Below are 55,137 nucleotides of genomic sequence, written 5' to 3'. Positions count from 1 at the left end.
CACAACTTCGACAATCCAGTCGGCAATCTGGCGGAACTCGGCCTCGCCAAAGCCACGGGTTGTGCCCGCAGGCGTGCCAAGGCGGATGCCTGAGGTCACTGTCGGCTTTTCAGGATCAAACGGAATACCGTTTTTGTTGGTCGTGATATGCGCACGGCCAAGCGCGGCATCTGTGATGTTGCCTGTCACCTTCTTGGGGCGCAGATCAACCAGCATCACATGCGTGTCCGTGCCGCCTGTCACGATATCCAGACCGCCCTTCATAAGCTGGTCCGCCAGCGCAGCCGCGTTGACTTTGACCTGCTTGATGTAGGTCTTGAACTCAGGGCGCAGCGCTTCGCCAAAGGCCACAGCCTTGGCTGCAATCACGTGCATCAGCGGGCCGCCCTGAATACCGGGGAAGATCGCCGAATTGAACTTCTTGGCCAGTGCCTCGTCATTCGTAAGGATCATGCCGCCACGCGGGCCGCGGAGTGTTTTGTGGGTGGTCGTTGTCGCAACATGGGCATGCGGGAAAGGCGACGGATATTCACCCGTGGCAATCAGGCCCGCAAAATGCGCAACATCTGCCAGCACATAAGCGCCGACCATATCGGCAATCTTGCGAATACGCGCAAAATCAAGCTCACGCGGAATGGCAGACCCACCCGCAATGATCATCTTGGGCTGGTGCTCTTTGGCCAGCGCTTCCATCTCGTCATAATCGACATCCAGCGTGTCGCGGCGCACGCCGTACTGAACCGCATTGAACCACTTGCCCGACTGGTTCGGCTTTGCGCCGTGTGTCAGGTGGCCACCCGCATCAAGGCTCATCCCGAGGATCGTGTCACCGGGCTGGAGCAGCGCCTGAAACACGCCTTGGTTGGCCTGTGAGCCCGAGTTGGGCTGCACATTGGCGAAGTCACAGCCAAACAGCTGCTTGGCGCGGTCGATGGCGAGGTTTTCGGCCACATCAACATATTGGCACCCGCCATAATAGCGACGGCCCGCATAGCCTTCAGCGTATTTGTTGGTCATCACCGTGCCCTGCGCTTCCATCACAGCAGCCGAAACGATGTTTTCCGAGGCGATCAGCTCGATCTCGTCGCGCTGGCGCCCCAGCTCGCTTTCGATGCTGCCCCAAAGCTCAGGGTCGCGTGAAGCCAGTGATTCCGTAAAAAAACCTGTGTCAGACATGATGATCCCTTGTTCAAATAGGTTCCGATTCCAGAGTTTCCTATTGGAAACACTTCCGAAAAGGAACACCAATTACGACCAATACCCACACCTGCGCGCCAAAACCGCAGGCCTGCGGTGGACAAGCCGTTTTTATAGGTTAACCTTGCCGCCTATAGGAAACGAGAAAGCCCCCTCATGGCCCTGAAAATCGCCTTCACTGCCTCTGATGCTCCGATGGCCCAAACAGCCCGCGCGGCCCTTGTCAGCCGCTACGGCAACGCGCCCGAAGAGAGCGCCGATATCATCGTGGCGCTTGGCGGCGACGGCTTCATGCTTCAGACCCTGCACCGCACCCAGAGCCTGCCCGCCCCTGTCTACGGGATGAACCGTGGCACAGTCGGCTTCCTGATGAACGAATACGAAGAGTCAGACCTGCTTGAGCGTCTTGATGCGGCCGAAACCACCACAATCAACCCCCTCGCCATGCGCGCCACAGGCACAGACGGCACAGTGCACGAAGCGCTCGCCATCAACGAAGTCTCGGTGCTGCGCATGGGCCCACAGGCCGCCAAACTCAAGATCACGGTCGATGGTCGCCTGCGCATGGAAGAGCTGGTCTGCGACGGTGCGCTTGTGGCCACACCCGCAGGCTCGACCGCCTACAACTATTCCGCCCACGGCCCGATCCTGCCGATCGGCTCTGATGTGCTGGCGCTCACAGCCATCGCTCCGTTCCGCCCCCGCCGCTGGCGCGGGGCGTTGCTGCCAAAGTCTGCCACCGTGACCATCGAAGTCAGCGAGCCAGAGAAGCGCCCTGTCATGGCCGACGCCGACAGCAACTCTTTCCCCGATATCGCAAGTGTCGAGATCCGCTCACAAACCGATATCGCGCACCATATTCTGTTTGATCCCGAACACGGCCTCGAAGAGCGCCTCATTCGCGAGCAATTTGTCTAAAATTGTGAAGACCCAGCGCACAAAAGCGCTCCGCTAGCCCAAAGGCCAGCGCTTCCCCCTGCGATCTGCCTCACGCCTTTTTGTCGCGTGCGGCCTTTTCTTCGCGGGTCAGCTTGTTGTTCCACTGGTTGTTGCTCAGGCCAAGCTCGGGGTTTGCGGGCTTGGTTTTGCCAACCTTAACTTCGCCGCCTTTTTTCAGAAACTCCTGAATAAGCGCGTCGTCGGTGGTTTCTTTGGGTACATGCTTCATAGCCCAAGCCTATGCACAGACACCCCGTGATGCAACCGCAGAGCGGCACACGCCCAAAAGAAAAGGCCCGCCGACATGGCGAGCCTCTCCAGAAGTTTCAGAGCGTAGTTTACTGCGCAAAGCCGATGGCTTGCAGCGCAACCTTGATCTCGTCCAAGATAGCAGGGTCATCAATCGTCGCTGGCATCTTGAACTCTTTGCCATCGGCAATCGACACCATCGTGGCGCGCAGGATTTTGCCTGAGCGCGTCTTGGGCAAGCGATCAACCACGCAAGCCAGCTTAAAGGCGGCCACAGGGCCGATGCGGTCGCGCACAAGCTTCACACACTCCGCAATCACCTCTTCATGCGGGCGGTTTACCCCGTTGGTCAGGCAGACAAAGCCTACAGGCAACTGGCCCTTGAGCGCGTCACTCACACCAATCACGGCACATTCTGCCACATCGGGGTGATCAGACAGAACCTCTTCCATCCCCCCGGTGCTCAGACGGTGGCCCGCAACGTTGATCACATCATCGGTGCGCGCCATGATGTAGAGGTAACCGTCCTCATCAATCATCCCGGCATCGCCCGTCTCATAGTAGCCGGGGAATGTGTTGAGATAGCTCTTCTGAAACCGCGCCTCGGCGTTCCACAAGTTCGGCAATGTACCCGGGGGCAAGGGCAGCTTCACCGCAATCGCACCCAGCTCGCCCGCAGGCAGCTCATGGCCTGCATCATCCAGAATGCGCACGTCATAGCCCGGCATCGGCACAGAGGGTGAGCCAAGCTTCACGGGCAGAAGCTCCACACCGACAGGGTTGGCCGCAATGGCCCAGCCCGTCTCGGTCTGCCACCAGTGGTCAATCACAGGCACTTTGAGCTGCTCTTGCGCCCAAGTGATCGTGTCAGGGTCGGCCCGCTCCCCCGCAAGGTACACGGCGTTGAGGCAGCTCAGGTCATACTTTTTCACAAACTCGCCCTGCGGGTCGACCCGCTTCACCGCGCGGAAAGCGGTGGGAGCTGTGAAAAAGCTTTTCACCTTATGCTCCGAAATCACCCGCCAGAATGTGCCCGCATCAGGCGTGCCCACGGGCTTGCCCTCAAAGACAATCGTGGTGTTGCCGTGAATGAGCGGCGCATAAGCAATATAGCTGTGCCCCACAACCCAGCCCACATCCGACGCCGCCCAAAAGACATCGCCGGGGTCTACGTTGTAGATGTTCTTCATGCTCCAGTTCAGCGCCACCATATGGCCCGCCGTGTGGCGGATCACGCCTTTGGGCGCGCCCGTCGTGCCCGAGGTGTAAAGAATATAGGCAGGGTGGTTGCCCTCAACAGGCACACATTCCGCAGGCTCGACCCCGTACTGAAAGCCGTGCCAGTTAAAGTCACGCCCCTCGATAAGCTCGGCCACTTCCTGCTCGCGCTGGAAGATCACGCAGAAGTCGGGTTTGTGCGCCGACATCTCGATCGCGCCATCCAGAAGCGGCTTGTAATGCACAACACGGCCCGGCTCCAGGCCGCACGAAGCCGCAATAATCGCCTTGGGCTTCGCATCATCAATGCGCACCGAAAGTTCGCTCGCCGCAAAGCCGCCAAAGACAACAGAGTGCACAGCACCAAGCCGCGCACAGGCCAGCATCGCCTCAAGCGCTTCAGGCACCATCGGCATATAGATGATAACGCGGTCGCCCTTCTCGATCCCTTTGGCGCGCAGCGCGCCCGCCAGCGTGGCCACGCGGTTGCGCAGCTCGGCATAAGAGATCTCGCGCTTTGTGTGAGTGATCGGGCTGTCATAGATGATAGCCGTCTGCTCGCCGCGCCCCGCCTCGACATGGCGGTCAACGGCATTGTAGCAGGTGTTGCACTTGGCGTCGGCAAACCACTCATACAGGTTGTCGCCCTTGTCAAAGAGCGCCTTGCTGGGCTTCTCATCCCAGTCAATCGCCTCTGCCGCCTGCATCCAGAATGCCTCGGGGTCGGCCTTCCAGCCGTCATACAGCGCTTTATAGCCCATCATCTTCTCCTCCACTTTAGCCAAGAGTTACTGGCCTTGCAGCCCTCTAGGCAAGTGAGGAGTCCCAAATCGCGGCGGTTTGGCGCGAATATTTTGCAATTTTTACTGCAAATTTTTGCAAATCGCCCGAAATACCAGATATTCACAGAAAAAATGAGCCCGATTGCAAACTTGCAAACAGGCTCATTGTTAATCTTTCTCTAGCCGTAGCTCTTCACAGGCGTGCCCGCAATCGCGGCCATGTTGAGCAGACCGCGCGCCGTGATGCCGGGGCTGACAACATGCGCACGGTTGCCCATGCCCATGAGAATCGGGCCAACTTCAAGCCCCCCCGCCTTCATCTTGAGAATATTGCGCGCCGCCGAGGCCGCGTCCGCATGACCAAAAATCAAGACATTGGCCACGCCCTCAAGACGGTTGGCGGGCAAGAGCCGCGCGCGCAACTCGGGGTCAAGCGCGGCATCCACATTCATCTCGCCTTCATACTGAAAATCACGTGGCGCCGCGTCGAGAATCTCGATGGCCGCGCGAATGCGCTCGCCCGAGCCGTGCGGCTGGTTGCCAAACTGGCTCTGGCTACAGAGCGCCACTTTCGGCTCCACCCCAAAGCGCTTGGCATGGCGCGCCGCGCCAATAGCAGCCTCGGCAATCTGCTCAGGTGTCGGCAACGTGTGCACTTGCGTATCCGCAATAAACAGCGGCCCGTCTTCCAGAATCATCATGGAAAGCGCCCCGTGCGGGCGCAGCTCACGGCTGCCAAGCACTTGCTCGACATAGTTCAGATGCCAGCGAAATTCGCCAAATGTTCCGCAGATGAGGCTATCGGCCTCGCCACGATGCACCGCAATCGCGCCAATCGCTGTGGTGTTGGTGCGCATGATCGCGCGGGCCAGATCAGGCGTCACGCCCTTGCGCGCCATGATCTCGTGATAGCTGCCCCAGAAGTCGCGGTAGCGCGGGTCATTCTCGGGGTTGATCAGCTCGAAGTCTGTTCCCGGGCGCGCCGTAATGCCAAAGCGCTCGCAGCGCGCTTCAATCACCTCTGGCCGTCCGATCAGAATAGGCTTTTCTGTCGTCTCTTCCAGAATAGCCTGCGCCGCACGCAGCACGCGCTCGTCTTCGCCCTCGGCAAAGATAATGCGCCGCGCCGCATGGCTCGCCGCCTCAAACACAGGCCGCATCAACAGCGCCGACTTGAAGACAGAGGCGTTGAGGCGCTCTTTGTAAGCCTCGATATCGGCCAAAGGTTTGGTTGCCACGCCAGTTTCCATAGCCGCCTTGGCCACAGCCGAGCTGACGATGGCGGACAAACGCGGATCAAACGGTTTGGGAATGAGGTAATCCGGACCAAAGGTCAGCGCCTCGCCCTTGTAGGCGGCAGCGGCCTCGGCGCTCGTCGTGGCGCGCGCCAGTGCCGCGATCCCGTCCACACACGCGATCTGCATCGCATCGTTGATCTCGGTGGCCCCCACATCCAGCGCCCCGCGGAAGATGAACGGAAAGCACAACACGTTGTTCACTTGGTTTGGATAGTCACTGCGCCCCGTGGCGATGACCGCATCCGGCGCAACAGCGCGCACCGCGTCCGGCATAATTTCGGGTGTCGGGTTGGCGAGCGCAAAAACCACAGGCTTCGCGCTCATCTTCTGCACATGCTCAGGCTTCAAAACGCCGGGGCCGGACAGCCCGAGGAACATATCGGCCCCGTCCATCACCTCGTCCAGCGTGCGCTTGTCGCTCTTCTGCGCAAAAGCGGCTTTCTGCGGGTTCATGTCTTCTTCGCGGCCCTCATAGACCAGCCCGTGAATATCACAGAGCCAGACATTTTCACGCTTCAGGCCCAGCTTCAAAAGCAGGTTGAGGCAGGCAATCCCCGCCGCGCCGCCCCCCGTGCTAACAAGTTTTATGTCTTCAAATTTCTTACCCACCACATGCAACGCATTCGTCGCAGCCGCCCCCACAACAATAGCCGTGCCGTGCTGGTCGTCGTGAAACACAGGGATCCCCATGCGCTCGCGGCAGATCTTCTCCACGATAAAGCAATCAGGCGCCTTGATGTCTTCAAGGTTGATCGCCCCGAAGGTCGGCTCCAGCGCGCAGACAATATCGGCCAGCTTCTCGGGGTCGCTCTCGTTCACCTCGATGTCAAAACAGTCGATGCCCGCAAACTTCTTGAAGAGCACAGCCTTACCCTCCATCACAGGCTTGGAGGCCAGCGCGCCGATGTTGCCAAGGCCAAGCACCGCCGTGCCATTGGTCACAACAGCCACAAGGTTGCCGCGCGCCGTGTAGCGGCTCGCATCAGCCGGGTTCTTGGAGATTTCAATACAGGCTTCTGCCACACCGGGTGAATAAGCACGCGCAAGGTCGCGCCCGTTGGCCATGGGCTTCGTCGGGCGGATCTCCAGCTTTCCGGGGCGCGGAAATTCATGGTAGTTCAGCGCCGCTTCGCGTGCGTTTTCGGTCTTATCAATCGACATGGTCTCTCCCTCAGGCTCGCGCCATTTCAAAATAGTTTAGCATTAAACCAATTAATGTGAAGCTTAATTTCTAGCCCGTTTCCGCCATGCGCAGAATCTCCCCTTGCACTCCCCTGACGCTCTCTCACAAGATAGCGCGAATATTTTGAAAGGCTTTTCCCATGTCTCTGGCCGATGCCGCACGCGCTGTGCGCCTCAATGCTTATGCGCCCTACTCCAACTTCAAAGTCGGCGCCGCCCTGCGCACCCCTGCTGGCGATGTCTTTTCTGGCTGCAACGTTGAAAATGTCGCCTACCCCGAAGGCACCTGTGCCGAAGCAGGCGCAATTGCCGCCATGGTCGCGGCAGGCCAGACACAGCTTGCCGAAGTCTATGTCATCGCCGACAGCCCCGCCCCCGTGCCGCCCTGCGGCGGCTGCCGCCAGAAGCTTATGGAGTTCGGCCAAGCCGACACCCCCGTCACCCTCGCCACCACCGAAGGCAAAGAAATACGCTACACCCTGGCCGAGCTTCTGCCCGGTGCCTTTGCAAACGAGCACATGGACAAAGCATGAGCGACACCCGTGCGCTCCTTGCGGCCCTGCGCCGTGGCCAGCCGATTGGCGCAGAGCCGCTCAAGGCCTTTGCCCAAGGCTTGGCCGACGGCGCGGTGAGTGATGCCCAGGCAGGCGCGTTTGCCATGGGTGTCGTCCTCTCCAAGCTCGCCCCCGAAGATGCCGTGGCCCTCACCCTCGCCATGCGCGACAGCGGTGATGTCACCACATGGGATCTGCCCGCCCCCATCATCGACAAACACTCCACGGGCGGCGTGGGCGATTGCGTGTCGCTGCTGCTGGCCCCTGCGCTTGCGGCCTGTGGCGGCTTTGTGCCCATGGTCTCGGGCCGCGGCCTTGGCCACACGGGCGGCACGCTGGACAAGCTCGAAGCCATCCCCGGCTTCAAAACCGCGCTCACGGCGGCCGAGTTCAAACACACCGTGGCCCACAACGGCCTCGCCATTGTCTCGGCCTCGCCCACATTGGCCCCCGCCGACAAACGCCTCTACGCGATCCGCGATGTGACAAGCACGGTCGAAAGCCTCGACCTCATCACAGCCTCGATCCTCTCCAAAAAGCTCGCCGCTGGCCTGCAAGCGCTCGTCCTGGATGTGAAATGCGGCTCTGGCGCCTTTATGAAAACGCCCGACACCGCCCGCGCGCTGGCGCAGTCGCTCGTCAGCACAGCCAATGCCGCAGGCTGCAAAACAAGTGCGCTCATCACCAATATGAACCAGCCGCTTGTGCCCTCATTGGGCAACGCCCTTGAAGTGGCCGAAGTCATGCGCGCCCTCACCTCGCAGGCCAGCGCCCCCCTCAAAGAGCTGACAGCCGCGCTCGGCGGCCAGTTGCTGGCCGATGCAGGCCTCGCCACAAGCCCTGAGGACGGCAGCGCAAAAATCACGGCCGCCATCGCCTCGGGTCAGGCCGCCGAAGCTTTCGCGCGGATGTGCCGAGCCCAAGGCGGGCCCGTCGGCTTTGTGGAAAACTGGGCGCGCTTCCTGCCCGAAGCCAACATCATCCGCGAGGTCAAAGCCCCCGAAACAGGCTACATCACCGCCTATGACGGGGAAGCGCTCGGCCTTGCTGTGGTGGCCCTTGGCGGCGGGCGACAGGTTGAGACCGACACCATCGACCCCGCCGTGGGCCTCTCGGACCTGCTCCCCCTTGGCACACGTGTCACCAAAGGCACGCCCATCGCGCGCATCCATGCCAGCCGCGAAAGCGCTGCAACAGTGGCCGAGGCGGCGGTGCTCGCCGCCACCACGTTCGGCGCAGCGCCCGCGCCCCAGCCGCTTATCTTTGAAAGGCTCTCCTGATGCCCCGCGCCTTCCTTGTGGTTATGGATTCTGTCGGCATCGGCGGCGCGCCCGACGCTGCGCAGTTTTTCAACGGCACCTTGCCCGACACAGGCGCAAACACGCTGGGCCATATCTATGAAACCTGCGCGCCAAAGCTGCCGCATATGGAAAGCTTGGGGCTGCGCGAGGCCATCACACTGGCCTCTGGCCTGCCCCAGCCCGCAGCCCCCCGGCTCAAGGGCCGCTACGCCGCCGCCACCGAAGTGAGCCTCGGCAAGGATACCCCCTCCGGCCACTGGGAGCTGGCAGGTGTGCCTGTCCCTTGGGCGTGGCACTACTTCCCCGACACCTCGCCCGCCTTTCCGCCCGAGATCACCGCATTGGTGCAAAAGCTCGCAGGCACCGAGGGCATCCTTGGCAACAGCCACGCCTCTGGCACAGAGGTGATTGACCGTTTGGGAGCCGAGCATATGCGCACAGGCTTCCCCATCTGCTACACCTCTGCCGACTCTGTCTTCCAGATCGCCGCCCATGAAGACAGCTTCGGCCTGACCCGCCTGCTCACGCTCTGCAAAGAGCTCGCCCCGCATTTGCACAAGCTCAAAGTGGGCCGCGTCATCGCACGGCCGTTCACTGGCACAGACGGCAGCTTCACCCGCACCAAAAACCGCCACGACTACGCCATGGCAACGCCCGCGCCCACGCTGCTCAACTGGGCGCAAGACGCAGGGTTAAAGACACATGCCATAGGCAAGATCGCCGATATTTTCTCCATGAGCGGCATCGACAGCACCTTCAAAGGCCGCGATGCGGACCTGATGGCAAACCTCCATGAGCACATGGAAACAGCCCCCGAGGGGACCTTCACCTTTGCCAATTTTGTGGAGTTTGACACAGAGTTCGGCCACCGACGCGACGCAGCAGGCTACGCACGCCAGCTTGAGTGGTTTGATGGCGAAGTCGGCAACCTTCTGGCGCGCCTCAAACCCGATGATTTGCTCATCCTCACAGCCGATCACGGCAACGATCCGACATGGCCAGGATCAGACCACACCCGCGAACGTGTCCCCGTTCTGGTTGCAGGGGCAGGCACAGGTGCGCTAGGACACATCCAATTCGCCGATGTGGCGGCTTCCGTGGCCGCATACCTCGGCCTTCCAACACGCGGCGCAGGGCACAGCTTTCTCTGATCCGCATTCAAAAGCGAGACAGAGACATGAGCCAAAACCTGACAGTCGTTGACCATCCGTTGGTGCAGCACAAACTCAGCATTATGCGCGATAAAGCCACGCCCTCGGCGCACTTCCGTCAGCTCTTGGGGGAGATCGCCCAGCTCCTCGCCTATGAAGCCACCCGCGACTTGCAACTTGAGATGCGCGAAGTCGACACGCCGCTCCAGCCGATGCAGTCGCCTTATCTCTCGGGCAAAAAGCTCGCGCTCGTCTCGATTCTGCGCGCAGGCAACGGGATGCTCGACAGCCTCTTGCACCTCATTCCGTCAGCCCGCGTCGGCTTTGTCGGCCTCTACCGCGACGAAGAAACGCTGATGCCGGTCGAATATTACTTCAAAGTGCCCGAAGACATCGAAAACCGCGATGTGCTGGTCGTTGATCCGATGCTGGCCACGGGCAACTCCTCGGTCGCGGCCATCGACATGCTCAAAGCCGCAGGAGCCAAGCGCATCCGCTTTCTCTGCCTGCTGGCAGCCCCCGAGGGCGTCGCACGGATGGCCGAAGCACACCCTGATGTCCACATCATCACAGCCTCGCTTGATGAGTGCCTCAACGCCCAAGGATACATCGTCCCGGGCCTAGGGGATGCGGGTGACCGCATGTTCGGCACAAAATAGCCGATTTTTAACTATTTCGCCGCTAGACTCGTTCAGACTGATCAGGCATGTTCTCACAATATTTGTGGGGGCAAAGTATGAGTTTTTTACGAGTCGCAGCGCTAGGCGCTTTTTTTCTTTCACTGGGTCTCTCAGCGGCCCACGCGCAAGCCTTGCGCAATGTTGACGGGCCGGTCAATTTTCCGCCCTCCTCTTTCAAAGGTAAGCAATTTGTCGACAACAACGGCTGCGCCTTTGTGCGCGCAGGCATTGATGGCCGCGTAAACTGGGTTCCGCGTGTCACACGCTCGCGCAAGCTCCTCTGCGGGATGCAACCCACCTTCGCAGGCCAGGAGGCCCGCGTCACGCAGCAAAGCGCCTCGTCACAAGTCACACAGATCGTGCCCAAAGCCGCACCCGCCGCGCCAGCGCCCCAGCCTGCCGCCCGTGTGGCCAAGGCTACGCCTGCTCCAGCGCCCGTAGTGCGCCAAGCTGTGCGCCAGCCCACAGCACAGGCTCCAACACGCCAACAACCCGCGCGTCAGGCACAGGTTGCCGCCGCGCCAGCACCTCGCGTGGTCCGCGTCGCGCCGCAAGCCGTGCGCCCTGCCGTGCAGCCACAGCAAGTGCGCCGCATACAACCAGCCCCACAACCCGCTGTGCGCACCGCCGCCAAAGTGGCAAAGCCCGCACCTCAGGCCAAGCCAACAGCCACACGCCAGAAAACCTGCGTCAATTTCACAGGCATCAGCGCACAATACGCGGGCACAGGCTCAGGCGTTCGGTGCGGCCCGCAAGGCCAGTCGCCCTCCGCAGGCGCGATCAGCGTTCAGCCCAAGGCAGCCGCCCCTCGCAAGGCCACAACAGCCGCCGCCCAGCCCCAGCGCACCGTCACACGCAGCAAAGCAACAGGCCAGATCAACGCCTCGGGCAGCACCCGCGTGATCCCCCGCCATGTCTATGAAGAGCAGCAGCGCTCAAACGTCAAAACGACCGTGCCCAAAGGCTACCGCAAAGTCTGGGATGATGACCGCCTCAACACCAAGCGCGCTCACATGACCGTAGAGGGCATCCGCCAATCCGACCTGATCTGGACACGCACACTGCCACGCAAACTCTACGTCAAAGACACAGGCCGCGTGGTCAACAACCTCTTCCCCGAGCTGCGCTACCCCTACACAAGCATGGCCGACCAGAACGCAGCCATGGGTCTCACAACCTCGTCGCGCAGCAAGCCGGCCGCAGCCACCGCGCCCAAGGCAGCCGCAAAAGGGCGCTATGTGCAGGTTGGCATGTTTGCCAATCCCGCCAACGCCCAGCGCGCGGCACAGCGTATTGCCGCCGCAGGCCTGCCTGCGCGCTTGGGCACGCTCAAAAAAGGCAGCAAATCCTATCGCCTTGTTTTGGCGGGGCCTTTCGCCTCAGGCCAGATCAACGCCGCCGTGGCCAAAGCCCGCAGCGCAGGCTTTGCTGACGCCTACGTGCGCTAAGCCAGACACACAGCTTCAAAAGCCCGCGCGCTTCGCCGCCGCGGGCTTTTTCTTTGCGCAATGCGCAGCCCAAGGCCTCTTTCCATTGCCTGCCAAAATACCCTATCACTCTCTCCATGCTCAACACGATCCTGCACGGCACAGCCGCATCCGCCCGCCCGCTTCTCATTGCTCATGGCCTCTTCGGCTCGGGGCGCAACTGGGGCGTGATCGCCAAGCGCTTGTCTGACGAGCGGCAGGTCATCGCGGTTGATATGCGCAACCACGGCAGCTCGCTGCACTCCGAAGACCACAGCTACGAAGCCATGGCAGATGACCTCGCAGAGGTCATCACAGCCCATGGGGGCCGCGCAGATGTGCTGGGCCACTCGATGGGCGGCAAGGCTGCCATGCTCCTCGCGCTCAAACACCCCGAGCTTGTGGGCCGCCTTACGGTGGCCGATATTGCACCTGTCAGCTACACCCACTCCCAGCAGCAATATATCGATGCCATGCGCACCCTTGACCTGAGCGCCATCGAAACACGCTCTGATGCCCAAGAGGCACTTCTGCCGCTGGTAAAAGACCCGACTCTTGCCGCCTTTTTCACCCAGTCCCTTGATGTGAAGGGGCGCGCATGGCGGCTGAACCTTGCAGCGCTTGAGGCCAATATGGCCAAAATTCTCAGCTTCCCCGAGGGGCTGGACACACAGTTTGACGGCCCCACGCTCTTTCTCACAGGGGCGACATCAGACTACGTCACGCCAGAACACCGCCCGCGGATCAAGGCGCTTTTTCCCACAGCGCGCTTTGCCAAAATACCCGAGGCGGGGCACTGGCTTCACGCCGAGCGCCCCCGTGCCTTTGAGGCCGCTCTGCGCAGCTGGCTCAACGCCGCTTAATCAGCGCCGCGCGCAAGGTCGGGTAAAGCGCCTCAGCAGCCTCTTCATGCACCGCTGGCCCCAAAAGCTCCCGCGCCGCCTGCGCCTCTTGTGGCGCATAGAGCATCCCTTCGCTCCCGCGCGCGAGCGCCGCAGCACTGGCCGCACAGATCACCGTGTCACTCACCACACCTTCGAGCTGCAACATCATCTCTTGGGTCACAGCAAAAGGCGCACTGGCCACATGAGCAAAGCCGCGCTTCTCGTCAGGCTCGTGATCTGCCATCCACAACAGCGTCACAGGCCGCCCGATCCGCTCAATCAGGAGCCGCATCCGCGCCACCCAGGCCTGCTGCAACTCTTCTGCCAGCACCATAAACCTGTCAGGATAGCGGGCCGCCAGCTCGCGCAGCATATGGTTGGTAAAGTGAAACTCGGTAAAATCCACATCGCGAAACAACTGCTCCATCGCGCTCGAAGCGCGCAAGAAGCGGTCGTTGCGGCGCGGATGCACCGTATAATATCGGTTGGAGAGCGTGTGCGCGCTCATCACCTGCACCACAACAGCCTTGGCCCGCGCCGCCATGCTCAGCACCCCGAGGTCGCTGACAAAGGCATCAAGCCCCCCGCTCATCACCCCGAGGTTCAGGCAGGGCAGCCCAAGCTTGTCTTCCAAGCGGTCCGAATAGGGCCGTGGAATAAACTTTCCAAAAGTGTCTGTGCCCCCCAGAACCGCGATATACGGCTCATCCAAAGAGCGCTTCGGCCCGCGAAACGCCAGCCGCGATCCGTCATACTCGCACATGCGATAGTCAAGGCTTGCGCCCCCAATTCGTTCATAAGACATGGTTCCCACCACTATGTTAACTCACCCATTGCCGAAGATGGGCGATAGCCATTTCCAAGCTGTTAACAAATAAAATGCCCCCTAATTATAAGCCGATGTTTCGCCTTGCAGCCGCGCAAGGCCACGGCCTATTGTGCTGGTTAACACCGCAAGGAGAGCATCATGGATATCAAAACAGTCGGCGTCATCGGGGCTGGCCAGATGGGCAACGGGATCGCTCATGTCATGGCGCTCGCAGGCTATGATGTAACGCTCAATGACCTGAGCCAAGATGCCCTCACAGCCGCGCTCGCCAAAATCGAGAAGAACATGGCGCGTCAGGTCTCGCGTTCGCTGATCACCGAAGACGATATGCAAGCAGGCCTCGCGCGCATCAGCCCAGCACTTGATGTGGCCGCCCTCGGCGCAGCCGATCTCGTCATCGAATCCGCGACCGAGAACGAAGAGATCAAAATCAAGATCCTCGAAGGCCTCGTGCCGCACCTGCCCGACCATACGATCGTGACATCAAACACCTCGTCAATCTCCATCACCCGTCTCGCCGCGCGCACCGACCGCCCCGAAAAGTTCATGGGCTTCCACTTCATGAACCCCGTGCCGCTCATGCAGCTGGTCGAGCTGATCCGCGGCATCGCCACCGATGATGAAACCTACCAGAGCTGCCTTGCCGTGGTTGAAAAGCTTGGCAAAACCGCGGCCTCTGCCGAAGATTTCCCCGCCTTCATCGTCAACCGCATCCTGATCCCGATGATCAACGAGGCCTGCTATACGCTCTATGAAGGCGTCGGCAATGTTGCCTCGATCGACAACGCCATGAAGCTTGGCGCCAACCACCCGATGGGCCCGCTCGAACTGGCCGACTTTATCGGCCTTGATACCTGCCTCGCGATCATGAACGTGCTGCACGACGGGCTGGCCGACACCAAATATCGCCCCTGCCCCCTGCTCACAAAATATGTCGCTGCTGGCTGGCTGGGCCGCAAAACAGGCCGCGGCTTTTACGACTACCGCGGCGAAGGCGCGCCCGTGCCCACGCGGTAAGGCTATTTTGCAGAACGGAGGGGGCCTTCGCAACGCGGGCCAACGGCAGCCCCTGGGGTGGCGACCCGACAGCACTTACGAAGTGCTTTATGCCTGCCAAGCACATCCTCAGAATGAGAAACGCACCTGCATCTGCCAAATCGCCAGCCCAAGGGAGGGGCTGACGATGGCCGGGCACCTTCGGTGCTGTTCCGGCTGGGTGCAGCATACAAACGTCCGAATGGGGCTCTCCCCCACCCTTCTCCGCAATAGCGCCAGCCCCAAAAGAAAAAGCCGCCGAAGTCTCCCTCGGCGGCTTTTCCTGTTTCAAAGCGTCAGCGCTTATGCGTCGAGCCAGACCTTTTCAAAATGCATCTCGCGCGCTTGGTGGCGCTCAGCATTCTTCACTTCAGCCACATGGTGCAGCGTCATGTTGTACCAGTAAGGCTGGATCATGATGCCACTGTCTTGCAGCGTCATCTGCAGGTCTTTCATGATCTCGCGGCGCGCGTCATTGTCAAACACACCTGAGGCCTCGGCCAGCTTCGCATCAAACGCAGCATCGGCAAAGCCCGTCTCGTTCCATGATCCGCCAGCCTTATAGGCCAGGCCAAGCACCTGAATGCCCAAGGGGCGCGGCGCCCAGTTGGTTGTCGAGAAGGGGTATTCCGTCCAGCCGTTCCAGAAGGTCGAGCCGGGAATAACCGTGCGCTTCACGTTGAAGCCCGCATCGCGCAGCTGTGCTGCAATCGCGTCGGTTGTCACAGTGCGCCAGTCGCCATCAATCGAGATCAGCTCAAGCTCTGTGTCACCATGGCCCGCCGCATCGAGCATCGCCTTGGCTTTCACAGGGTCAGCAGCAATCTTGGGCAGCTCGGCATACTCGGGGTGCATCGGGCCGACATGGTGGTTTTCCGCCACGATCCCGTCACCGTTGTAACCGATCTCCAGCACAGTCGCAGGATCAACCGCCAGCTGCACCGCGCGGCGCACCTCTTGGTTGTCATAGGGGGCCGCATCCACGCGCATCCGCGCCACAATCGTGTTGGCTGTCGGCTTTGACTGACGCTCAAGGCCAAGCCCGTCCAGAATGTCTTTGAAGTCGGAGTTGGTCACATCGTTGATGTGAATTTCTTCCGCCTCAAACGCAGCCACGATGTTGGAGTCATCCGTGCCATAGTCGATGAATTCGATACCGTCCAAATGGGCTTTTCCGCCCCACCAGCCGCTCTCGCGACGTTTGAGCACAGCTTTCACACCCACATCATAGCTCACCAGCTCAAACGCGCCCGTGCCCACGGCATTGGCAGCAAAGTCAGCTTCCGCATCATAGCTCTGCGGCACGATCATCGCTGGGTAGTCAGACATGCTCGCAATCAGCGAAATATCAGGGGCCGAAAGGTTGAGCTGCACGGTCATATCATCGAGCTTCACAATCGCACCGTCGCGCGCCTGTCCGCTGTCTGCATCCATAAGCGTGCTAAAGCGCGCCGCCATAGAGTTGCCTTCCGCCGCCGAGTCACACCAGCGCGTCAGGTTAAACACCACGTCATCTGCTGTGAAAGCCTCGCCGTTGCTCCACATCGCGCCTTTGCGCAGGTTGAGCGTATAGGTCTTGGCGTCGTCGCTGACAGTCCAGCCTTCCAGCAACTGGCCCGAGAAGGTAAAATCGGTGTTCCAGCGCACAAGCGTTTCCTGAAACTGGCGCGCAATGTTGCCGTGCTCGCTCCAGTCAAACGTGCGCGGGTCTTTCATCGCCAAAACGCGCATCCCGACTTTCAGAACCCCGCCTGTCTTGGCTTCGCCTGCCGCCATCGCGGGGGCTGCCTGTCCGAGCAGGCCGTAAGCCACGGCTGCACTTGCGCCAAACGTGCTCGCCATCGCGAGAAACTCGCGGCGCTCAAGTTTGCCGTCACGTGCGCTCTCGGCCCACTGCTTCACAAGCGGACGGGCCGCTTGGGTCTGAAAATCGTTGGTCATTTGGGTTTCTCCCATTGTTTGAAACGCTCCTATCGGTACGTTTGGGTGCCCACATTAGTTCATTAAAATCCGAATGTAGAGGCCAAAGGCCCGGCGTTTCGCCACAGCGCCCGCGCGCACAAAAAAGGCCCCGGACACATCCGGGGCCAGGTGCGGTTTGAACCGCTGGGGAAAATCTCTCAAAAAGCGCTCACCAGTTGCTTGGGCCTTTGTCGCCAAAGCTGTGAGCAAGGAAGTCGATAAAGGCGCGCACCTTGGGCTGCGTAAAGCGGCCGGGCGGGTAAACCGCATAGATGCCTTGTGTCTCCATCGGCAAATCAGGGATCGCATCTTCCACAAGCCCCTTCTCCAGCGCATCCGCGTAAAGAAAGCTCGGCAAGTAAGCGATACCAAGGCCCGACACTGCCGCATTGAGCAGCGATTGCCCGTCATTTACAGTCAGCCAGCCCGCCGTGCGCACTTGGCGTTTCTCGCCCGAGGGCGCGGTGATTTTCCAGACATTGCCCGCCGAGTGGTTGGAGTAATGCAAGAGCTTGTGGTCATTCAGATCGTCAATCTTCTGGGGCCGCCCGTGGCGCTGGAAATAGCTCGGCGAAGCGATCATGCGCATACTCGTCTCGGTGAGCTTGCGCGCGCGCAGAGAGCTGTCTTCCAGGTCACCAATGCGGATGGCCATATCAAAGCCTTCCGAGATCAGCTCCACATAGCGGTTGTTGAGCACCATATTCACGGTGATGTCAGGGAAGTCGGCAAGGAACTCGCCCAGCACAGGGCTGAGGTGGTTGACACCAAAGTCTGTTGCCACAGAAATTCTCAGAAGGCCCGATGGATCAGACTGCATGGACGACACCAGCGCATCCGCCTCGCCCGCATCATTCAGCACGCGCCGCGCGCGGTCATAATAGGCAAGGCCGATCTCGGTGGGGCTCACCCGCCGCGTTGTGCGGTTCAAAAGCCGCGCGCCCAGGCGCGCCTCAAGGCTCGACACATGCTTTGAAACGGCTGATTTTGATATCCCCATCTTCTTGGCTGCATCGGTAAACCCGCCTTGGTCAACGACCATCGCAAAGGCTTCCATTTCGGTCAGTCGGTCCATTCTCGATCATCCCTCGAATTTTTCATCTCTCAAGGAATGGTATGCTGCCACAATCAGGCAACTTCTGGGCGCTCGTGCGATAATATCAGGGTTTTACCACGGATCGTTCGTGGCCGCGAAACAGTGAAACAGATGTTTCCAAGGTGCTCAGCGGGCACAGCTATCTCCCTTGCGCCCCCCGGCCGCGCCTAAGGGCGCGGGGGCCGAGCAGTCGCATCACAGGCGCGGTCAGGGTCTTGCAACGCACAGCCAGCCGCGCCTGCGTGGTAATGATAGCCAAGCTCTGCGCTCTCGTGACCATTGCACACATCCAGTCCGACAGGCGCGGTTCCGTCAGCCAGAAGATGGGTGAAAATTCCGTATCCATCCATCGCAATCCCTATCTGCTCGGCCTCTGCCGTCGCCGCCGCACCACTTTCAAGGCAGCCTGTGACGGCATGGTAGTGATAGCCGACATGGAGGTTCACATGCCCCCCGCAGTCATCAAATGGCGCCAGGGTATGCGCATCCAAAATCGCATCAACCGGCGCTGGCACATCAAGGCGGATGCCGTTCTTGGCCACACCTGCACCAACCATGCGGGTTTCATTTTTTCGCCACGTGTCGTGAGGGGCGAGCGGGATAATATAAGTCATCGTGGCCCCATCCTCCATATACTCGGGCAAACACTGCACACAGTAGTTGTTATACGCGGGGTCGACATCAGGGCGCGCAGCGGCTTCACAAGCCTCTCTCGTGTCGGTCACGCGCACCTGACCTGTCGTCTGGTCAAAAAGCTGCCATGTCTCGTCGTCGTAAAGCGTCGGCAGCTCGGTGATGAACGCGCCATCAACATCATGCACTGTGCCGTCCTTCAGCCAGATCCCGCCCTTGTCGGCCCCGTCACTCACAGAGGTCGGACACCACGGGCCGGGTGTATGGGCTTTCGGCTCGGCCTTGATGGTGATGGAAAAACACGTGGTCTCGGTTCCGCGCGACAATTTGCAATCGACCAAACTCGGCCCGCTGACCACATTGGCCCCCTCAAAGAAATGCGCATGTGAGATATAGTCCTTGATTGATCAGGCCTGCGACGTTCAGAGCCGTTAGGACTTCTACGCAGCAGGCTCCGCTTTCTGTCGGTCATTGTGGGGCGTTTATCAGCACGCGCCTCGCACGCTGCGTTTACCAGATTTCCCTAACGAAGCGTAAAGATCAGGCGGTGCACGCATGGTGCACGCCCGGTGCACGCATATCACCCCCCCGTTTTCAGCAGCGCAGCAGGCCTTAACCCCACCGCGCGGTGCGGGTCAGGCCACCATGGCTTCCGCCTTCTTCAGGTCAACGCTCACAAGCTGGCTCACGCCGCGCTCCTGCATGGTCACGCCAAACAAACGGTCCATCCGGCTCATCGTCACAGCGTGGTGCGTGATGATCAAAAAGCGCGTGTCCGTCTGGCGGCACATCTCGTCCAGAAGGTCGCAAAACCTTGTGACATTGGCGTCATCCAAAGGCGCGTCGACCTCGTCGAGCACACAGATCGGCGCGGGGTTGGCAAGGAAGACCGCAAAGATCAGGGCCATCGCCGTCAGCGTCTGCTCCCCGCCCGAAAGCAGCGAGAGCGTCGCCAGCTTTTTGCCGGGAGGTTGGCACATAATCTCAAGGCCTGCATCCAACGGGTCATCGCTTTCGACAAGCACCAGATTGGCGTCCCCCCCTCCGAACAGGTGCTTGAAAAGCATAGAGAAATTCTCGTTCACCTGCTCAAAAGCTGTCAGCAGGCGCTCGCGCCCCTCGCGGTTGAGGCTCGCAATTCCGCTGCGCAAAGCGCGGATCGCCTCTTCCAGATCGGTCTTTTCGCTCAAGAGGGTATCATGCTCTTCCGACACCTCTTTGGCGTCTTCCTCGGCGCGCAGATTGACCGCGCCCAAAGCGTCACGCTGCCGCTTGAGGCGGTTCACATCCTGCTCGATATCCTCTGAGGCAGGCATCTTTTCAGGGTCTGCTCCAAGGCTCTCCAAGAGCGCCTCGGGCGTCGTGTCTTGCTCTTCTTCGATGCGACCCGCCGCATAGGCCACAGTCTCGCGTGCGGCCTCTGTGCGCGCCTCGGCCCGCGCCCGCGCCTCACGCGCCTCCGAGGCCGCGCGCTCTGCATCACGCTCCGCAATAGTGGCCTCACGCTCCGCACTTTCCGCCGCCGAAAGCGCATCAGAGGCCACGCCCTTGCGCCCCTCTGCCTGTGTGATCGAGTGCCCCAGCTCTTCGCGCTTTGCCGCAATTTCTTCAGGCGCCGCAGTGGCTTCCTTCAGCTCCAGCTCGGAGGCCACTTTGCGCTCGGCCAGCTCGGCAATCCTCTTGCCCGCCGTCTCCAGACGGTGGCGCCAGCCCGAAAGCTCCTTGGTCACTTCCTGTCCCCGCCGCGTGCGCGCCTCGCCCTCGCGGCGCAGCTCGTCATGCGCCGAACGCTTTGACATCATCGTCATGCGCGCCGCCTCAACGGTCATTTTCACATCTTCGACTTCGGCCCGTGCCGTATCCAGATCGCCCAGTTCTTTCAGCCCGCGCTCGGCCTCCTGCAAGGAGCGCCGCGCGGCCATGGCCTCGTCTTCATGACGTTTCACAGCAAGGCCCAAACTGTCGAGCCGCGACTCTGCCAAGGTGCGATCAGCCTCCGCACGGCTCAAGGCGCGGGCCGCCTCGGCCACAGCCGTATCCGCCGCCCGTCGCGCATCGCGCGCGGCCTTATCAGCCTCACCATCGCGCTTGAGCTGCTCTGTCAGCGCCTGATGGGCCATACGCGCCCCCTGCGCCTTGGAATTGGCAGCTTCCATCTGCTGCTTCAGCGCCTCGAGGCGGTTGAGCTGCTCAAGGCGCAGCGCGGCTGCACTGGGCGCATCTTCGGCCCAAGCGCGAAACCCGTCCCAGCGCCACAAGTCGCCATCAAGGCTCACAAGGCGTTGCCCCGGTTTCAGTGCGCCTTGCAAAGCCCCCGCCGCATCCGCATCTACCAGCCCGATCTGCGCCATGCGCCGTGCAAGCACAGCCGGCACATTCACATGGTTTGACAAAGGCGTCACACCAGCGGGCAAGCCTTGAGCTTCGCGATAAGCGGGCAAAGTCGCCCAGCCCGAGGGGCCATCTTCATCCACCTCTGGCGCGCGCAAATCATCCGCCAGCGCCGCGCCCAGAGCTTTTTCAAAGCCGGGTTCCACCTGCACCTGATCAATGATCTGCCCGCCCTCGGCGGTGTCGCGTTCAACCAGCCGCGCAAGGGCTGTGGCCTCGGCAGACAGCGCGTTGACTTCGCCATCAGCTTCGCTGCGTTCCGCGCGCGCATCTGCCTCGCGCGCCTGTGTCGCCGCGCGTGCCGCTTCAGCGGCAATGAGCGCCTCTTCCGCCTCTGCCGACCGCTTGGTGGCCAAGCCTTCAGCCGCCTGTGCTCTTTCAAAATCAACAGCGGCCTTCTCAAGCAGAGCCTTCGCATCTCCCGCCGCAAGCTTGGCTTTTTCAGCCTCGCCACTCGAGCGCGCTTCTGTTTTGCGGCTGTCGTCAAGCAAGCGCTGTGCTGACTGGTGCCGCGCAGCAAGCCGCGCCACATCTTCGGTCAGCTCGGAGAGTGCCGTCTCACGCGACTGAAGCACCTGCGCCGCCTCACCCGAAGCGTCCGAGGCCGCACCCAGTTTGGCGTCGTGGCCCTCGCCTGCTTTCTTGAGCTCGCCAGCTTCCCATTCAAGCCGCGCAATCGTTTCACCTGCATCACGGTTGAGCGCATCTTCCCGCTCCATATCTGCCGCAAGCTGTCGAATACGTGCTTCCAGAGTTTCGATGGTTGCAAGCGCGCGCGTCTCTTGGTCTTGCAGCGTGTCGCGCTGCACCGTGAGACGCTGCAAGACAGCCGCCGCAATCGCCTCTTCTTCACGCAGGGCTGGCAGCGCGTCTTCACATTTCTGGCGCAACTTGCCCGCTTCACGCGCAGCTGTTTCTGCCTGCGCAGCAGCCACCGTACGCTGCTTTAGCACTTCCTGCTCTTCCAGGTGCGAGACTTGGGCTTCCTTCCAACGACGATAAAGGAGCAAACCTTCGCTGCGGCGCAAATCTTCGCCAATCTCCCGATAGCGGGACGCCTGCCGCGCCTGACGCGCCAATTGTGAAAGCTGTGCCGCCAATTGTTCCAGCACATCATCCACACGGGTGAGATTGGTCTCAGCGCCTTTGAGCTTCAGCTCCGCTTCATGGCGGCGTTGGTAAAGCCCCGAGATACCAGCCGCTTCTTCCAGAATGCGGCGGCGGTTCTTCGGCTTGGCGTTGATCAGCTCGCTGATCTGGCCCTGACGCACAAGTGCCGGCGAATGCGCACCTGTTGAAGCATCTGCAAACAACATCTGCACATCGCGGGCGCGGGTGTCTTTACCGTTGGCCTTATAGGCACTGCCCACATCACGCGTGATGCGGCGGACAATCTCGAGGTTGTCCATGTCGTTAAATCCCGCAGGTGCGAGGCGGTCGTGGTTGTCGATGTGCAGCGACACTTCGGCAAAGTTGCGCGCAGGGCGGCTTTGGGCGCCTGCGAAGATCACATCTTCCATCCCGCCGCCACGCATGGCGGTGGGGCGGTTTTCGCCCATCACCCAGCGGAGCGCTTCAAGCAGGTTGGATTTGCCGCAGCCATTGGGGCCAACCACGCCTGTCAGACCGTCCTGAATGATCAGATCGGTCGGATCGACGAAGCTTTTGAACCCCGTAAGTCTGAGCTTGTGAAACTGCACGGCTCGCTGGACACCTTTGATTCTGGCTGCTCACCAGTCTGGCGGGCGCAAAGGCGGCTTGTCAACGCGCGTGCCACCCCATCTGGGGTGGCGCACCGAGTTATCCACAAGATATCGGACAATTAGCCCCGTCCGTGTGGCTCCATAAAGTCGATCACGGGGTTGGTCGGGATAATGCGGCTCGGGTTAATCGTGTCATGGCTGTAGTGGTAATGCCGCACGATATGCGCAAAGTTGACTGTCTCGGCGACGCCAGCGACCTGATAAAGCTCACGTGTATAGGCCCAGAGATTTGGGTAGTCGATCACCCGCTTGCGGTTACATTTGAAGTGCAAATGATAGACCAGATCAAAGCGCACAAGCGTGGTGAACAGCCGCCAATCGGCCTCTGTGAGCGTATCGCCCATCAGATAGCGGTTTGTGCCCAGCCGCGCCTCAAGCCAATCCATTGTGTCAAACAGCGGATCAATCGCCGCATCGTAAGCCGCTTGGCTGGTGGCAAAGCCCGCTTTGTACACACCGTTGTTAAAGCTGTGATAGATCCGCTCGTTGACCTCTTCAATCTCGCCGCGCATAGCCTCTGGCCAGTAGTCATCACGGTTGCCCGTCAGCCCGTCAAACGCCGAGTTGAACATGCGGATGATCTCGGAGCTTTCATTGCTCACAATCATCTCGCGCTCTTTGTCCCACAAGATCGGCACCGTCACGCGCCCTGAGGCCTTTGGGTCATCCTTCAGGTAAATATCGCGTGCAAACGACAAGCCATAGAGCGTATCACCCGTGGCGCCATGTGCGTCTGTTTCAAAGGTCCAGCCATCTGACAGCATGTCAGGGTGCACAACCGAAACGCTGATATGGTCGGTCAGACCCTTAAGTGCCCGAAAGATCAAAGCACGGTGCGCCCAAGGGCAGGCATGCGAGACATACAGATGGTAGCGCCCACTCACCGCAGGAAAGCCGCCTTCGCCCGTTGGCCCGGCTGAGCCATCAGCCGTGATCCAGTTGCGTGCTTTGGCTGTGGTGCGCTTAAAAGCTCCGCCTGTCGAGTTTGTATCATACCAGACATCGTGCCATGTGCCATCTACCAACTGTCCCATCGGGGCCTCCTGTTTCCGTTCGTTGAGCCATACCTAGGCCCCCAAGATGGCCAAAGAAACACCCCCGCCCGCGCAGCCCCCCTGCGCTCATGCACAACAGGCGTCACAACTCTGCAACATTGGTAAAATAGAAAGAGGCGGTTACTTGTTTATCAACCAAGCTGTGCAAATCTATACCTCTCAGGAAAGGTGCGCCCGATGACAGACTATCTATCCCCCGAGGTTGAAGCCGCGCTGAAAGCTGCGCGCAAAAAGGCCATGCTCAAGTCCTCCCGCCTGCGGGTGCAAATGGGCGAGGTGCAATATCCGATCCTCAAACTTTGGGACAAAGGCTTTGCGCTCGACATCACAGGCGCCCCAAAACTGCGTGGGGTTGTTGATATCTTTGACGGCACAAAGCACCTGATGAACGCGCTCATCATAGCCTCCGAGGAAGAGGGGGAAGCGATGCACTATGAGTTCAAGCGCGCCTCACAAGCTCACGACAAGCCGCCCCTTGACTACGCACGCGACGAGAATGCACCCGTCGCGCTCATCGGCAAAGCCCAGCCCTCGCTGCACTAAAGCTTATTGCAAATCTGCAAACGCTCTTTGCAGCCGTTCTACCGCTTGCTCGACATAGGCGCGTGGCGTTGCGAGGTTAAAGCGCAAGAAGCTCTCTCCGCCTGTGCCAAAGGTTGGCCCGTGGTTGGCAGCAATTTTTGCGTCTTCTTCCACGCGGCGGGTAAACTCCTCACGGCTCATTCCGGTGCCCTCAAAGTCAACCCATGCGAGGTAGGTTGCCTCCAAACCCATCGATTTGAGGCCAGGAATAGCGTTGATACCCGCGTCAAAGACCTTTCTGTTGCCATCGATATAGGCAACCAGCGCATCAACCCAAGCCGCGCCTTCAGGTGAATAGGCCGCCTCGGCCATCTCGATCCCGAAAGAGTTCGCCGAAATACCAAGCCCCATCATTTTAGCGTTGAAATCCGCGCGCAGCTTTTCGTCGGGAATGATCACATTGCCCGAATGCCCACCCGCTATGTTGAACGTCTTGGTCGTTGCCGTCATCATGACAAGCCGGTCTTCAATCCCCTCGATATTGGCCATAACCGTATGCTTGGCCTCGGGCATCACGAGATCATGGTGGATTTCGTCTGACACCAAAATCAAATCATGCTTTTTCGCAAACTCAGCCACTTGGCGCAGCTCGTCTGTGCTCCAGACACGGCCGCCCGGGTTGTGTGGCGAGCACAGAATAACCATCTTTTCAGTGCCATCCAAAATGTCTTCGTAGGCGTCAAAGTCCATCTCGTAGCGCCCGCTTTCAAGCACCATTGGGCACTCGACAACGCGCCGGCCATTGGCTTTAATCACTTTGGCAAAGGCGTGATAGACGGGTGTGAAAAGCACAACACCATCGCCCTTTTCTGTCCAGGTATCCACGCACAGCGCGGTGCCATTCACCAAACCGTGGGTCGTGAAAATAGCAGCTGGGTCAACCTCCCAGCCATGCCGCTCTTTCATCCACCAGCAGATCGCAGCACGATACTCGGCGTCTCCGCCATAGTAGCCGTAGATCCCATGCGAGACCATGCGCTCCAAAGCCCCTTGCACACAGGCAGGCGGGCGGAAGTCCATATCCGCCACCCACATGGCAATCCCGTCATCAGCAGGTACATTATAGAGCTTGTCCATCATGTCCCATTTGGCCGAGTGGGTTCCTTTGCGGTCGATGATCTCGTCAAAATTCATGTGGGCTCTCCAGAGTTATCTCGCGTCAAAAGCTATCCATTTCCGCCCCAAGCGCAAGGCCATGTTGCGCAGCGCGGTTGCATCGCCTAAATGAGCCTCATGAAAAGGCCTATTCTGATACACCCCGACCCCCGCCTCAAAAAGGTCTGCGCCCCCGTGGCCGACCTTTCGGATGATTTGCGCAAACTGGCCGACGATATGCTCGTGACCATGTATGAAGCGCCGGGCATCGGCTTGGCCGCCCCCCAGATAGGTGTGCTCTCGCGGCTCATCGTTCTGGACTGCGTGAAGGAAGACGGCGAAACGCCCCGCCCCGTCGCCATGTTCAACCCTGAGGTCATTGCCTCCTCTGACGAGACGAATACCTACGAAGAGGGCTGCCTTTCGATCCCGGATCAGTACGGCGAAGTCACGCGCCCCAAGGTCATCGATGTGCGCTGGATGGACCGCGACGGAAACGAACAGACCGAGACATTTGATGGCCTATGGGCCACTTGTGTGCAGCACGAAATCGACCACCTCAACGGCAAGCTTTTCATCGACTATCTCGGCGCAATGCGTCGCCAGATGATCACCCGCAAAATGCAAAAGCTCAAACGCGAGATGACGCGCACATGAGTGTGCGCCCGATCGTCAAATGGCCCGACCCACGGCTCAGCACACTCTGCGAGCCTGTAGAACAGGCTGAGCTGGGGCCACTGATTGCTGATATGTTTGACACCATGTATGCCGCAAAGGGGCGCGGTCTTGCGGGGCCGCAGGTGGGTGTCCTCCAACGTATTTTCGTGATGGATGCAGGCTGGAAAGACGGCACAAAAACACCGCTGGTGATGATCAACCCAGAGATCATGCCCGAGGGGGACAGAGTGTCACTTGATGAAATGTGCCTGTCTGTACCTGATGTTGCAGTGCCTGTCAGCCGCTCTGAAAGCGTCTGTGCGCGCTGGAGCGACGAAGAGGGCGCGCTGCAAACCGCGCGTTTCTCGGGGGCCGAAGCGCGGATTATCCAGCACGAATTTGACCACCTCGAAGGCAAGCTCCACTTTGACCGCGTGAGCGCTGAAACCCGTGCACGCCTAGAAACCCCTTACCTTGAGGCCTCCAAATGACCGTTCGCACCTGCATCCCGTGGCCCGACAAACGCCTGCGCACCAAAGCAGCCCCGGTTGAGGCCATCACCGATGATATCCGCGCACTCTGGGCCGACATGGTCGATACTATGGAAGCCATGCCAGGTGTCGGCCTTGCGGCTCCTCAGATTGGCGTGATGCTGAGGCTTGCCGTGGTGGATGCCAGCGAAGAGCGTGGCAAAGCCGTGCTCATGGCAAACCCAGAAATCATCGACGCCAGCGGCGTCTTTCGTGAACATGACGAGGCCAGCCCAAACCTGCCAGGCATGTCCGCTGTCATCAAGCGCCCCCGTGGCGTGAGCGTACGGTTTATGAATGCCGAAGGCATGATTGACCGACGCGATTTTGTCGGCCTCTGGGCAACGTCGGTGCAGCACCAGATTGATCACCTCAATGGGCGTATGTATTTTGACCGCCTCTCAAAAGTGAAGCGGGACATGCTCCTGCGCCGTGCAAGGAAGCTGTCATGAAACTTGTGTTCATGGGCTCACCCGACTTCAGCGTCCCGGTTCTGGACGCTCTGGTTGCTGATGGCCACGAGGTTGCAGCTGTCTACTGCCAGCCACCCCGCCCCGCTGGTCGCGGTAAGAAAGAGCGGCTCACCGCCGTTCACGCCCGCGCTGTCGAACTCGGGCTTGAAGTGCGCCACCCTGTCAGCCTCAAAACCGAAGACGCGCAAGCAGAGTTCGCTGCCTTCGCACCTGAAATTGCCGTTGTTGTCGCCTACGGTCTGATCCTACCACAAGCCATCCTTAGCACGCCAACCCACGGCTGCCTGAACATCCACGCCTCGCTCTTGCCCCGTTGGCGTGGTGCAGCCCCGATCCATCGCGCCATTATGGCGGGGGATGCGCAAACAGGCGTTTGCATCATGCAGATGGATGCGGGCCTTGATACAGGGGCCGTACTCCTGCGCCAAAGCACCGCCATCGGAGCCGAGGAAACAACAGCACAGCTTCATGACCGCCTCTCAGCCCTTGGTGCAGAGGCCATTATCATCGCACTTAAAGAGCTGTCGCACCTCACGCCCGAGCCGCAACCAGATGTTGGCATCACCTACGCCGAAAAGATCAGCAAAGACGAAGCCCGCGTTGACTGGGCCCGCCCCGCCGAAGAGATTGACCGCCAGATCCGGGGCCTGTCCCCCTTCCCTGGCGCATGGTGCGAGCTGAACGGCACGCGCCTGAAGCTTCTGGCCTCGCGCTTGGCAGAGGGCCGTGGTGGCGCAGGCGAAGTGCTTATGCCGCCCGCGACAGTGGCCTGCGGCACAGGCGCAGTCGAGCTACTCCGCTTGCAAAAAGCAGGCAGTCAGGCTCAAGATGTTAAAGAGTTCACACGCGGCACCCCTCTCCCGACGGGAACGCGCCTTAGTTAAGGACAAAAGTTTCATGTTCCCCTCCATGATCGGAACGGTCGTTATCGCCGGTATCATTGGCTACCTCAGCGAGCGCTCACGCTTCACACACAACGGCATTCTGCAATCCATTATCATCTGTGTCGGCGGAGCCTTCGTGTTTTACTTCATCAGCCTGATGTTCAACATCGGGTTTAGAAGCCATGGAATGAATGCGATAGCAGCCTCTATCGGGGCACTCGTGATCATTCCGACTCATTGGAGGAAGTGATATGGCGCTCTACCTGATCATCATCGGCGCGGCTGCGGGCTTTCTCGCCACACGGCTGATGCGGCTTGAAACAGACATTGTCACAACAATGGCCATCGGCATCGCAGGCGCGCTCGTCGGCGGCTTTCTGTTACGCTTTCTGCTCACTGTCATGGGCCTGCTCGGCGGCCTGATCGGCGCGGTCATGGGTGCAATGCTCGTCATCTGGATCTGGCAGAAATATTTCAAAAGTTAGGGTTTGGGAGGACGGGCCCGATACACGGGCAACCGCCATCCAAAGGCAATAGACCCTGCCCGCAAAACAAATGTGCTCAAAACACAAGATCCAAAGACAACCAGTGGCGCGCCTGAGATCAGAGCCGCTAACAGCGCCACACAAGCGCCACCAAATGCCGCCGAAACATAAAGCTCTCCCTGTCGCAGCACCATCGGCACCTCGTTGGCAACCACGTCGCGCATAAGCCCCCCAAACGTGCCCGTCATGACGCCCATCAGCAAGACGACAGGTGCCTCATGGCCAAGCGCCATCGCCACACCAACACCTGCGGCAACAGCCACACCAAGCGCCAAAGCATCAAGCCACAGCAAGAGCTTTGCACGGCTTTCAAACAGATGCGCCGTGAAAAAGATCAGCACAGCAGCCAAGCAAGCAATTGCAATATGCTCAGGCTGGGCAATCCAGAAGACAGGATTGCGATCGAGCAGCAGGTCTCGCAATGTGCCTCCCCCCACAGCCGTAAGAGAGGCCAGAAACGCAAACCCGATCAGATCAAGCTGCGCACGGCTCGCGGCCAACGCCCCCGTCAGGGCAAAGATCAAAACCGAAGCATAATCCAGAAGAGCGAGTGCGCTCATCCTGCTGCTTTCTTCGGCTTGAACGGCTCCATGCCCGCGCGCGCCAGCTCATCAGCACGCTCGTTTTCAGCGTGCCCCGCATGCCCCTTGATCCACTTCCAAGTCACCGCGTGACGCTCTTGTGCCGCGTCAAGGCGCTGCCAGAGATCGACATTCTTCACGGGCTTCTTGTTTGATGTTTTCCAGCCATTTCGCTTCCATCCGAAAATCCAGCCAGTCACACCGTTTTTCACATAGGCGCTGTCCGTCACCACAGTTAACTGGGATGGCTTTTCCAGTGTTTCCAGCGCGTTGATAGCCGCCAAAAGCTCCATGCGGTTGTTCGTTGTGTCCGCTTCACCACCTTGCAGGCAACGCTCTTTCACAACTTCAGCACCCTGTTTCGCCAAAAGCAGAACACCCCAGCCGCCTGGCCCTGGGTTGCCGCTGCAGGCACCGTCAGTATAGGCAAAAAGCTCAGCCATGGGCACGCACCAGAATAAATTTATCTACGGTTCCAGACAAGCCAGCCCCCTCTCCAAGATAGGTTTCATAAGGCTCAAAGCCAGCATCTTTCAGCAAAGCCAAGAGCTCGGCTTCCGTCACATAGGTATATGCCCGCCCCAAAGCGTCTCGAGACTCCGTATCACCAAGTTTCATTCCAATGTGAAAAACGCCGCCTGTCTTAATCGCCCGCTTAATCTGCGCCATGTGCTGAGGCAGCTTTTCCCGCGGGGCGTGCAACAAAGAAAAACTCGCCCACACACCGTCATATATGTTCTCGGCATCAAGCTCGTCAAAGAACGCCTGCCAAACATTCAGCCCGTCGACTTGGCGCGCGAGCTCTACCATAGCAGCAGAGCCGTCCACGGCATCAACGCGGCACCCCAGTCGCAGCATCTCGGCCGCGTAATGGCCCGGCCCGCAGCCCAGATCAAGCACCCGCGCACGATCAGGCAAATCCGCGACAAATTCGGCAAGGCTCTTATGTTCGGCTTTGCTCACCACGAGGCGAGCGTAGTCTTGCGCCTTTACATCATAGACCGCAAGCGTCTCGACATCGGCACTCATACGGGCATCCGCAGCACGCGAGGCACCTTGAATTCGACATTCTCTTGCGCCGTTTCCAGCACCTGAACATCAAGTTCATACCGCGCAGCCAAGGCATCAATCACCTCTTGCACCAAGAGCTCAGGCGCAGAGGCCCCGGCCGTAATGCCAATAGATGTGATGCCCTCCAGTGCGCGCCAGTCGATATTGGTGGCGCGTTGGACGAGCTGAGAATAGCCACACCCCGCATTTGCACCCACCTCAACAAGTCGCTGGGAGTTTGACGAATTGGGGGCACCGACCACCAACATGGCATCCACTTCTGTCGCCATGGCTTTCACCGCTTCTTGACGGTTGGTCGTGGCGTAGCAAATATCTTCTTTGTGTGGCCCAACGATAGCGGGAAAGCGCCGCTGAAGCGCGGCCACAATACCTGCGGTATCATCAACCGAGAGTGTGGTTTGGGTCACAAACGCCAGCTTGCTTTCGTCGCGCACGGCCACTTCGCCCACGTCTGCCTCTGTTTCCACCAACAGCACTTCCCCCTCAGGAAGCTGGCCCATCGTTCCGACTGTCTCGGGGTGGCCTGCATGGCCAATCATGATGATCTGAAGCCCCGCCGCGAAATGACGCTCCGCCTCAATGTGAACCTTACTCACCAGGGGGCAAGTCGCATCCACAAAAACCATTTCACGCCGCGCCGCCTCGGCTGGCACAGCCTTGGGCACACCATGCGCCGAGAAAATAACGGGCCGGTCATCGGGGCAGTCTTCTAGCTCTTCGACAAAAACAGCACCCTTGCCGCGCAAATCATCCACAACATATTTGTTGTGAACAATCTCGTGGCGCACGTAGACAGGCGCGCCCCACTTTTCAATCGCCATCTCGACGATCTTAATGGCGCGGTCAACACCCGCACAGAAGCCGCGCGGCGCCGCCAGAATTACTTTGAGAGGTGGTTTTGTCATAAGCGTGCTCCTCGTGCCCCCTGAGCTAAGCGATGCGCCCTCACACGTCTAGACCCAGCTCGTAAAAAAGGGCGCAGATGTCAAAGACACTGCGCCCTGATTAGGTCAAGATCCGCATATCAGTCGTGATCTTCCTGGCTCTGCGCACCATCCCCTGTGTCTTCGCGGGGGGGTCTGCCGATCACGTCTTTCAGATCACTCAGTTCAATGAAATTATCCGCTTGGCGGCGCAACTCATCAGCAATCATCGGAGGTTGGCTACGGATGGTCGACACGACCGATACGCGCACCCCCTGCCGCTGCAAGCTCTCAACGAGCGGGCGAAAGTCACCATCGCCCGAAAACAGCACAATATGGTCGACATGGGGTGCAAGCTCCATAGCATCGACTGCAAGTTCGATGTCCATGTTCCCCTTTATCTTTCGCCGCCCCATGCTGTCGGTGAACTCTTTGGCTGGCTTTGTCACCATGGTGAAGCCGTTGTAATTCAACCAGTCAACGAGTGGTCGGATCGGTGAGTACTCTTCATTTTCAAGTAACGCTGTATAGTAGAAAGCGCGTAAAAGCTTGCCACGGCGCATAAACTCGTGCCGTAACAGCTTGTAGTCGATGTCAAACCCCAGTGACTTCGCCGCTGCATATAAGTTTGATCCATCGATGAACAGCGCAAGCCGTTCGTCTTTGTAAAACATAAATGATCCTTCCAGTTCAGCCCGTACGCACCTGCTCTTGAGTGAATGATTGAGTGGTTGAGCAAGCTGGGCTAATGCGATTAGTTATTCGTTAATACAGGGCCGATCAAGTCAAAGGCCAGATAACACAGGATATTGGCATGACTGCGAAAGCGCAAATTTACCTTATAGCGCTCGGCGGTAACATGCCGTCTTCTGCTGGCCCCGCTGAAAGCACTTTGCGCGCAGCGATAGCCCGCCTGGCAGAAACAGGTCTTACAGTGACAGCTGTGAGCCGTTTTTTCCAAACCCCCTGTTTTCCTGCTGGCGCTGGCCCAGACTATGTAAACGCAGCAGCACAAATTGAAACAAGTCTCCCGCCACAGGAGCTCTTGGCCAAACTGCACCAGATAGAAGCCGAATTTGGCCGCGCCCGCACCGAACGGTGGGGCATGCGCAGCCTCGACCTAGATATCATCGCAGCCGGAAGCCAAGTGCTTCCTGACCTCGCCCGATATGAAAGCTGGCGAAATCTCGACGCAGAACTGCAGCGCATCAAGACGCCCGAAGAGCTTATCGTGCCCCATCCCCGCTTGGCAGAGCGGGCGTTTGTCCTCATCCCTCTCGCCGATATCGCACCTGACTGGGAGCACCCGGTCTCCCGCCAAAGCGTCAGCCAGATGCTTGCGGCCCTTCCTGCTGGTGAAAAAGAGGGTGTAGCCGCTCTTTGAGAGGGCTTTTTAGCTTGTGTTTATGGGCAATGGCTCTTAGTAACAGGCCTTCATTAGACTGATCTGGAGTACCCCATGGCCCGTGTGACCGTTGAAGACTGCGTAGACAAAGTTCCAAACCGCTTTGAACTTGTTATGCTTGCATCGCACCGTGCGCGTGAAATCTCCGCTGGTGCATCCCTCACGATTGACCGCGACAACGACAAAAACCCTGTTGTTGCCCTGCGCGAGATTGCCGACGAAACGCAGACAGCCGACTCGCTGCGCGAACGTCTCATCGAGAGCAACCAGACACAGATCGAAGTTGACGAGCCCGAAGATGACGCAATGGCGCTTCTCATGGGTGCTGAAGCCGATAAGCCTGCTGATGACGACATGTCAGAAGAGCAGCTTCTGCGGCAGCTTATGGAAGCCCAGGGTCAAGGCTAACGCCGACACCCCTGGTCTGCGCAAAAGGTAAGGTAGCGGATGATCCCTCCAGTCGATGAGCTTCTGAGCCTCGTCCGCGCTTACAACCCCAAGACAAACGAGCGGCTGATCACCGAAGCCTACGAGTTCGCCAAATCGGCGCACGACGGGCAAAAGCGCCATTCAGGCGAATCATACTTCACCCATCCTTTCGCTGTCGCCCAAATTCTGGCAGGCCAGCGGCTTGATGACAGCACGATCATCACAGCACTGCTTCATGACACAATCGAAGACACTGGCGCCTCTTATGAGTTGGTGACAGAAAAGTTTGGAAGCGAAGTTGCTGATCTTGTTGATGGCGTCACCAAACTGACCAACCTGCAACTGTCTTCTGCTGAAACAAAACAGTCCGAGAACTTCCGCAAACTCTTTATCGCCATGTCGCGCGACTTGAGGGTGATTCTTGTCAAGCTGGCCGACCGTCTGCACAATATGCGCACGATCAAGGCCATGCGCCCTGACAAACAAGCGCAAAAGTCACGTGAGACGATGGATATCTACGCCCCCCTTGCAGGGCGGATGGGTATGCAATGGATGCGGGAAGAGCTCGAAGACCTCGCCTTCAAAGTGCTCAATGCCGAAGGGCGCGCAAGTATTATGCGCCGCTTCATCACCCTGCAAAACGAAACAGACGATGTGATCGAACGCATCACTGCCGATATGACGCTGGAACTTGAGAAAGCGGGAATTGAGGCAAAAATCATTGGTCGTGCCAAGAAGCCCTATTCGATCTGGCGCAAGATGCAGGAGAAAGAGCTCGCCTTCTCACGCCTGTCAGACATCTACGGCTTTCGCATCATCACCCGCAACGAGGCCGACTGCTACCGCACGCTTGGCGTTATCCACCAGCGCTGGCGCGCCATCCCGGGCCGGTTCAAAGACTATATCAGCCAGCCCAAGTCCAACGGCTACCGCTCGATCCACACCACGGTCTCTGGCCGCGACGGCAAGCGCGTTGAGGTGCAGATACGCACATGGCAGATGCATGACGTCGCCGAAAGCGGCGTGGCGGCGCACTGGTCATATCGTGATGGTGTGCGCACCGAAAACCCCTTTGCCGTTGATCCCGTCAAATGGGTGTCAGGGCTGACCGAACAATTCGATGCCGAAGAAGATCACGATGCATTTCTCGAAGCTGTAAAGCTTGAAATGTATGCCGACCAAGTCTTCTGCTTCTCCCCCAAAGGCGATGTGATCAAGCTTCCGCGCGGCGCAACGCCGCTGGATTTTGCCTACGCCATCCACACCCGGATCGGCGATGCCTGCGTTGGCGCCAAGATTGATCATATGCGCGTCCCGCTCTGGACACGCATTCGCAACGGCCAGTCTGTTGAGATCATCACAGCCGAGGGCCAAACACCGCAAGCCACGTGGCTTGATATGGCCGTCACGGGCAAAGCCAAAAGTGCCATCCGGCGCGCCCTGCGCGAGATGGACAGAGACCGCTTCATCACACTGGGCCGCGAAATCGCGCGTGCCGCTTTTGAGAACGTCGGGAAAAAAGCCACCGACAAAGTGCTGGCCACCGCTGCTAAAAAGCTGCGTCTTGAAAGTGCCGAAGACGTGCTGGCCCAGCTTGGCAGTGCCGAAATCATTTCGCGCAACGTGGTCCAAGCGGTCTATCCCGATCTTATCGAAGACAAATCAGACTCTGTACCGCCAGAGCGCGCCGTGATCGGGCTTTCGCCAGATCAACACTTTCAGCGTGGCACGTGCTGCCAGCCCCTTCCTGGCGAACGGATTGTCGGCATCACATATCGTGGCAAAGGCGTTGTGGCCCACCGTATCGATTGCGACAGACTGAGCGACTTTGAAGATCAGCCCGACCGCTGGCTTGACCTGCATTGGCAGTCAGGCAACCACCCGGCGGTTTACCCCGTGACATTAGAACTCACCATCGGCAACGACGCAGGTGTTTTGGGGCGTGTCTGTACACTGATCGGTGAGAGCAAAGCCAACATCTCAAACCTTGTCTTCCTTGATCGCAAACCCGATTTTTACAAACTCCGCATAGATGTAGATTTGAAAGATGCAGAGCACCTGCATCTGCTCAGCTCCATCCTTGAGGCCGAAAACAACGTGGCACAGCTACAACGGGTCATTGACCCCGAGGCCAGCATTGTCGACAACGGGCCTGACAGTGGCTCTGAGGCAGAGGCGCAAGAGACGGTAAGGACTTAGGTTTGGTCTTCAAACGGCGAGACAAACGGGCTTTGTGGCAGGTCGTCGCAGACTTCATCTACCCGAAAGGGGGGTGGACCCGCGCCTTTCATTATGTCCGCCACCGCCTGCACCGCCTGCCTGACCCACCCCACAAAATAGCTCGTGGCGTCTGGGCGGGTGTTTTCACAACCTTTACGCCCTTCTATGGCATGCATTTTATTGTCGCCGCACTCACAGCGCGCGTGATGCAAGGCAATCTCATCGCAGCTTTGTTGGCCACGTTTTTCGGAAACCCGCTGACGTATATCCCCATCGGCGTCGCGTCGCTCAAAACTGGTCACTGGCTGCTTGGCACCGAGTTTGAAGTCGCCGAACAAAAGCTGGGTGGCAAGTTTGCTGAGGCAGGTGCCGACCTTTGGCACAATTTTCGCTCGATATTCACAACAGATACGGCCGACTGGCACGGCCTGTCTATCTTCTTTGATGAGGTGTTTTTTCCCTACCTCGTCGGTGGCATCATCCCGGGCATCATCACAGCTTCCGTTTGCTACTACATCTCAGTTCCCGTGATCCGCGCCTATCAAAACCGCCGCAAAGGGCGCATCAAAGCCAAGCTCGCCGCGATGCGAAAGAAAAAGACCGATTAATGCGCAACCTTCCCTTAGGGCCCGACGAAAAGGGGCTTGGGGTTTTCGCGGGAATTTGATCAAATAAAAATCAACAGATCGAATCGTTAGGAGCAAGCATGGAAACGTCGGACAAACTGCGCCTTGGCGTGAATATCGACCACGTCGCAACCGTGCGCAACGCGCGCGGCAGCGCCTATCCTGACCCCATACGCGCAGCCAAACTTGCCGAGTCAGCAGGAGCCGACGGAATCACCGCGCATCTGCGGGAAGACCGCCGCCATATTCGAGATGGCGACATCGACGGCCTCATGGCTACCCTCACCACGCCGCTCAACTTTGAAATGGCTGCAACCCACGAGATGCAGGCCATCGCCCTAAAGCACCGCCCCCACGCCGTTTGCCTCGTACCCGAAAAGCGCGAAGAGCGCACGACAGAGGGAGGTCTCGATGTCGCTGGCGACGAAAGCCGCCTCGGGGCCTTCATCGCCCCCCTCATAGAGGCTGGCTGCCGCGTTTCGCTCTTTATTGGCCATGAGCCTGCGCAAATTCATGCCGCGGCTCGGATCGAAGCAGCCGTTGTCGAACTGCATACAGGCGCTTACTGCGACCACCACTATGAAGGAAATTATGCCGCCCGTGATGCCGAACTGGCCGCGCTCAAAGAAGGCGCCCGCCTTGCACACTCGCTAGGGCTTGAAGTGCATGCAGGCCACGGCCTGACTTTTGAAACTGTCGCGCCAATCGCCGCAATGCCAGAGGTTATGGAGTTGAACATAGGCCACTTCCTCATGGCCGAATCGCTCTTTATCGGCATGGAAGCCGCCATACGCCAAATGCGCGCATTGATGGATGAGGCGCGCGCGTGATCCTAGGGATCGGCACAGACCTTGCCAACATCGAGCGCATCGCGGCCACGCTGGAGCGCTTTGGAGACAGGTTTCGCGCCCGCGTCTTCACAGACATCGAGCAAGCCAAGGCCGAGCGCCGACACGACACCGCCGGAACCTACGCCAAACGCTGGGCCGCGAAAGAAGCTTGCTCTAAAGCACTCGGCACAGGCCTTAGAATGGGAATAGCCTGGAAAGACATGGGCGTTGCCAACCTGCACACAGGCCAACCCACCATGGAGCTCACAGGCTGGGCCAAAGAGCGCCTTGACGCCATGACACCCGCCGGCCACGAAGCGATCCTTCATGTCACCCTCACAGACGACCACCCTTGGGCGCAGGCGTTTGTGGTGATAGAGGCGCGGCAGATCCTAGCCTAGCACTCTGGGCAAAGCGCCCCAGAACACGCCCTTGGGTTGACAGCCCCGCCCTTGCGGCTCATGTAGCTTCAAGCTTTGCAGGGAATGGCTTTATGACATCAGAAGATAAAAAAAGCAGCGGCGGCTTCGTCGAAACGCTCAAGACAATTTTCTATGCACTTCTTATTGCAGGTGTGTTCAGGACGCTCTTTTTTCAACCTTTCTGGATTCCGTCAGGATCCATGAAGGACACCCTGCTGATTGGCGATTTCCTCTTTGTGAACAAGATGGCCTATGGCTACTCCTACGCCTCCTGCCCCTCTGTTCGCATTCCGGCCGCTGGGCTCAACATAGATGCAGAAGACGTTTGCGGGTGGTCGCGCGGTGACAATGGTCGCCTCTTTGGCGGCGAGCCGGAGCGCGGCGATGTTGTGGTCTTCCGCCACCCCGTGAATGGCTCAGACTTTATCAAGCGCCTCATTGGTCTGCCAGGTGACACTGTCCAGCTCAAGAACAGTGTACTCCACATCAACGGCACCCCTGTTAAGCTCGAAGATGATGGCGTATTCACAGAAACCTTCGAAATGCAGGGCCCGCAGCGGATGCAACCGTCCTGCGAAAACGGTTCCGTCGGCCTTGGCGGCGCCTGCACCAAATCTCGTCAAATCGAAACCCTGCCAAATGGCCGGTCCCACGCGATCCTCAACATCGGTCAACGCCGTGCGGATGATACACCTCTTTTCACTGTCCCTGCAGGGCATTACTTTTTCATGGGCGACAACCGCGACAACTCGACCGACAGCCGTTTTGACCAACGCGTGGGCGGCGTCGGCTTCGTCCCCTACGAAAACCTGATCGGACGCGCTGATCGCGTGATGTTCTCATCTGCAGGCAGCTCCATGCTTTATTTCTGGACTTGGCGGAGCGACCGCTTCTTCAAGCGCGTCCAGTGAAACTCTCTGCTGACCTTCAGGCCTTCGAGGCCCGCATCGGCCATGCGTTTGCGCGCCCCGAGTTGCTCATTCGCGCGCTCACGCACAGCTCGATGTCTTCGGCCACACGCCCGGACAACCAGCGCCTCGAGTTTCTGGGCGACCGCGTTCTTGGCCTCGTGATCGCCGAAGCCCTTCTGAAAGACGATATGAGCGCGAGCGAAGGCCAGCTTGCCCCCCGTTACAACGCCCTGGTGCGCAAAGAAGCCTGCGCTGATCTGGCGCGCGAGCTGGATATCGGTGCTGTGCTCAAACTGGGGCGCTCCGAAATGATGTCGGGCGGGCGGCGCAAGACAGCGCTGCTTGGAGACGCCATGGAAGCCGTGATAGCGGCGGTTTATCTGGATGGTGGGTTTGACGCGGCCAAAGCCTTTATCCTCAGGTTCTGGAACAGCAAAATCAAAACAGTCGAAAGCGACGCGCGCGACCCGAAGACGGCCCTTCAAGAATGGGCACAAGCCCGCAAGCAAGCCCCGCCCAAATATACAGAGACGGCACGCACAGGGCCGGACCACGCGCCTGTTTTCACAATTGAAGCCGCCCTTGAGAGCGGTGAAACAGCCCGCTCTACCGCCAATTCCAAACGCGCAGCCGAGCAAGGTGCCGCATCAGAGCTTTTGGGCCGCCTTGAAAGCAAAGCATGAACGCTCGCACCAACCGCAATGGTGCGCTCTTTATGACATTGGCTATGGCCGCCTTTGCCCTGGAAGACAGCTTCTTTAAAGCCGCCACAAAAACCATCCCGATCAGCACAGCCTTGATCTGTTTTGGCACAATAGGCTTTGCAATTTTTGCGATGCGCTCACTGAGCGTGAGCGAGCCTGTCTTTCACCCAGCCTGCCTGAAACGGACCATGCTCATCCGCTCCGCCTTTGAGCTGATGGGGCGGCTCTTCTTTGGCCTCGCCTTAGCGCTGGCCCCCTTGTCCAGCACATCGGCCATTCTTCAGGCTGCGCCAATCGTCGTCACCTTCGGAGCAATCTTTGTTTTTGGCGAGTCGGTTGGCTGGCGGCGTTGGGCCGCGATGGCCGCAGGCTTCATCGGCGTTTTGCTCATCATTCGCCCGGGCTTTGATAGTTTTCAAATGACCTCTCTCTACGCCCTGCTCGCCACCATTGGTTTTGCGGGCCGTGATCTGGCGACCCGCGCAAGCCCGCCTGCCATGTCGACAGCCCAGCTCGGAAGCCTCGGCTTCACCGTCCTCATGGCATCGGGGCTTATTGTCAGCTTCTTTGAGGCAACACCCACCACCCTCCCTGACGCTCACAGCCTCGCCTTAACAGCAGGCGCAGCCGTGGTCGGCGTCGTGGCTTATGGCGCGCTTACACGCGCCATGCGCGCGGGGGATATCGGCTTTGTCGCGCCTTATCGCTACACGCGGCTGATTTTTGCCCTTCTTATTGCCTTCACCGTGTTTGGCGAGCGCCCCGATACACTAACACTCATTGGAGCACTGGTGATTGTTCTCTCAGGCGTTTACAGCTTCGCCCGCGCACGCAGCGCTGGCGGCTAGGCCCAAAACACGTTAAACAGCCCAAAGCCTTTACTGGAGCACAAGATATGACCACACGCGCAGGCTTTGTTGCCCTGATCGGAGAGCCAAACGCTGGCAAATCCACATTGCTCAACCGTATGGTTGGAGCAAAGGTCAGCATCGTGACCCACAAGGTCCAAACCACACGTGCCCGTATCCGTGGCGTAGCGCTTGAGGGCGAGTCACAGATCGTGTTCGTCGACACACCTGGCCTCTTCAAGCCACGCCGCCGCCTTGACCGCGCTATGGTTGCTGCTGCGTGGGGCGGGGCCGCCGATGCTGATATCGTTGTACTGCTGATTGAGGCCCATCGCGGCATCTCAGAGGGTGTGAAGCACATTCTCGAAAGCCTGAAAGGCCTCAACCCCAACCAGCAAGTTGCATTGGCAATCAACAAGATCGACAAAGTCAAATCTGACTCTCTTCTACAGCTGGCCGAACAAATGAACTCGCTGCACCCGTTTGTGCAAACCTTTATGATCTCGGCTGAGCGTGGCCATGGTGTACCCGCCTTGCGCGAGTGGCTCGCTGCCGAGCTGCCAGAGAGCCCTTGGCTCTACCCCGAAGACCAGATCGCAGATCTACCCATGCGCATGATCGCCGCAGAGATGACCCGCGAAAAGCTCACTTTGCGCCTACACCAAGAACTGCCCTACCAGCTCACGGTCGAAACAGAAGCCTGGGAAGAGCGAAAAGACGGCTCCTGCCGCGTTGACCAGATTATCTACGTCATGCGCGACGGTCATAAAGGCATCCTGCTTGGCAAACGCGGCGACACGATTAAGGCTGTCTCGAAAGCCTCACGTGAAGAGCTTGAAGAGTTTTTGGGCCGCAAAGTACACCTGTTTTTGCAGGTCAAAGTACGGCCCAACTGGCTGGAAGAGAGCGAGCGCTACTCCGAAATGGGCCTTGATTTCAAGGATGGCAACGCTTGAGCAGGCTCATATCCAGTTTCTGGGTATCTGCTTATCTCACCCGCCTCAGACTGCATGATATACCTGCCTTCGTTGTGAAGCATGGCGACGACACGGCAGGCGCTGTGCTTGTCAAACTCAACACACTTGATGGCTGTGCAAAGGCGTTCCAGCGCCGCTTTGATTTCATGACAGACAGCCGTGCTTGGGAACTTCTCGCCGAGGGCGAGGAAGCCATGGTTGATACCTCCCTTGCCAAACAACGCAAAATGGACCCCGACCTCTGGATCATTGAAGTGGAAGATCGCAGAGGGCGGCATTTGCTTGATGAGAGTGGCCTGTCCGACTAACGTTTTTAAAACGGGGAGAGGCGCATGTTAGAACAACTCAAAGACATCGTTGGCGAGGGCAACCTGCTCACAGGTGCAGATATGGCGCGCTATAGCCACGACTGGACCCGTGAATTCAGTTGGACCCCCCTCGCCGTTGTTCGCCCCGCCAACACCGCCGAGGTGGCCGCTGTTGTAAAACTCGCAGGCGCAACAGGCACAGCGGTGGTGCCTGTCTCGGGCAACACCAATCTTGCCGCCGCCTCGACAGCCGAAGGCGCGCTGATGCTTTCGCTCGAGCGGATGAACAAAATCCGCGAGATCCGCCCCGAAGCCAAGCTCGCTGTGGTCGAGGCAGGCGTGGTTCTGTCGGCCCTCCGCGAAGCCGTCGACACCCACAACCTCATCTTCCCACTGACCTTTGGCGCACAAGGCTCTGCCATGATCGGCGGCAACCTGTCCACCAATGCAGGCGGCTCCAACGTTCTACGCTACGGCAATACCCGCGATCTCTGCCTTGGCCTTGAGGTTGTGCTCCCCAATGGGGAGATCATGGATATCATGAGCGAGCTGCACAAAGACAACTCGGGCTACAACCTCAAGCACCTGTTCATCGGTGCCGAGGGTACACTTGGCATCATCACAGGCGCTGTGCTCAAGCTCGCCCCCAAGCCCCGCGCTTACGCGACAGCCATGGTCGCTGCCCAAAGTGTCTCGGGCGCGCTTGATCTGCTCAACCGCCTGCAAGCGGCCACCGGCGGCAGTGTCGAGGCCTTCGAATATATGCCTCGCCCCTATATCGAGGCCCACATGGCCGCCATACGCGGTGCGCGTGCACCGTTTGAAACCAGCTATGATGTGAACATCCTCGTAGAAGTCGGCGCAACCTCCGAGCAAGGCGCAGCCCTCGGGCCAGACGGTCGGCCCATGGTCTCAAGCCAGCTTGAAGAAACGCTCGGGGTGCTCTTGGAAGATGGCGTGGTGCTCGACGCCGTCGTGGCCCAAAACGAAGCCCAACGCCGTGAGATGTGGGCCCGCCGCGAAGCCGCTGCCGAAGTGATCTTCGCGCAAACACCCATCATCAACAACGACATAGCAGTCCCTGTCGACAAGGTTGAAGCTTTCATCACCATGGCTGACGAGGCCATCAAAGCGGCCGACCCTGAAGCCTTCCCCCTCATCGTTGCGCATCTTGGCGATGGCAATGTCCACTACGCGGTCAAAGCCCCCAGCCACACGCCCGAAATCAAAGCGCAGATTGTGGAGATCGTGGAAGAATGCGTGCTGCACTTCGGCGGCAGCTTCTCCGCCGAGCACGGCATCGGAACCTACAAGCTGCCCTCAATGGCGCGCCGCAAAAACAAAGCTGCCGTCTCGTCCATGCGCGCGATCAAAGCTGCACTGGACCCGCAGAACATAATGAACCCGGGAAAGGTAATCCCCGGGTAAGGCCTGCCGCAGGCACATGTCGCAAGCGACAATCCAACTCAGAAAGCTTACTTCTTTTTCGCTGCCGTCTTCGGTGTCTCAAGCGCATCAAGGCGTGCTTTCAGCGCTTCGTTCTCTTCTCGGGCTTTCTGTGCCATAGCGCGCACCGCATCAAACTCTTCACGGGTCACAAAGTCGCGGTCGGCCAGCCAGCGATCCATCATCGACTTCATCGCCGTTTCGGCCTCGGTCTTCGCGCCTTGGGCTACGCCCATCGCGTTTGTCATCAACTGGGAAATATCATCCAGTACTTTATTGCGTGTTTGCACGGGGCTTGCCTCCTTGGCATGTTACTTGCCCCTATATGGGGCAGCTTGGCCGCATTCTCAAGCTTGACCATACCTGCAAGGCAGGCAACAACGTGAGATATGTTAGCTCAAATCCCCTTTCCGGAAATCTCACCAGAGATTTTCACCCTCCCGCTCTTCGGCATGGAGTTTGCACTGCGCTGGTATGCACTGGCCTACATCGTCGGGATTGTTATTGCATGGCGCGTCAGCATCCGCGCTGTCAGCACACCCGCGCTTTGGCACGGCGACGCGCCGCTCACCAAACCACAGCTTGAAGACCTGCTCACATGGATCATCCTGGGGATCATTCTTGGGGGGCGCCTCGGCTTTGTGCTGTTTTACGAGCCGGCCTACTACCTCGCCAACCCCAGCCAGATACTGAAAGTCTGGCAAGGCGGCATGGCCTTTCATGGCGGCTTCCTCGGGGTCGTCTTCGCCTCCTGGATCTGGTGCGCGCGCAACGGCGTCAGAAAGATCGCCGCAGCCGACACCATAGCTCTTGGGGTGCCTTGGGGCCTGATGTTGGGCCGTCTTGCCAACTTTATCAACGCAGAGCTATGGGGCCGCCCGTCTGATGCGCCTTGGGCCATGAAATTCCCCTCGATGTGCCACAGCACAGTTATCCAAGGCTGCGAAAAAGCGGGCGAATGGTTCTACACTGGGGCTGAAGTCACCCGCCACCCCTCACAACTCTACCAAGCCACACTTGAGGGCGCGCTACTGGGCCTCATTCTGCTTTACATCACTTTCGCACGTGGCGCGCTCAAGACGCGAGGTCTGGTCACAGGTGTTTTCGTTCTGGGCTATGGCGCCGCCCGCTTCATAGTAGAGCAATTCCGCCAAGCAGATGCGCAGTTCGTCTCACCTGACAATCCCTTTGGCCATGTCTTTCTGAGCCTCACAATGGGGCAGATCCTGTCACTGCCCATGGTTCTTATTGGTGGCTCCATTGTCCTCTGGGCCCGCCGCCAGCCCAAGACATGAACGCACTCGCCCAACATATTACGGCGCTGATCCGCGCCAGCGGCCCCCTGACACTGGCCGAATTCATGGCGCTCTGCCTGCAGCATCCAGAGCACGGCTACTACACCACCCGTGACCCTTTGGGCGCTGAGGGCGACTTCACCACAGCCCCCGAAATCAGCCAGATGTTTGGCGAGTTGGTGGGTCTCTGCCTTGCCCAAAGCTGGCTTGATGCGGGCGCACCTAGCCCTTTCACACTGGCCGAGCTTGGCCCCGGGCGCGGCACTCTTATGGCTGATATCATGCGCGCAACACGCGCAGTTCCCGGGTTTCACGCCGCTGCAGAGCTCCTCTTGGTCGAAACGTCGCCAGCTCTGCGCGCACGCCAGAAAGCGGCGCTGGCTGGCTATCAGCCCGCTTGGGCCAATCAGCTTACGCCAAAAAATCAGCCGCTTTTTCTGATTGCCAACGAGTTCTTTGATGCCCTGCCCATCCGTCAATTCATCCGCGATGAAGCTGGCTGGCGCGAGCGTGTGGTCGGCCTTGATGACGGCGCGCTGGCCTTTGGGCTCACAGACGCCACCCAGCTTGCTGCCCTTGAGCACCGATGGAATGACACCGAAATAGGTGATGTTGTCGAGCTTAGCGGCCATGCTGATGCTGTCGCGAGCGAAATCAGCAGCCATATCGCCGCACAAGGCGGATGTGCGCTCATCATCGACTATGGCGACTGGCGCTCAAAAGGCGATACATTTCAAGCGCTCAAAGCCCACAAAAAAGTGAGCCCACTTACCGCCCTCGGAACCGCCGATCTGACCGCCCACGTGGATTTTGAAGCCCTAGCCAAAGCCGCAGCTGAGGTTCAACACAGCAAGCTCACCCCCCAAGGCCTCTTTCTTGAGCGCCTCGGCGTCACCGCACGTGCACAAGCTTTGGCAAAAAAGCTCTCTGGAGCGGCGCTTGAGAGCCATATCGCAGCACATCGCCGCTTGACGCATCCAGAAGAAATGGGGACGCTCTTCAAAGTCATGGCGTTGACCCCACAAGGGGCGCCACCCCCAGCAGGACTTGAAGATGACGCTTGAAATCATCACCGACAAGAAGCTTGCCCCGATGAGACACGGGTTCTTCACCCGCAAAGGCGGAGCGTCGTCTGGTGTCTTTTCGGGCCTCAACTGTGGGCAAGGGTCCTCTGATCAAAGCGAGATCGTCGCTCACAACCGGGGCCGTGTGGCACAGGCGCTCGATCTGGAACATGATGCGCTTGTGTCTGTGCATCAGGTGCATTCGCCCGATGTCGCCCATGTCATCGCTCCCTTTAGCGAAACGCCCAAAGCCGATGCAATGGTCACAGCAAGCCAAGGCCTTGGCCTTGCCATCCTGACCGCCGACTGCCAGCCAGTTCTTTTTGCAGACAAAAAAGCTGGTGTCATCGGCGCGGCTCACGCAGGCTGGAAGGGCGCACAGGCTGGCGTACTCGAGGCTACAGTCGATGCCATGGAGGCCCTTGGAGCAAATGCCACGAACATTGCCGCAGTCATAGGCCCCTGTATCAGCCAAAAAGCCTACGAGGTGGGCCAAGAGTTCTTCGAACAGTTTACTGACACAGACCCAGAGACACGCCACTTCTTCATAAACGGGGCCAGCAGCGACAAATACCTCTTTGACCTCCCCGCCTTCGGCCTGTCCCGCCTCCGTGCGCGCGGCGTTGGCCATGCAACATGGACAGGTCACTGCACCTATTCAGACGAAGCCCGTTTCTACAGCTACCGCCGCACCACCCACCTTGGCGAAAAAGACTACGGTCGCCTCGTATCTGTCATTCGTCTCTGACGAAACAGTGGCTTGGCTGCCTTGAGATTGGTTCCAAATAACTTCAATATTGTCCTCAATTGGCCCAATCAGCGCCCCATTTGAGGGCTTTATTCACTCCTGAGAAACACTGAAGCCGCCAACCGAGCGGCACAGACTGAGGAGAGAAGAGCAATGCAAGACACACCAAAGCGTAAGCGCTGGCTCGACAACATGATTAAAGCCGCGAAAGACGAAACACATCTGATGCCATGGCAGCGGGGCCAGCGCCGCGCCGTCTTTATCAGCGCGCGCGGCACATCGGCGCAAGCGGCCTAAGGCAACCAGCCAAGCCAGAGCCACACCGAAATAAGAGACAAGCTTGTCGCGACCAAAACCGAGGTCGCGGCAATTTTCTGTGCCTTCCCGTACATGGACGCGAAAATATAAGTGTTCACCCCCGGCGCCATGGCCGCCGTGAGGACAGCGGAGCGATACTGCCCCGTATCAAGCACCATGACCTTCCCCATGTACCACACCACAAGCGGGTGCAGCATGAGAGACACCGCGCAAACATAGGCAACGATCTTGGCATCCCCCTTGATCTTGTAGCGTACCAAAACGCCCCCGAGCCCGAAAAGCGCAAGCGGCAGCGCCGTGCTCACGATCATGCCCAAGGCATCTGTAAACACTGTCGGAAGCTGAAGCCCTGTCAGGTTTACAGTAAAGCCGAGCAAGATCCCCAAAACCAACGCGTTGGAAAACATCGCCTTGCCTACCTTCATCGGCAAGGTGCGGGCTGGCTGCCCACTTGCTTGGGCGCGGGCAATTTCCATCGCTGTAATGCCCAACCCATAGCAAAATGGCGAATGCACCGCGACAATTGCATAATTTGCCGCAAGAGCTTCACTGCCAAAGGCACGTTCGGTTATCGCCAAGCCCATCATCACCGAATTGGCAAACAGGCAACAAAAGCCAATAGCCACACTGTCTTCCCAGTCGCGCTTGAAGACATAGCGCGCCGCCAACAGGCCCGCAAAAAAACAAGTCGCAGACCCTGTGTAAAAGCTCAGAAGCAAAGCCGGATCAAAGCTCTGACCGAGGTCCAGACCCGAAATCGCCTTGAACAACAGCGCAGGTATCGCGAAGTTTTGGGTATACTTCATAAGCGCGTCAATTATCTGGTCAGAAAACAGCGCAAACCGTACCGTGGCATAGCCTGCCCCAACAACCAGGAAGACAGGCAAAATGACATCAAGAAGCGCCTGCATGTTAGACCTCTAGCTCAATCACCATACCGTCAAACGCGGGGGTGATATGCGAGGGCGTCTCGGCCTCAACTGTCGCATAGTCCAGATCAATATGCATATTGGTGAGCACAGCACGCAGGGGAGCAGCTTGCTCGATCCATTCAAGCGATTTCGCCAGATGTGCATGGGTCGGATGCGGCGCACGGCGCAAAGCGTCCAACACCCAGACATCGGCCCCCTCGACAGCCAGCCAGGCCTCTTCTGTCATTTCGGCAACATCAGGCAAATACGCCAAACCACCGATACGAAAGCCAAGCGCTTCGATAGAGCCGTGATTGACCTCAAAAGGCAAAAGCCCAATGGCCCCACCCTTGCCAGACACTTCAAAGCGCCCGTCAATTGTATTCATATCCAGAATAGGCGGATAAGGGCTGCCCTTGGGTTGCACAAAAGCATAACCAAACCGCGCATATAGATCGCGTTGCGTGTCGCCATCGGCCCAGACTTGCAGCCGCTCGCGCTGGTTGAAGACAATCATGCGCAAGTCATCAAGGCCATGCACATGGTCTGCGTGCGAATGCGTGTATGCTACAGCATCAAGCTCGCCAATGCCCGCGTCCAAGAGCTGGCTTCGCATATCTGGCGATGTATCAATCAAAACCCGGGTTATGCCGTCCACACCAACCCGTTCCACAAGCATAGAGCAGCGGCGGCGCCTGTTCTTGGGGTTCTCAGGGTCGCAATCGCCCCAATGGCCTCCAAGGCGCGGCACCCCGCCTGACGAACCGCAGCCCAGAATGGTGAAGCGCAGCGTATCTCCCATCAAAGAACCGCCTTGGAAAACAGCCGCTCGAAGTTGGCCTCACATTGCAGGGCAAAGTCTTCATATCTCAGCCCAAAGACATCCGCAGCCACTTTGGCGGTATGCACAACATACGAAGGCTCGTTGCGTTTGCCCCGAAAGGGCGGTGGCGCAAGGTAGGGCGCATCGGTTTCCACCAAGATACGCTCAACAGGCGCACTGGCGAAAATATCACGAATATCCTGACTTTTCGGGAAGGTGCCTATCCCCGACATGGACAGATAGAACCCGAGATCGAGCGCTGCATCAGCCAACTCACGGCTGGAGGAAAAGCAATGCATCACGCAGCCGAAGGCAGCGTTCTTATGCTCTTCAGCCAAAATACGCGCCATATCGTCATCAGCGGCACGGGCATGAATGATCAAGGGCAGGCCCGTCTCGGCCGCCGCAGCACAATGGATGCGCAGGCTCTGTTGCTGCACCTCCATGCTGTCGGCACTATAGTGATAATCAAGCCCCGTTTCCCCGATCCCGACCATCTTGGGGTGCTCCGCGATCCGGCACAGCTCGTCAACCGAGGTCATCGGTTCTTCTGCTGCACTCATAGGGTGCGTTCCTGCAGCGTAAAAGACAGGCGCAAACGCGTCCGCAATCGCCCTCACACTTGGCTCGTTTTTCAGCCGCGTGCAGATCGTGACCATACGGTGCACCCCCGCTTCCACAGCACCTTGCACATAAGACGCGCGGTCTTCGTCAAAGTCAGGAAAATCGAGGTGGCAGTGGCTGTCTGTTATCTTGGGAAGTGAGGTCATCTTGCGCTGTGCTCTGCCACGGATCGTTGAATACGCAGGAAGGTATCAAGGATCAGCGCGGCAGGGTCAAGGTTCACCGAGCGCCCGTGGCGTGCCCGCGCCAGAAGCTCGTCAGAAAGCTGCGCCCAGCGCTGTGCTGCGCGGCCGTTGGGCGAGAGCTGCGCAAACAGCGCAGGCTCACCGGCATGCGCCAGCGGCTGGGCTTCAGCGCCCATAGCGCCAGCGCGCGCAAGACGAAACAAAAGGGTTTCCAAAAGAACCAAAAGCAAGTCCAGCTTTTGCTCACTCCCTCTGGCCGCAAAAGCCTCTGACAGGCGCATCACGCGTGCACGATCAAGGTTGGGCAGGCTTTGGAAAATAGTGACCAGCTCGCCATAAAGCACAAGTCCCTCAAGCTCATGCATCCGTGCTGCCGCTCCGACAGACCCGCCCGAAAGAGTGCTCAGCGCAAGCGCATCGGCCGCGCCCAATTCGGCCTCAACACCCGCCGCCTGCAATGCCGCCGCCATATGCTCCGGGGTAAGTGTCGCAAGCCGCAGCTCGCGGCAACGCGAGCGAATGGTCGGCAACAGCCCCGCAGGCTGGTGCGATATCAGAAGGAAAGTGGTGAGCTTTGGTGGCTCCTCCAACATCTTCAACAGCGCATTCGCAGCTTGGGTGTTCATCTCGTCCGCTGCATCCAGAATGACAACACGTCGTCCCCCCTCAGCTGCTGACATCGACAAAAAGTGCCCCAGCTTGCGCACATCATCCACAACGATCACATCACGCAAGCGCTTGGTGTCAGGGTTGACCGAACGGGTGATGCGAAAGAGCCGCGGCTCACTGCCCGCCAAAATCCGCTGCAAAACAGGGTGGTCGGGGGCCACATCAAGCCGCTGTGGCTCGGCAGGCAAATCCCCAAACAGACCCGCATCTCCCGCCAATTCCTGCGTCAGCAAAAAGCGCGCAATCCGCCACGCGAGCGTGGCCTTCCCCACACCCTTGGGCCCCGTCAGCAACCACGCATGATGCAATCGCCCTGCATTAAAAGCCTCGATAAAGCGCGCCTCGGCACCGCCTTGCCCAAACAGGTCTACTGTATCCCGCGGGTGGGGTGTGCCGTCCAGACGGTCCGGCTCGATGAGCGTATCTTCAGCCATCAGAGCGCGGCCCGTACCACAGCCAGCACATCGTCTGCCACCGCCTCAACAGCGCGCCCCGCATCCACCACCGCAAACCTCTCGGGTGCGCCCTTGGCAAGGTCGAGAAAACCACGGCGCATGGCTTGTTGCATCTCAAGCCCCATATCTTCAAAACGCTCTTCTGCTGTCTGGCGTGCCTTCGCACGGGCCAGCCCCAAGACAGGGTCCATATCAAACACCAGCGTCAAATCAGCCTCACGGCCGATCATAAGCACGTGCAATTTATCAACCACCTCACGCAGGTCGCCCCGCGTCAGCCCCTGATAAACCCGTGTTGAGTCTACAAAACGATCACAGATCACAACCGTACCAGCCTCCAAGGCAGGTAAAATTGTGCGCTCCAAATGATCGCGCCGCGCCGCCGTAAAGAGCAAGATCTCGGTTTCTGCTGACCATCGGTCAGGCTCACCTTCCAGCACGAGGCTGCGGATCTCTTCAGCCCCCGGCGAGCCACCAGGCTCGCGCGTCAGCAATACCGTGTGGCCTTGCGCCTCCAACGCCTCTTTCAAAAGCTTTGCTTGGGTCGACTTACCCGACCCGTCCACGCCCTCCAGCGTAATAAAGCGCGCAGATTTCACGTTCAAAGCGCGCCCTCAGCTTCGGCCAGAAGCTTCTTCATCACTTTGCGTGAAGCCGTCTTGAGCCGCACCATAACACCGCCCTGCGCCACACTCGTAGCCGCCACAAGCGGAACTTCGGTCGCCGCCAGCCCTTCTGGGCGGATGATCAAGGTCCCGACCGTGTCACCTGCAGTCACAGGGGCACGCAACGGGCCGCTGTAAACAACCTCAGCATCAACCTTGCCATCGCTGCCTGACGGCACCAGCGTGTTAAGCGCTTTACCCGCGGTCAGAGCAACGCGCGTTGTCTCGCCCATCCAGACATCGGCCTCAGCAACAACCTGTCCTTCTTGCAAAAGCTGCGCCGTGGTAAACTGGCGAAATGCCCAGTTGGTGATGGCTTCGGCCTCACGCGCTCGCGCCTGCTCTGTCTGCAGACCCGAAATCACGAAGATAATCCGACGTGAGCCTTGCGCGACGGATCCAACCAACCCGTAGCCAGCCTCTTGCGTGTGCCCTGTCTTTAATCCATCAGCGCCAATTCCAAGCCCCAAAAGCGGATTGCGGTTAAAGCGGTTCTGGCTTTCCTTTTCATCAAACAAGAACTCTTTCTGCGAGAACATCGTGTAAAACTCGGGGAAGTCATCAATAATCCGGCCACCCAATATCGCCAGATCGCGCATCGACATACGGTGTCTCGGGTTCGGCCAGCCATTTGAATTGGCAAACGTCGAATGTGTCATGCCGAGCTTTTTAGCGCGCTCTGTCATAAAGCGCGAAAAACCAGCCTCTGTCCCGTCAGGGCTAAGGGCTTCGGCGATGACCGCACAAGCGTCATTGCCCGAAAGCACAATGATCCCTGTGATCAGGTCAGACACTTTCACACGCTCACCCGCCTGCAAAAACATCGTCGAGCCACCATAGCTCATCGCATGCTCCGAGACGCGCAGGGTATCGTCCATTTTCAGGCGCCCGTCGCGCACGGCCTCAAACGCCACGTAAAGCGTCATCAGCTTACTCATCGAGGCTGGTGGCAAAGGCACATCAGCGTCTTTGGACAGCAGGACCGTCCCTGTTGAGTGATCCAGGACAAAAGCAGATGTCGCCTGCGTTTCAAACGCCACAAGCTTGGCCGGGGCGCCAACGAGCGCCGCGACAAATCCGAGTGTCAATAAAACCGTGCGCATCATAAGCGCCTCCATCGGTAGGTATGTCAGTTTTTCACCGCATAAGCGTCGCTAAAGCCTTGGCCTTTGACCTTCTTGGTCAGCTGCGCCAAGTCAGACTTGCTCTGTGCAGGCCCCACAATCACGCGCCAGAAGGTTTTGCCATTGAGGCTTTGCTGCTTCACTGTCGGTATCATCCCGGCAGTGCGCATCGCGGTTGCCGTGTTGTTGGCGTTTTTCTCAACACTGAAAATCCCGATCTGCACATAGGGCTTGGCAAGAGACGAGGCCACAGGTGCAGGGGTAGCAGGCGCGACCACAGACGAAGCCGTCGCAGCGCTCTCTGCCGCATCAATCGCAGCACCCGCGCTCTCGATCGGGTCAAGCGAGGTTTCCGCAACAAACTCAGGCTCACTCAGCCCGGTTCCTGCGCCCTCTTCGGCCTCAACAGCCACTTCCTCACGGCGCAGAGCCGTCACGTTCAGCTCCTTGGGCGCGCCCGCAAGCATACCGAGCGCTTCTGCAGCATCAGATGAAATCTGCAAGCGCGGGCCAGGGTTCTCGCGCTCACGGCGGAACAAGGCCCCCACAACAAACTTGCCGTTGGCAGGGTTCCGGATAATCACGCGCTCAGGCTCTTTCACCTCAGGGTGCGCAACCCAAACACCACCAAGCGATGGACGTCCGTCCCAAAGGCCCGCTTCATTGACCTGAAACACTTCAGGGGCCTCGACATCCCGCTCCACTGTCTTCTGGGCAACGCCCGCTTGGGCTGTGCCAGCCTCAGCCTGCGGTTTGGGTTGAAACAGCGCAAATTGCTGCCCCTCTTCACATCCGGCCAAAACAAGCGCCGCTCCAAGCACAAGTCCAATCCGCCGCGTGCGCGCCGCTTTGCCCACTAAAGCCTGTGTCGCGATAGAAATTTGTTTCTGCATACTGCTCTCTGCCAAAATATCGTCAGGCTTTTCTGTGCTCAGCCCGCTCTCACCACATTTCGCGCTTTTTCATGCGCATTGCCCATGAGCTTAGCGTTTTAGGCCGCTTATGAAAAGTCTGCGCTTCACAATCGGCGTAAATTCGTCACCGAATTTGTCGCCTCTTTCGTCAGCAGCAAAAAAATCTCGCATCAAACTGTATTTTTGTGGTTTTCACCGCCGCAATCTCAGGCTATGGAAGCCGCGTCGGAGGAGTGGCAGAGTGGTTGAATGCACCGGTCTTGAAAACCGACGAGGGTTAACGCCCTCCGTGGGTTCGAATCCCACCTCCTCCGCCATCTAAACACGTGTTTAGAAATGAACAGGCCGCTTTGAGCGGCCTTTTTCATGGGCGAAAGGCTGTGCTGGCCGCGCCGACCCGTCAAAGCGCGGTTTACTTCAACACCTCAGGCGTCACATAGACGGTGCCGCCTTCAAGGCTGACCATCACTTCACCGTCCTGAATGTTCACCTGGAGCTGCATCGAGCGGCTGGCAAGCTCGGCCAAGGCTTGAGTGTTCTGCTCACTCAGGTTCACGACTTTGAGGTTGTCAAAGCGCGTGGTGCTGTTTTTGACTTTGTCCCACCACATCTCGGCGGTGCGCCCGCCATAGCAATAGACAACCACCTGCTTGGCCTTGCCGCAGGACTGGCGCAAGATTTTCTCGCTGGGCAGCCCCAAAGCCACCCAAACATCCAGTTCACCACTCAAGCTCTTCTGCCAGATATCAGGCTCGTCATCTGTCGAGAGGCCCTTTGTCATCTCCAAATGCTCATGCGCGTTGAGCGCAAACGCCAGAATGCGCACCATCAGCCGTTCGTCTGTCTCTGACGGGTGCTTGGCGACGGTCAGCTTGTGGCTTTCATAGTAGTGGCGGTCCATGTCCGACACAGACAGCTCAACTTTGTAGATGGTAGATTTCTGCGCCATGTGGCCGCGCTCCTGTAAAGATAGCGTTGCCTACTGCCTCTGATGCTTTTGTGAAAGCAGATAACGCCGCCTGGCTCACCCCAAAGGCCCAAGCACAATATCAGCCGCCCGCGCATGCGCTGCGACAAAATCTGCGTTTTTCATGTCGTTGTCCAAAGCCCGCGCACGCGCCGCCTCGGGGGGCAGTCCGTATTTCAGCCATCGGGCAATCAGGCGGCGTTCAAGTTCGTCGCGTGCCACCTCAAGAGACACCGTCAAATCAAACAGCCCCTCAAGTGCCGCCCAAGGCGCTGTGCGCAGCAAGAGATAGTTCCCTTCCACCAGCACAATACGGGTGCTTGCGCTCACCTGCCCACCGTCAGCGCGCGCGCAATCGGCTTGCCTGTCAAATGTCGGATAGCCCACCACGGGCGTGCGACGCACACGCTCCAACAGCTCCACAAACCCTAGCGCATCAAACGTCTCGGGCGCGCCTTTGCGCGCCAAGAGGCCACGCTCTCGCAAGATCGAATTATCAAGGTGAAATCCGTCCATCGGCAGAACGGACGCGCTTGGGCCGAGCTTTGAGGCAAGCTCTGCCGCCAACGTTGTCTTGCCAGAAGCGGGCGCACCTGCAATCGCAACAAGATAGCGGGCACACCCCGAAGCGCGGGCTTTGATCAGCTCAAGCAGTGCATCTGTGTTCATATCACGCAACACATTTCTCTATTGGCTGTGGGCCATTTCCGGAGCAGCTGGCGCTTGCGCAAGATAGGCGCTCAAAGCCGCCTCGCAGCCCTGCTCCCATATCAGCAAAAGCCACTGCTCAAAGGCCGCTGCAAAAGGCTCGGCCCCGGCCAAGTCGCCGTACAGGCTCTCTTGGGCCAGCCAGTGGCGGGGCGCAGCTTTGGCAGCCTTTGCCACCTCGGTCAAAGCGCTCCATTGCGGATCATTGGGCGCAATCTCGCTGCCGTCCTCGCGCGTGCCGGCACACATACGCGCCCAGAGCGCCTCCACCAGAGCAAGCCCCGAAACCGAGCGCCCCGCAGCAAGCTGGTCGCGCAGAATGGGCAGCACAAACCCCGTGTGGCGCGCCGAGCCGTCAAAGGCCACCCGCCGCGTGGTGTCGACAATACGCGGGTTGGCAAAGCGTGTTTCGATGAGCGACAGATACGCCTCAGGCGTGACCCCCGGCACAGGCGCAACCGTCTGGGTGATCTCGTCAGCCTGCACCTTACGAAACATCCCCGCAATCAGCGGATGCGCCATACAGCCAGAAATCGTGTCGATCCCGAGAACCTCCCCCACATTGGCAAGCACTTGGTGCCCCGCATTCAGAATGCGGATCTTCATCGCTTCATAGGAATGCACATCATCAGAGAAGGTCGCGCCGATCTTGTCCCAGTCAGGGCGGCCTGCGCAGAAATCGTCTTCAATCACCCACTGGCGATAGGCTTCATGGGTCACAGGCACGGCATCATCGATGCCAAACCCCTGCACCAGCGCTATTTCGCTAGGCCCCGTGGCTGGCGCAATGCAATCCACCATCGAGTTGGGAAAGCTCACTTGCGCCGCAATCCAGTCAGCCAGCGCAGGATCAGACAAACGCGCAAGCGAAACAACGGTTTGGCGCAATATGTCACCATTGCCTTGCAGGTTGTCACAGCTCAGGGCTGTAAACGGCCCTAGCCCCGCCTCACGGCGCAGCTTGAGCGCGGCAACCATCGCCCCAAAGGCTGTGCGTGGTGTCAGCGGATTGGCCGCATCATGCCGGATATCAGCATGGTGCGCATCAAAGCCCTTGGTCACAGGGTCAATGAAATAGCCGCTCTCTGTGACCGTAAGCGCGACGATGCGGATCGCTGCCGTAGCCATCTGCGCAATCAGCGCGCCATTGCCCTCTTCAATCGGCAGATAGTCAATCATAGAGCCGACAACCTCGGCCGCGCTTTCGGCAGGGTCGAGCTTGATCAACGTTGTCAGGCAGTCTTGCGCCAGTAGTTTTTCGCGCATTGCCGCATCATAGGGGCGCACACCCGCCCCAATAATGGCCCAATCCCGCGCCAGCCCCTCTTGCATGAGGCGGTGCAGATACCATGCCTGATGCGCGCGGTGAAAATTGCCCACCCCGATATGCACAATGCCTGGCGTCAGCGCCCCACGGTCATAGCGCGGATGCGCGACCTGAAGCGTCCCCAGAGTTGCATTGGAAAGTGAAATCAGCTCATCCATTGGCCACCGTCCACGTTATAGGTTTGTGCAACGACATAGTCGCTGTCGCT

At 59.0% G+C, this 55,137-nt stretch carries 59 protein-coding genes and 1 tRNA gene (2 of these 60 running past the window's edge); 32 read left to right on the top strand and 28 right to left on the bottom strand.

Going from position 1 to position 55,137, the window contains the following annotated elements; genetic code table 11:
• On the bottom strand, positions 1 to 1,176 hold the 5' portion of the coding sequence (glyA, locus tag ACTG3X_RS05735; protein WP_439110281.1) for a serine hydroxymethyltransferase. Its footprint begins 108 nt before the window's first position; 1,176 of the gene's 1,284 nt are visible here — the first part of the coding sequence; the start codon lies at positions 1,174 to 1,176; its stop codon lies beyond the left edge, outside the window.
• 177 nt (positions 1,177 to 1,353) lie between these two features.
• Between glyA and ACTG3X_RS05730 the strand changes: the two genes are divergently transcribed.
• Positions 1,354 to 2,115: an NAD kinase gene (locus ACTG3X_RS05730; RefSeq protein WP_439110280.1), complete on the top strand. Its 762-nt coding sequence runs from the start codon at positions 1,354 to 1,356 to the stop codon at positions 2,113 to 2,115.
• Between the two features lie 70 nt (positions 2,116 to 2,185).
• Here ACTG3X_RS05730 and ACTG3X_RS05725 read toward each other — a convergent pair whose 3' ends face one another.
• From ACTG3X_RS05725 to ACTG3X_RS05715, 3 genes are all read right to left on the bottom strand, one after another.
• Entirely contained in the window at positions 2,186 to 2,365 is a 180-nt protein-coding gene (locus ACTG3X_RS05725) for a hypothetical protein (RefSeq protein WP_089891904.1), read from the bottom strand.
• A gap of 109 nt (positions 2,366 to 2,474) precedes the next feature.
• Positions 2,475 to 4,364 (bottom strand): propionate-CoA ligase PrpE, encoded by a 1,890-nt coding sequence (gene prpE / locus ACTG3X_RS05720; RefSeq protein ID WP_439110309.1) that lies wholly within the window; start codon positions 4,362 to 4,364, stop codon positions 2,475 to 2,477.
• A gap of 200 nt (positions 4,365 to 4,564) precedes the next feature.
• Positions 4,565 to 6,844: an NADP-dependent malic enzyme gene (locus ACTG3X_RS05715; RefSeq protein WP_439110279.1), complete on the bottom strand. Its 2,280-nt coding sequence runs from the start codon at positions 6,842 to 6,844 to the stop codon at positions 4,565 to 4,567.
• Between the two features lie 161 nt (positions 6,845 to 7,005).
• Here ACTG3X_RS05715 and ACTG3X_RS05710 point away from each other — a divergent pair, with 161 nt between their 5' ends.
• The 6 genes from ACTG3X_RS05710 to ACTG3X_RS05685 all read left to right on the top strand — a co-directional run bounded on the left by ACTG3X_RS05710 (position 7,006) and on the right by ACTG3X_RS05685 (position 12,880).
• Positions 7,006 to 7,398, top strand: coding sequence for a cytidine deaminase (locus ACTG3X_RS05710; RefSeq protein ID WP_439110278.1), 393 nt, complete (start codon positions 7,006 to 7,008; stop codon positions 7,396 to 7,398).
• The gene (locus tag ACTG3X_RS05705; RefSeq protein ID WP_439110277.1) at positions 7,395 to 8,699 is read left to right on the top strand and encodes a thymidine phosphorylase; all 1,305 of its coding nucleotides are present in this window, start codon (positions 7,395 to 7,397) and stop codon (positions 8,697 to 8,699) included. Before ACTG3X_RS05710 ends, ACTG3X_RS05705 begins: the two co-directional genes overlap by 4 nt.
• Complete coding sequence (locus ACTG3X_RS05700) at positions 8,699 to 9,871, top strand: phosphopentomutase (protein ID WP_439110276.1); 1,173 nt, start codon at positions 8,699 to 8,701, stop codon at positions 9,869 to 9,871. Before ACTG3X_RS05705 ends, ACTG3X_RS05700 begins: the two co-directional genes overlap by 1 nt.
• 26 nt (positions 9,872 to 9,897) lie before the next feature.
• Entirely contained in the window at positions 9,898 to 10,530 is a 633-nt protein-coding gene (gene upp, locus ACTG3X_RS05695; protein WP_439110275.1) for a uracil phosphoribosyltransferase, read from the top strand.
• A 77-nt stretch (positions 10,531 to 10,607) separates the two neighbouring features.
• Positions 10,608 to 11,999, top strand: coding sequence for an SPOR domain-containing protein (locus ACTG3X_RS05690; RefSeq protein ID WP_439110274.1), 1,392 nt, complete (start codon positions 10,608 to 10,610; stop codon positions 11,997 to 11,999).
• Positions 12,000 to 12,115: 116 nt separating this feature from the next.
• On the top strand, positions 12,116 to 12,880 hold the full coding sequence (locus ACTG3X_RS05685) for an alpha/beta fold hydrolase (RefSeq protein ID WP_439110273.1): 765 nt from the start codon (positions 12,116 to 12,118) through the stop codon (positions 12,878 to 12,880).
• Here the strand turns inward: ACTG3X_RS05685 and ACTG3X_RS05680 are convergent.
• Positions 12,867 to 13,706, bottom strand: a complete 840-nt coding sequence (locus ACTG3X_RS05680) for a DUF6473 family protein (protein WP_439110272.1) — start codon at positions 13,704 to 13,706, stop codon at positions 12,867 to 12,869. The two genes, ACTG3X_RS05685 and ACTG3X_RS05680, sit on opposite strands and share 14 nt — an antisense overlap.
• A 162-nt stretch (positions 13,707 to 13,868) precedes the next feature.
• Here ACTG3X_RS05680 and ACTG3X_RS05675 point away from each other — a divergent pair, with 162 nt between their 5' ends.
• Complete coding sequence (locus tag ACTG3X_RS05675; protein ID WP_439110271.1) at positions 13,869 to 14,747, top strand: 3-hydroxybutyryl-CoA dehydrogenase; 879 nt, start codon at positions 13,869 to 13,871, stop codon at positions 14,745 to 14,747.
• Between the two features lie 321 nt (positions 14,748 to 15,068).
• On the opposite strand, the gene ACTG3X_RS05670 is transcribed toward ACTG3X_RS05675, so the two are convergent.
• The 5 genes from ACTG3X_RS05670 to ACTG3X_RS05650 form a co-directional block, all read right to left on the bottom strand.
• On the bottom strand, positions 15,069 to 16,706 hold the full coding sequence (locus ACTG3X_RS05670; RefSeq protein ID WP_439110270.1) for an ABC transporter substrate-binding protein: 1,638 nt from the start codon (positions 16,704 to 16,706) through the stop codon (positions 15,069 to 15,071).
• A gap of 190 nt (positions 16,707 to 16,896) precedes the next feature.
• Complete coding sequence (locus ACTG3X_RS05665) at positions 16,897 to 17,802, bottom strand: LysR family transcriptional regulator (protein ID WP_439110269.1); 906 nt, start codon at positions 17,800 to 17,802, stop codon at positions 16,897 to 16,899.
• A gap of 188 nt (positions 17,803 to 17,990) precedes the next feature.
• Positions 17,991 to 18,797, bottom strand: a complete 807-nt coding sequence (locus ACTG3X_RS05660; protein ID WP_439110268.1) for a YHYH protein — start codon at positions 18,795 to 18,797, stop codon at positions 17,991 to 17,993.
• A gap of 294 nt (positions 18,798 to 19,091) precedes the next feature.
• Positions 19,092 to 22,547, bottom strand: a complete 3,456-nt coding sequence (gene smc, locus ACTG3X_RS05655) for a chromosome segregation protein SMC (RefSeq protein ID WP_439110267.1) — start codon at positions 22,545 to 22,547, stop codon at positions 19,092 to 19,094.
• 122 nt (positions 22,548 to 22,669) lie between these two features.
• Complete coding sequence (locus ACTG3X_RS05650; RefSeq protein ID WP_439110266.1) at positions 22,670 to 23,644, bottom strand: glutathione S-transferase family protein; 975 nt, start codon at positions 23,642 to 23,644, stop codon at positions 22,670 to 22,672.
• Positions 23,645 to 23,842: 198 nt separating this feature from the next.
• Here ACTG3X_RS05650 and ACTG3X_RS05645 point away from each other — a divergent pair, with 198 nt between their 5' ends.
• Entirely contained in the window at positions 23,843 to 24,208 is a 366-nt protein-coding gene (locus ACTG3X_RS05645; RefSeq protein ID WP_439110265.1) for a hypothetical protein, read from the top strand.
• A 3-nt stretch (positions 24,209 to 24,211) separates the two neighbouring features.
• Here the strand turns inward: ACTG3X_RS05645 and ACTG3X_RS05640 are convergent, their stop codons facing one another.
• Positions 24,212 to 25,381, bottom strand: coding sequence for a MalY/PatB family protein (locus ACTG3X_RS05640; protein ID WP_439110264.1), 1,170 nt, complete (start codon positions 25,379 to 25,381; stop codon positions 24,212 to 24,214).
• 99 nt (positions 25,382 to 25,480) lie between these two features.
• Here ACTG3X_RS05640 and def (ACTG3X_RS05635) point away from each other — a divergent pair, with 99 nt between their 5' ends.
• Genes def (ACTG3X_RS05635) through ACTG3X_RS05610 form a run of 6 tightly spaced genes read left to right on the top strand, consistent with a single transcriptional unit; the run spans position 25,481 to position 28,371 of the window.
• Positions 25,481 to 25,999 carry a peptide deformylase gene (gene def, locus ACTG3X_RS05635; protein ID WP_439110263.1) on the top strand — a complete coding sequence of 173 codons (519 nt, stop codon included), beginning with the start codon at positions 25,481 to 25,483 and terminating at the stop codon, positions 25,997 to 25,999.
• The gene (gene def, locus ACTG3X_RS05630; RefSeq protein WP_439110262.1) at positions 25,996 to 26,490 is read left to right on the top strand and encodes a peptide deformylase; all 495 of its coding nucleotides are present in this window, start codon (positions 25,996 to 25,998) and stop codon (positions 26,488 to 26,490) included. Before def (ACTG3X_RS05635) ends, def (ACTG3X_RS05630) begins: the two co-directional genes overlap by 4 nt.
• Positions 26,487 to 26,981 (top strand): peptide deformylase, encoded by a 495-nt coding sequence (gene def / locus ACTG3X_RS05625; RefSeq protein WP_439110261.1) that lies wholly within the window; start codon positions 26,487 to 26,489, stop codon positions 26,979 to 26,981. The genes def (ACTG3X_RS05630) and def (ACTG3X_RS05625) overlap by 4 nt, the downstream gene beginning before the upstream one ends.
• Entirely contained in the window at positions 26,978 to 27,886 is a 909-nt protein-coding gene (gene fmt / locus ACTG3X_RS05620; RefSeq protein WP_439110260.1) for a methionyl-tRNA formyltransferase, read from the top strand. The genes def (ACTG3X_RS05625) and fmt overlap by 4 nt, the downstream gene beginning before the upstream one ends.
• Before the next feature lie 13 nt (positions 27,887 to 27,899).
• Positions 27,900 to 28,136 (top strand): hypothetical protein, encoded by a 237-nt coding sequence (locus tag ACTG3X_RS05615; RefSeq protein ID WP_439110259.1) that lies wholly within the window; start codon positions 27,900 to 27,902, stop codon positions 28,134 to 28,136.
• A gap of 1 nt (position 28,137) precedes the next feature.
• Complete coding sequence (locus ACTG3X_RS05610) at positions 28,138 to 28,371, top strand: GlsB/YeaQ/YmgE family stress response membrane protein (RefSeq protein ID WP_439110258.1); 234 nt, start codon at positions 28,138 to 28,140, stop codon at positions 28,369 to 28,371.
• Here ACTG3X_RS05610 and ACTG3X_RS05605 read toward each other — a convergent pair.
• The 5 genes from ACTG3X_RS05605 to ACTG3X_RS05585 form a co-directional block, all read right to left on the bottom strand.
• Positions 28,368 to 28,991, bottom strand: coding sequence for a trimeric intracellular cation channel family protein (locus ACTG3X_RS05605; RefSeq protein WP_439110257.1), 624 nt, complete (start codon positions 28,989 to 28,991; stop codon positions 28,368 to 28,370). The two genes, ACTG3X_RS05610 and ACTG3X_RS05605, sit on opposite strands and share 4 nt — an antisense overlap.
• A complete protein-coding gene (gene rnhA, locus ACTG3X_RS05600; protein ID WP_439110256.1) occupies positions 28,988 to 29,455 on the bottom strand; it encodes a ribonuclease HI in 468 nt (155 codons plus the stop codon). Before rnhA ends, ACTG3X_RS05605 begins: the two co-directional genes overlap by 4 nt.
• On the bottom strand, positions 29,448 to 30,041 hold the full coding sequence (locus ACTG3X_RS05595) for a class I SAM-dependent DNA methyltransferase (protein ID WP_439110255.1): 594 nt from the start codon (positions 30,039 to 30,041) through the stop codon (positions 29,448 to 29,450). The genes rnhA and ACTG3X_RS05595 overlap by 8 nt, the downstream gene beginning before the upstream one ends.
• Positions 30,038 to 30,988, bottom strand: coding sequence for a 4-hydroxy-3-methylbut-2-enyl diphosphate reductase (gene ispH, locus ACTG3X_RS05590; RefSeq protein WP_439110254.1), 951 nt, complete (start codon positions 30,986 to 30,988; stop codon positions 30,038 to 30,040). The genes ACTG3X_RS05595 and ispH overlap by 4 nt, the downstream gene beginning before the upstream one ends.
• A gap of 119 nt (positions 30,989 to 31,107) precedes the next feature.
• Positions 31,108 to 31,680, bottom strand: coding sequence for a LabA-like NYN domain-containing protein (locus ACTG3X_RS05585; protein WP_439110253.1), 573 nt, complete (start codon positions 31,678 to 31,680; stop codon positions 31,108 to 31,110).
• A gap of 140 nt (positions 31,681 to 31,820) precedes the next feature.
• Between ACTG3X_RS05585 and folK the strand changes: the two genes are divergently transcribed.
• From folK to ACTG3X_RS05525, 12 genes are all read left to right on the top strand, one after another.
• Positions 31,821 to 32,390 carry a 2-amino-4-hydroxy-6-hydroxymethyldihydropteridine diphosphokinase gene (folK, locus tag ACTG3X_RS05580; protein ID WP_439110252.1) on the top strand — a complete coding sequence of 190 codons (570 nt, stop codon included), beginning with the start codon at positions 31,821 to 31,823 and terminating at the stop codon, positions 32,388 to 32,390.
• A 75-nt stretch (positions 32,391 to 32,465) separates the two neighbouring features.
• Positions 32,466 to 32,819, top strand: coding sequence for a DNA-directed RNA polymerase subunit omega (gene rpoZ, locus ACTG3X_RS05575; protein ID WP_439110251.1), 354 nt, complete (start codon positions 32,466 to 32,468; stop codon positions 32,817 to 32,819).
• 39 nt (positions 32,820 to 32,858) lie between these two features.
• A complete protein-coding gene (locus ACTG3X_RS05570) occupies positions 32,859 to 35,039 on the top strand; it encodes a RelA/SpoT family protein (protein WP_439110250.1) in 2,181 nt (726 codons plus the stop codon).
• Between the two features lie 2 nt (positions 35,040 to 35,041).
• Positions 35,042 to 35,668, top strand: coding sequence for a DUF2062 domain-containing protein (locus tag ACTG3X_RS05565; RefSeq protein WP_439110249.1), 627 nt, complete (start codon positions 35,042 to 35,044; stop codon positions 35,666 to 35,668).
• Positions 35,669 to 35,766: 98 nt separating this feature from the next.
• Complete coding sequence (locus ACTG3X_RS05560) at positions 35,767 to 36,516, top strand: pyridoxine 5'-phosphate synthase (RefSeq protein WP_439110248.1); 750 nt, start codon at positions 35,767 to 35,769, stop codon at positions 36,514 to 36,516.
• Positions 36,513 to 36,917 carry a holo-ACP synthase gene (gene acpS, locus ACTG3X_RS05555; RefSeq protein ID WP_439110247.1) on the top strand — a complete coding sequence of 135 codons (405 nt, stop codon included), beginning with the start codon at positions 36,513 to 36,515 and terminating at the stop codon, positions 36,915 to 36,917. Before ACTG3X_RS05560 ends, acpS begins: the two co-directional genes overlap by 4 nt.
• Before the next feature lie 92 nt (positions 36,918 to 37,009).
• Positions 37,010 to 37,849, top strand: a complete 840-nt coding sequence (gene lepB, locus ACTG3X_RS05550) for a signal peptidase I (RefSeq protein ID WP_439110246.1) — start codon at positions 37,010 to 37,012, stop codon at positions 37,847 to 37,849.
• Complete coding sequence (gene rnc, locus ACTG3X_RS05545) at positions 37,846 to 38,532, top strand: ribonuclease III (RefSeq protein WP_439110245.1); 687 nt, start codon at positions 37,846 to 37,848, stop codon at positions 38,530 to 38,532. The genes lepB and rnc overlap by 4 nt, the downstream gene beginning before the upstream one ends.
• Positions 38,529 to 39,401: a DMT family transporter gene (locus ACTG3X_RS05540; protein WP_439110244.1), complete on the top strand. Its 873-nt coding sequence runs from the start codon at positions 38,529 to 38,531 to the stop codon at positions 39,399 to 39,401. The genes rnc and ACTG3X_RS05540 overlap by 4 nt, the downstream gene beginning before the upstream one ends.
• 47 nt (positions 39,402 to 39,448) lie before the next feature.
• The gene (era, locus tag ACTG3X_RS05535) at positions 39,449 to 40,357 is read left to right on the top strand and encodes a GTPase Era (RefSeq protein WP_439110243.1); all 909 of its coding nucleotides are present in this window, start codon (positions 39,449 to 39,451) and stop codon (positions 40,355 to 40,357) included.
• The gene (locus tag ACTG3X_RS05530; RefSeq protein WP_439110242.1) at positions 40,354 to 40,686 is read left to right on the top strand and encodes a DUF1491 family protein; all 333 of its coding nucleotides are present in this window, start codon (positions 40,354 to 40,356) and stop codon (positions 40,684 to 40,686) included. Before era ends, ACTG3X_RS05530 begins: the two co-directional genes overlap by 4 nt.
• Positions 40,687 to 40,710: 24 nt before the next feature.
• Positions 40,711 to 42,114: an FAD-binding oxidoreductase gene (locus tag ACTG3X_RS05525; RefSeq protein WP_439110241.1), complete on the top strand. Its 1,404-nt coding sequence runs from the start codon at positions 40,711 to 40,713 to the stop codon at positions 42,112 to 42,114.
• 47 nt (positions 42,115 to 42,161) lie between these two features.
• On the opposite strand, the gene ACTG3X_RS05520 is transcribed toward ACTG3X_RS05525, so the two are convergent.
• Positions 42,162 to 42,422, bottom strand: coding sequence for an accessory factor UbiK family protein (locus ACTG3X_RS05520; RefSeq protein WP_439110240.1), 261 nt, complete (start codon positions 42,420 to 42,422; stop codon positions 42,162 to 42,164).
• 99 nt (positions 42,423 to 42,521) lie between these two features.
• Here ACTG3X_RS05520 and lgt point away from each other — a divergent pair, with 99 nt between their 5' ends.
• The 4 genes from lgt to ACTG3X_RS05500 all read left to right on the top strand — a co-directional run bounded on the left by lgt (position 42,522) and on the right by ACTG3X_RS05500 (position 45,536).
• Positions 42,522 to 43,427 (top strand): prolipoprotein diacylglyceryl transferase, encoded by a 906-nt coding sequence (gene lgt / locus ACTG3X_RS05515; RefSeq protein ID WP_439110239.1) that lies wholly within the window; start codon positions 42,522 to 42,524, stop codon positions 43,425 to 43,427.
• Positions 43,424 to 44,491, top strand: coding sequence for a class I SAM-dependent methyltransferase (locus ACTG3X_RS05510; protein WP_439110238.1), 1,068 nt, complete (start codon positions 43,424 to 43,426; stop codon positions 44,489 to 44,491). The genes lgt and ACTG3X_RS05510 overlap by 4 nt, the downstream gene beginning before the upstream one ends.
• On the top strand, positions 44,481 to 45,239 hold the full coding sequence (gene pgeF, locus ACTG3X_RS05505; protein WP_439110237.1) for a peptidoglycan editing factor PgeF: 759 nt from the start codon (positions 44,481 to 44,483) through the stop codon (positions 45,237 to 45,239). Before ACTG3X_RS05510 ends, pgeF begins: the two co-directional genes overlap by 11 nt.
• A 153-nt stretch (positions 45,240 to 45,392) precedes the next feature.
• A complete protein-coding gene (locus ACTG3X_RS05500) occupies positions 45,393 to 45,536 on the top strand; it encodes a hypothetical protein (RefSeq protein WP_439110236.1) in 144 nt (47 codons plus the stop codon).
• Here ACTG3X_RS05500 and ACTG3X_RS05495 read toward each other — a convergent pair.
• Genes ACTG3X_RS05495 through ACTG3X_RS05465 form a run of 7 tightly spaced genes read right to left on the bottom strand, consistent with a single transcriptional unit; the run spans position 45,533 to position 51,906 of the window.
• Entirely contained in the window at positions 45,533 to 46,468 is a 936-nt protein-coding gene (locus tag ACTG3X_RS05495) for an AEC family transporter (RefSeq protein ID WP_439110235.1), read from the bottom strand. The genes ACTG3X_RS05500 and ACTG3X_RS05495 overlap by 4 nt on opposite strands.
• 1 nt (position 46,469) lies before the next feature.
• Positions 46,470 to 47,270: an MBL fold metallo-hydrolase gene (locus tag ACTG3X_RS05490; protein ID WP_439110234.1), complete on the bottom strand. Its 801-nt coding sequence runs from the start codon at positions 47,268 to 47,270 to the stop codon at positions 46,470 to 46,472.
• On the bottom strand, positions 47,270 to 48,061 hold the full coding sequence (locus ACTG3X_RS05485) for a TatD family hydrolase (protein WP_439110233.1): 792 nt from the start codon (positions 48,059 to 48,061) through the stop codon (positions 47,270 to 47,272). The genes ACTG3X_RS05490 and ACTG3X_RS05485 overlap by 1 nt, the downstream gene beginning before the upstream one ends.
• Positions 48,058 to 49,203: a DNA polymerase III subunit delta' gene (locus ACTG3X_RS05480; RefSeq protein ID WP_439110232.1), complete on the bottom strand. Its 1,146-nt coding sequence runs from the start codon at positions 49,201 to 49,203 to the stop codon at positions 48,058 to 48,060. Before ACTG3X_RS05480 ends, ACTG3X_RS05485 begins: the two co-directional genes overlap by 4 nt.
• Positions 49,203 to 49,829, bottom strand: coding sequence for a dTMP kinase (tmk, locus tag ACTG3X_RS05475; protein WP_439110231.1), 627 nt, complete (start codon positions 49,827 to 49,829; stop codon positions 49,203 to 49,205). Before tmk ends, ACTG3X_RS05480 begins: the two co-directional genes overlap by 1 nt.
• Positions 49,826 to 50,992 carry a D-alanyl-D-alanine carboxypeptidase family protein gene (locus ACTG3X_RS05470; protein ID WP_439110230.1) on the bottom strand — a complete coding sequence of 389 codons (1,167 nt, stop codon included), beginning with the start codon at positions 50,990 to 50,992 and terminating at the stop codon, positions 49,826 to 49,828. The genes tmk and ACTG3X_RS05470 overlap by 4 nt, the downstream gene beginning before the upstream one ends.
• Before the next feature lie 26 nt (positions 50,993 to 51,018).
• Complete coding sequence (locus ACTG3X_RS05465) at positions 51,019 to 51,906, bottom strand: SPOR domain-containing protein (RefSeq protein WP_439110229.1); 888 nt, start codon at positions 51,904 to 51,906, stop codon at positions 51,019 to 51,021.
• 248 nt (positions 51,907 to 52,154) lie between these two features.
• Between ACTG3X_RS05465 and ACTG3X_RS05460 the strand changes: the two genes are divergently transcribed.
• Positions 52,155 to 52,244: transfer RNA gene (locus tag ACTG3X_RS05460), tRNA-Ser, on the top strand.
• 95 nt (positions 52,245 to 52,339) lie between these two features.
• Here the strand turns inward: ACTG3X_RS05460 and ACTG3X_RS05455 are convergent.
• From ACTG3X_RS05455 to ACTG3X_RS05440, 4 genes are all read right to left on the bottom strand, one after another.
• Positions 52,340 to 52,876 (bottom strand): YaeQ family protein, encoded by a 537-nt coding sequence (locus tag ACTG3X_RS05455; protein WP_439110228.1) that lies wholly within the window; start codon positions 52,874 to 52,876, stop codon positions 52,340 to 52,342.
• A 75-nt stretch (positions 52,877 to 52,951) separates the two neighbouring features.
• A complete protein-coding gene (locus ACTG3X_RS05450) occupies positions 52,952 to 53,563 on the bottom strand; it encodes a hypothetical protein (RefSeq protein ID WP_439110227.1) in 612 nt (203 codons plus the stop codon).
• Positions 53,564 to 53,581: 18 nt separating this feature from the next.
• A complete protein-coding gene (locus ACTG3X_RS05445; RefSeq protein ID WP_439110226.1) occupies positions 53,582 to 55,087 on the bottom strand; it encodes a mannitol dehydrogenase family protein in 1,506 nt (501 codons plus the stop codon).
• Positions 55,075 to 55,137, bottom strand: the 3' end of a protein-coding gene (locus tag ACTG3X_RS05440; protein ID WP_439110308.1) for an L-iditol 2-dehydrogenase. The gene runs 711 nt beyond the window's last position; the window shows 63 of its 774 coding nt (coding positions 712-774); the start codon falls outside the window, past its right edge — the gene reads right to left on this strand; the stop codon is at positions 55,075 to 55,077. The genes ACTG3X_RS05445 and ACTG3X_RS05440 overlap by 13 nt, the downstream gene beginning before the upstream one ends.

The sequence above is a fragment of the Lentibacter sp. genome (genome assembly GCF_965658795.1).
Taxonomy (GTDB): Bacteria; Pseudomonadota; Alphaproteobacteria; order Rhodobacterales; family Rhodobacteraceae; genus Lentibacter.
This window is presented reverse-complemented; position numbering and strand designations above follow the sequence as displayed.

Coding starts and splice junctions, on each gene's coding strand:
- lgt (WP_439110239.1), top strand. CDS start 42,522: ATGTTAGCTCAAATCCCCTTTCCGGAAATCTCACCAGAGATTTTCACC.
- ACTG3X_RS05605 (WP_439110257.1), bottom strand. CDS start 28,991: ATGAGCGCACTCGCTCTTCTGGATTATGCTTCGGTTTTGATCTTTGCC.
- fmt (WP_439110260.1), top strand. CDS start 26,978: ATGAAACTTGTGTTCATGGGCTCACCCGACTTCAGCGTCCCGGTTCTG.
- ACTG3X_RS05615 (WP_439110259.1), top strand. CDS start 27,900: ATGTTCCCCTCCATGATCGGAACGGTCGTTATCGCCGGTATCATTGGC.
- ACTG3X_RS05665 (WP_439110269.1), bottom strand. CDS start 17,802: ATGGACCGACTGACCGAAATGGAAGCCTTTGCGATGGTCGTTGACCAA.
- ACTG3X_RS05540 (WP_439110244.1), top strand. CDS start 38,529: ATGAACGCTCGCACCAACCGCAATGGTGCGCTCTTTATGACATTGGCT.
- ACTG3X_RS05640 (WP_439110264.1), bottom strand. CDS start 25,381: ATGAATTTTGACGAGATCATCGACCGCAAAGGAACCCACTCGGCCAAA.
- lepB (WP_439110246.1), top strand. CDS start 37,010: ATGACATCAGAAGATAAAAAAAGCAGCGGCGGCTTCGTCGAAACGCTC.
- prpE (WP_439110309.1), bottom strand. CDS start 4,364: ATGGGCTATAAAGCGCTGTATGACGGCTGGAAGGCCGACCCCGAGGCA.
- ACTG3X_RS05560 (WP_439110248.1), top strand. CDS start 35,767: ATGGAAACGTCGGACAAACTGCGCCTTGGCGTGAATATCGACCACGTC.
- rpoZ (WP_439110251.1), top strand. CDS start 32,466: ATGGCCCGTGTGACCGTTGAAGACTGCGTAGACAAAGTTCCAAACCGC.
- ACTG3X_RS05700 (WP_439110276.1), top strand. CDS start 8,699: ATGCCCCGCGCCTTCCTTGTGGTTATGGATTCTGTCGGCATCGGCGGC.
- ACTG3X_RS05570 (WP_439110250.1), top strand. CDS start 32,859: ATGATCCCTCCAGTCGATGAGCTTCTGAGCCTCGTCCGCGCTTACAAC.
- ACTG3X_RS05495 (WP_439110235.1), bottom strand. CDS start 46,468: ATGCAGGCGCTTCTTGATGTCATTTTGCCTGTCTTCCTGGTTGTTGGG.
- ACTG3X_RS05730 (WP_439110280.1), top strand. CDS start 1,354: ATGGCCCTGAAAATCGCCTTCACTGCCTCTGATGCTCCGATGGCCCAA.
- ACTG3X_RS05490 (WP_439110234.1), bottom strand. CDS start 47,270: ATGGGAGATACGCTGCGCTTCACCATTCTGGGCTGCGGTTCGTCAGGC.
- ACTG3X_RS05455 (WP_439110228.1), bottom strand. CDS start 52,876: ATGGCGCAGAAATCTACCATCTACAAAGTTGAGCTGTCTGTGTCGGAC.
- ACTG3X_RS05465 (WP_439110229.1), bottom strand. CDS start 51,906: ATGCAGAAACAAATTTCTATCGCGACACAGGCTTTAGTGGGCAAAGCG.
- folK (WP_439110252.1), top strand. CDS start 31,821: ATGACTGCGAAAGCGCAAATTTACCTTATAGCGCTCGGCGGTAACATG.
- ACTG3X_RS05675 (WP_439110271.1), top strand. CDS start 13,869: ATGGATATCAAAACAGTCGGCGTCATCGGGGCTGGCCAGATGGGCAAC.
- def (WP_439110261.1), top strand. CDS start 26,487: ATGACCGTTCGCACCTGCATCCCGTGGCCCGACAAACGCCTGCGCACC.
- ACTG3X_RS05585 (WP_439110253.1), bottom strand. CDS start 31,680: ATGTTTTACAAAGACGAACGGCTTGCGCTGTTCATCGATGGATCAAAC.
- upp (WP_439110275.1), top strand. CDS start 9,898: ATGAGCCAAAACCTGACAGTCGTTGACCATCCGTTGGTGCAGCACAAA.
- ACTG3X_RS05715 (WP_439110279.1), bottom strand. CDS start 6,844: ATGTCGATTGATAAGACCGAAAACGCACGCGAAGCGGCGCTGAACTAC.
- ACTG3X_RS05450 (WP_439110227.1), bottom strand. CDS start 53,563: ATGAACACAGATGCACTGCTTGAGCTGATCAAAGCCCGCGCTTCGGGG.
- ACTG3X_RS05470 (WP_439110230.1), bottom strand. CDS start 50,992: ATGCGCACGGTTTTATTGACACTCGGATTTGTCGCGGCGCTCGTTGGC.
- ACTG3X_RS05445 (WP_439110226.1), bottom strand. CDS start 55,087: ATGGATGAGCTGATTTCACTTTCCAATGCAACTCTGGGGACGCTTCAG.
- ACTG3X_RS05650 (WP_439110266.1), bottom strand. CDS start 23,644: ATGGGACAGTTGGTAGATGGCACATGGCACGATGTCTGGTATGATACA.
- ACTG3X_RS05480 (WP_439110232.1), bottom strand. CDS start 49,203: ATGGCTGAAGATACGCTCATCGAGCCGGACCGTCTGGACGGCACACCC.
- ACTG3X_RS05710 (WP_439110278.1), top strand. CDS start 7,006: ATGTCTCTGGCCGATGCCGCACGCGCTGTGCGCCTCAATGCTTATGCG.
- ACTG3X_RS05725 (WP_089891904.1), bottom strand. CDS start 2,365: ATGAAGCATGTACCCAAAGAAACCACCGACGACGCGCTTATTCAGGAG.
- ACTG3X_RS05525 (WP_439110241.1), top strand. CDS start 40,711: ATGTTAGAACAACTCAAAGACATCGTTGGCGAGGGCAACCTGCTCACA.
- rnhA (WP_439110256.1), bottom strand. CDS start 29,455: ATGGCTGAGCTTTTTGCCTATACTGACGGTGCCTGCAGCGGCAACCCA.
- ACTG3X_RS05610 (WP_439110258.1), top strand. CDS start 28,138: ATGGCGCTCTACCTGATCATCATCGGCGCGGCTGCGGGCTTTCTCGCC.
- ACTG3X_RS05680 (WP_439110272.1), bottom strand. CDS start 13,706: ATGTCTTATGAACGAATTGGGGGCGCAAGCCTTGACTATCGCATGTGC.
- ACTG3X_RS05500 (WP_439110236.1), top strand. CDS start 45,393: ATGCAAGACACACCAAAGCGTAAGCGCTGGCTCGACAACATGATTAAA.
- ACTG3X_RS05690 (WP_439110274.1), top strand. CDS start 10,608: ATGAGTTTTTTACGAGTCGCAGCGCTAGGCGCTTTTTTTCTTTCACTG.
- ACTG3X_RS05595 (WP_439110255.1), bottom strand. CDS start 30,041: ATGAGTGCCGATGTCGAGACGCTTGCGGTCTATGATGTAAAGGCGCAA.
- def (WP_439110263.1), top strand. CDS start 25,481: ATGAAAAGGCCTATTCTGATACACCCCGACCCCCGCCTCAAAAAGGTC.
- ispH (WP_439110254.1), bottom strand. CDS start 30,988: ATGACAAAACCACCTCTCAAAGTAATTCTGGCGGCGCCGCGCGGCTTC.
- ACTG3X_RS05485 (WP_439110233.1), bottom strand. CDS start 48,061: ATGACCTCACTTCCCAAGATAACAGACAGCCACTGCCACCTCGATTTT.
- ACTG3X_RS05685 (WP_439110273.1), top strand. CDS start 12,116: ATGCTCAACACGATCCTGCACGGCACAGCCGCATCCGCCCGCCCGCTT.
- ACTG3X_RS05670 (WP_439110270.1), bottom strand. CDS start 16,706: ATGACCAACGATTTTCAGACCCAAGCGGCCCGTCCGCTTGTGAAGCAG.
- ACTG3X_RS05645 (WP_439110265.1), top strand. CDS start 23,843: ATGACAGACTATCTATCCCCCGAGGTTGAAGCCGCGCTGAAAGCTGCG.
- ACTG3X_RS05705 (WP_439110277.1), top strand. CDS start 7,395: ATGAGCGACACCCGTGCGCTCCTTGCGGCCCTGCGCCGTGGCCAGCCG.
- def (WP_439110262.1), top strand. CDS start 25,996: ATGAGTGTGCGCCCGATCGTCAAATGGCCCGACCCACGGCTCAGCACA.
- era (WP_439110243.1), top strand. CDS start 39,449: ATGACCACACGCGCAGGCTTTGTTGCCCTGATCGGAGAGCCAAACGCT.
- ACTG3X_RS05510 (WP_439110238.1), top strand. CDS start 43,424: ATGAACGCACTCGCCCAACATATTACGGCGCTGATCCGCGCCAGCGGC.
- pgeF (WP_439110237.1), top strand. CDS start 44,481: ATGACGCTTGAAATCATCACCGACAAGAAGCTTGCCCCGATGAGACAC.